Genomic DNA, 57671 nt, shown 5'->3' with positions numbered 1-57671 from the left:
GTTGCGCGCCATTGCACACCACCACGTCATCGGCCCCGCAGCGGACGCCGCGCGCGAAGGCGATGTGCCCGGCAATCGCGGCCCGCAGGGCGGGCAGGCCCTCCGGCTGGCTATAGAAACCGCGTTCGGTGGACATCTGTCGCACTGCGTGGTGCACACAGCGCCGCCATTCGTCGTGGGGAAACTGGGTTTTCGCGGTCGCGCCGCCGAGAAAATCGTAGCGCAGGGTGCCCGCGCGGGTCGGGTGGCGCAGGGGCAGGGAGATCCGCTCCCATTTCGCCACGATGTGGGCGCTGGCCAGTTTCGATGGCGCAGGCCGAGACGGGCTGTGGGCGTTCAGGGCGTTGACGAACGTGCCGCTGCCCACCTTGCCTACCAGGTAATTTTCATAGGTCAGTCGGCTGTAGGTGTCGGAGATGGTTTTGCGCGACAGCCCCAGCTGCGCGGCCAGCAGCCGACTGGGCGGCAATTGCACGCCCGCCGCCAAGCGGCCGCACACGATACTGTCGCGCAGCTGTTCATAGACCTGACGGGCAAGGTCCTTGCGGCCCTCGATAACGATGTGTAATTCCACGCAAACCCCTGAACAGCGCCAACGGTGCACATGCACCCCGGGGATTTTAGCCAGTGCATGGCGCGCGTCACAGCAACGGATGCAACGTTTACGCGCCAAGGTGCTCTTAGAGTTAGGCATAAACCTGACACGCCCAGGCAGGACGGTCCGGACAGCGCTCGCAGAGCCGTTGGACCGCCGCTCCCATCCACTTGAAGATGGAACCCCGAATACATGACCACCCCGGACAAGCAGTACGTCGAATGGCTGGTTGAGCAATCGATGCTCAACGCCGCGAAGCAACGCGCAAAACTGTATGGCGGCCAGGGCCGTCTCTGGCAGCGGCCTTACGCCCAGGCCCGTCCGAGGGATGCCTCGGCCATCGGCTCGGTCTGGTTCACGGCGTATCCGGCGTCGATCATCACCCGCGAAGGCGGTTCGGTGCTCGAAGCGCTCGCCGATGAAACCCTCTGGCACGCGCTGTCGGAAGTCGGCATTCAGGGCATTCACAACGGCCCGTTGAAAGCCTCCGGCGGTTTGAAAGGGCGCGAGCGCACGCCGAGCATCGACGGCAACTTCGACCGCATCAGCTTTGAGGTGGATTCGTCACTGGGCACCGACGCGCAGTTTCTCAACCTCAGCCGCATCGCCGCCGCGCACAACGCGATCGTCGTCGATGACGTGATCCCTTCCCACACCGGCAAAGGCGCGGATTTCCGCCTGGCCGAGATGGCCTACGAAGAGTACCCGGGCCTCTACCACATGGTGGAGATCAAGGAAGAGGACTGGTCGCTGCTCCCGGAAGTCCCGGCCGGCCGCGACGCCGTCAACCTTCAGCCTGCCACCGTTGATGCGCTGCGCGACAAGCATTACATCGTCGGTCAGTTGCAGCGGGTGATTTTCTTCGAACCCGGCGTCAAGGAAACCGACTGGAGCGCCACGCCCATCGTCACCGGCGTCGACGGCAAGGACCGCCGCTGGGTCTATCTGCACTACTTCAAAGAAGGCCAGCCGTCGCTGAACTGGCTGGACCCAAGTTTCGCCGCGCAGCAGATGATCATCGGCGATGCCTTGCACGCCATCGACGTCATGGGCGCGCGGGTGTTGCGACTGGACGCCAACGGCTTCCTCGGCGTCGAACGCAAGGCCGACGGCACGGCGTGGTCGGAGAGCCATCCGCTGTCGATCACCGGCAATCAGTTGCTGGCCGGCGCCATTCGCAAGGCCGGCGGCTTCAGCTTTCAGGAGCTGAACCTGACCATCGATGACATCGCGGCGATGTCCCACGGCGGCGCTGACCTGTCCTATGACTTCATCACCCGCCCGGCGTATCAGCACGCGCTGCTGACCGGCCGCACGGAGTTCCTGCGCCTGATGTTGCGTCAGGTCCATGAGTTCGGCATCGACCCTGCGTCGCTGATTCACGCCCTGCAGAACCACGATGAACTGACCCTGGAGCTGGTGCATTTCTGGACGCTGCATGGCCACGATCAATACCTGTATCAGGGTCAGACCTTCCCGGGGAATATCCTGCGCGAGCACATTCGCGAGGAGATGTACGAGCGTCTGGCGGGCGAGCATGCGCCCTACAACCTGAAGTTCGTCACCAACGGCGTGTCGTGCACCACGGCGAGCATCATCACCGCGGCCCTGGGCATTCGTGAACTGGACAGCATGACCGCCGCCGACATCGACAAGATCCAGCACATCCATTTGCTGCTGGTGATGTTCAACGCCATGCAACCGGGCGTGTTCGCGCTGTCGGGCTGGGACCTGGTGGGCGCCTTGCCGCTGCCGGTCGAGCAGGTTGAGCACCTGATGGGGGACGGCGACACACGCTGGATCCATCGCGGTGGCTATGATCTGGTCGACATGGACCCGGACTGCGAGATCTCGGAGGGCGGTATGCCACGGGCTCGCGCGCTGTATGGCAGCCTGGTCGAGCAATTGAAGCGGCCGGACTCGTTCGCCTCGCAGCTGAAGAAACTGCTGGCCGTGCGCCGCGCCTATGACATCGCCGCCAGCCGGCAGATTCTGATTCCCGACGTCGAACACCCGGGTCTGCTGATCATGGTGCACGAACTGCCGGCCGGGAAGGGCACCCAGATCACGGCGCTGAACTTTAGCGCAGAAGCCATCGTCGAGACCCTGCACCTGCCGGGCATCGCCCCGGGGCCGGTGGTGGACATCATCAACGAACGGGTCGAAGGCGACCTGACCGAAGAGGGTGAATTCACCATCACGCTGGACGCCTACGAAGGCCTCGCGCTGCGCGTGGTCAGCATGGCAGCACCGATGATGTGATTGGTTGCGGAGCTGGCTTCTTCTCTAGGTAGGACCGGCTTTAGCCGGGAAGGCGTCGGTGGTCACACCCTGAAATGAGGGTGCTCAAACTGGCCTCTTCCCGGCTGAAGCCGGTCCTACGGGAGATAGTGCACATCTGCAGGGCTGGGCCGGTCCCATTGAGTGCACGTGCTGCTGTTAGTGGGACCGGCTTTAGCCGGGAAGGCGCCAGGTGTCACGCTGCAGAAATCAGGGTCTTGATACTGGCCTCTCTCCGGCTGAAGCCGATCCTGCGAAGGAATACGTTCAGCGAAGGATCGCTTTTTTTATTCACCGTCTGCCGCTCGCGCAGACCTGTTCAGGTCGTTTTCTGTGTCAGTTGCCCAATCCGTTCGTGCCCCCGTCTTCGTTCACCTCTGGAGTTATCGCCTGACGTTTCTGCTGTCCGGGATGTCCCTGGGCGCGTGGGCGCCACTGGTGCCATTCGCCCGCGACCGGGCCGGACTTGAAGAAGCCCAGCTTGGCCTGCTGCTGTTGTGCTTCGGCCTCGGTTCGATGTTGGCGATGCCGCTGGCGGGGATGCTGACCACCCGCAAGGGCTGCCGTTTTGTCTCGTTGATTGGCGGCGCCTTGATCTGCTGCATGCTGCCGTTGCTCGCCACGCTGTCCTCACTGCCGGCGCTGGCAGTGGCCCTGGCGGTGTTCGGCGCCGGGCTGGGCAGCATCGACGTGGCAATGAACGTGCAAGGCTTGATGGTCGAGCGCGATCACGGGCGTCCGATGATGTCGGGGTTTCACGGGCTGTTCAGCCTGGGCGGCATCAGCAGTGCGCTGCTGATGACATGGCTTCTGTGGCTGGGGGCGTCGCCGTTACTGGCGGTGGCCGTGGTGGTGGCGCTGATTGCAGGAATGCTGCTCTGGCACGCGCGCTACCTCGTGCCCCATGGCGCAGACGATCCGTCCGCACCCTTCGCCCGGCCGACCACCAAAGTGGTGATCGTCGGGGTTCTCTGCTTCATCGCGCTCTTGGTGGAGGGCGCGATGCTCGACTGGAGCGCGGTGTTCCTGAACCGCATGCACCAGATTGATTTGTCGGTGGCCGGCGGTGCCTATGCGGTGTTTTCGCTGACCATGGCAGCGGGACGGTTTTCCGGTGATTGGTTGAGGGATCGCCTGGGCGCTGTAAACCTGCTGATTGGCGGCGGGCTGCTGGTGATGGTCGGGTTTGCCATGGCGATCCTGCTGGAACCGTGGCCGCTATTCCTGCTGGGCTTCGCGCTGATCGGTCTGGGGCTGTCCAACACCTTTCCGGTGTATTGCTCGGTCGTTGGCGCACAGACCAAAATGCCGGCGGGGCTGGCGATTGCGGTGATTACCGGCATTGGCTATTGCGGGATTTTGCTGGGGCCGGCGTTGATTGGTTTCGCGGCGCATGTCATCGGTTTGCGGGAGGCGCTGCTGTGTGTCGGCACCCTCATGCTCGCGCAAGTGCTGACCGCGAGGCGCATGGCTCGCGGCTGAAAAGGGCCACGCCGAGCTCATTGTATGAACTCGATTCTCTTAGTGGGACCGGCTTCAGCGGGGAAGAGGCAGGTGCGCACGCCATCAATTCTGCGGTGTGGCATCTGGCGCCTTCCCGGCTAAAGCCGGTCCTACGAAAATCGCGTGTCCCGACATCCAGCGCTCCAGCCATCCAGCAACCCTTCAACCCACTGGCGCCTCTGTTAGACTTCGGCGCCTTGAAACTCAGGGGCTCCCCATGACCGACCCGATTCGTCTTACCCAATACAGTCACGGCGCCGGCTGCGGCTGCAAGATCTCGCCCAAGGTGCTGGAAACCATTCTCGCCGGCAGCGGCGCGCAGAACCTCGACCCGCGCCTGTGGGTCGGCAACGCCTCCCGCGATGACGCGGCGGTCTATGCTATCGACGACGAAAAGGGCGTGGTGTCCACCACCGATTTCTTCATGCCCATCGTCGACGACCCGTTCGACTTCGGCCGCATTGCCGCGACCAACGCCATCAGCGACATCTACGCCATGGGCGGCGATCCGTTGATGGCCATCGCCATTCTCGGCTGGCCGGTCAACGTGCTGGCCCCGGAAGTCGCCCGCGAAGTCATCCGCGGCGGGCGTGCCGTATGCGATGCAGCGGGCATCCCGTTGGCGGGCGGTCACTCCATCGATGCGCCAGAGCCGATTTTCGGTCTGGCTGTCACGGGCCTCGTTGAAAAGCGCTTCATGAAGCGCAACGACACCGCCACCGTCGGCTGCAAGCTGTTCCTGACCAAGCCCTTGGGCATTGGCATCCTGACCACGGCCGAGAAAAAAGGCCTGCTGCGCGACGAAGACATCGGCCTGGCCCGCGACGTGATGTGCACACTGAACAAGCCCGGCAGCCGTTTTTCCCGACTGGCCGGCGTGACGGCCATGACCGACGTCACCGGCTTCGGCTTGCTCGGCCATTTGGTCGAAATGGCCGACGGCAGTCAGGTCACTGCACGACTGAACGCTGCCGCCGTGCCGCGTCTGGGCAGCGTCGATTTCTACATCGAGCAGGACTGCGTCCCCGGCGGTACCCACCGCAATTACGACAGTTATGGCGAGCGCATCGGCCCGTTGACCGAGGCACAAAAATTGCTGCTCTGCGATCCGCAAACCAGCGGCGGCCTGCTGATTGCCGTCGAGCCTGCCGAAGAAGCGGCGTTCCTCGCCATGGCAGAAGAACTGGGCCTGAGCCTTGCGCCGATCGGCGAACTGATCGAGCGACAGCCACTCGCGGTCGAGGTGTTCTGATGCGCGACAACAGCGCCGACCTGCGCGAGATTTTCCTCCGCGACGTGCCGATGATGGACGTCCGCGCACCAGTGGAATTCACCAAGGGCGCGTTCCCTGGCGTGGTCAATCTGCCGCTGATGAATGACGTCGAGCGGCAGAAGGTCGGCACCAGCTATAAGCAGGACGGTCAGCAGGCGGCGATCGAATTGGGCCACAAGCTGGTGGCTGGCGAGCTGAAACAGGCGCGAATCGACGCGTGGGCGAGTTTTACCCGCAACCACCCGGAGGGGTTTCTCTATTGCTTTCGCGGCGGCCTGCGTTCGCAGATCACTCAGCAGTGGCTCAAGAGCGAAGCGGGCATCGAGTACCCCCGGGTCATCGGTGGTTACAAGGCAATGCGCAGCTTTTTGATCGAAGTGACCGAACAGGCGGTGGCCGAGTGCGATTTCGTGCTGATCGGCGGCTTGACCGGCAGCGGCAAGACCGAAGTGCTGCAGCAGCTCGACAACGGCCTGGATCTGGAAGGGCATGCGAATCATCGCGGTTCGAGCTTCGGCAAACACGCGACGCCGCAACCGGGACAGATCGATTTCGAGAACCTGCTGGCGGTCGACATTCTCAAGAAGCGCGCCCGGCAGCTCGACCAGTTTGTGGTCGAGGATGAGGGGCGCATCGTGGGCAGTCGCGCTGTGCCCCTTGAGCTGTACCGGACGATGCAGGACGCGCCGCTGGTGTGGCTGGAGGACAGTTTTGACAGCCGCGTCGAGCGGATTCTGAAGGATTACGTGACGGATCTGTGTGCGGAGTTCATCGCCGTGCAGGGCGTTGAAACGGGTTTTGCGGCGTACGCCGAGCGGCTGAAACAGAGTCTGTCGAGCATTGTTCGGCGGTTGGGCGGGGAGCGTTATCAGCGGCTGGCGGCGATTATGGACAGCGCGCTGGCCGAGCAGGCGCGCACTGGGGCGGTAGATTCGCACCGTGGCTGGATCAGCGGGATGTTGAGTGAGTATTACGATCCGATGTATGCGTTTCAGCGGGACAGCAAGGACGCGCGGGTTGAGTTTTCCGGGGATCAGGGGGCGGTTGTCGAATATCTGAAACAGCGGAACAGATCAAGGGCATCGGCCTAACGGCCTCGTGTTTCGCCTTCGGCGAGTTACTTGATAAAGCCCCGCTCTCGATTTTAAAGAGCAGCCAAGGGTGCCTGCTCCTGGTTTGGCCCTTCTTTCGTCAGGGTTCCTGCACCCAAGTCGCGTTCTGCGGTGTCTGGACTTTCTTCGTAGGAAAATCAAAAGCGGATCAAGAGCAGATCTGAAGCAGATCAAAAGCTTCCCGGCTGAAGCCGGTCCTACGGAGCTAACGCGTTTATTCCGTGGGACTGGCTTGAGCGCCGCAGTCTGGAACACCTGCAAGGCCCGTCTTGTATGGTCCCGCCCAATTTTCGATGTTGCTCAAAAGCTGACAACTCGGTCTATCAGGCCATGGCACGTTTAAACAAATGTGGGAGCGAGCTTGCTCGCGAAAGGCCCGCAGGGCATCAAAGTTGCGGTCTACAGCCCTGCGTTCAATGCCCGCCTTGTTTGGCCCCGCCCAATTTCCGATGTTGCCCAAAAGCTGGCAACTCGGTCTATCAGGCCATGGCACGTTTAAACAAATGTGGGAGCGACCGGGGTGGCGCTCCACCTTGCTCGCGAAAGGCCCGCAGGGCATCAAAGTTGCGGTCTTGAGCCCTGCGTTATTCCCCGGACAATTCCATGATCATCGCCGCGGTCAGGTACAGCCTGGGGGCAATGCTGCTGAGGTCCATGTATTCGTCGTCGGCGTGGAGGCCGGCGCCGACGACGCCCATGGTTTCGAGGACGGCAGGTTTCTGGCTGTCGGGTACGTAGGCGTAACCGGCGTCGGTGCCGAAGCGCATGGCGATGGGTTCGAGGGTGCGGCCGGTTTTGGCGTAGATTGCCTGCGCGATTTTGGCGAGGTCGTCGGTGGCGGGGTTTTTCGCCAGCGGCGGGCGGCCTTTGTCGAGGCGGAAGGTGACGTCGGTGCCGTCGATCATTTTGCCTTGCACGATGCGTAGTCCGTCAGCCAGCACGCGGTCGGATTCGCTCAGATCGGAGTAGCGCATGTCGCCTTCGGCCGTAGCGCTGGAGGGGATGATGTTGCGCTTCTCGCCGCCTTTGATCAGCGTCCAGTTGACCGTGGTGCCCTTGGCCGGGTCGCCCAGGTCTTTGAGCTGCACCAGTTGGTGGGCCAGTTCCATGGCGGCATTGCGGCCGGCTTCCGGGGCGGAGCCGGCGTGGGAGGACTTGCCTTTGACGTCGACGAACACGCCGTTGATGCCATTGGTCGCGACCGTCACGGCGTCCTTGTCCGGTGGCTCGAACGAGAACACGTAGTCGTGCTTGCGCGCCAGTTCGGCGATGAGGGTTTTCGAGCCGGCGGAGCCCGTTTCTTCGTCAGGGTTGAACAGCACGGTGATCGTGGCGAAGTCCTTGAATTTCTCGTCCTCGAGCAGCTTCAAGGTATGCAGCACCATGGCCACGCCACCTTTGGCGTCGGCGACGCCGGGGCCGTAGGCGTGGTCACCATCGACGCGGAACGGCCGCTTGGCGGCGGTGCCCGGGCCGAACACGGTGTCGTAATGGATCATCAGCAGAAAGGACTTGCTGCCCGTGCCCTTGAGGGTGCCGACGATGTTATCCCCCGCCGAAGGCGTCGCCGGTGTGGTCTCGACTGTTGCGCCCAGGGCTTTGAGCCGCTCGACCAGCACCGCGCTGACCATTTTCAGGCCCGCCGCCTGACCGGTTCCGGTGTCGATGTTGACCAGTTGCTTGACCGTGGCCAGATAAGGTATCTGCTCGGCCTCGGCCTTCTTTAACAATGGCTCGGGGGTGACGTCGGCGGCATAGGCGCCGCAGGCAAACAGGGCGGCGAGGATGGAAGCGCTCAGGGCGGTACGTCGAACGTGCATGCTGGATCCCTCAGATGATGGTCGAGTTGTTGTGATGTCCAGGGACCCACATCGTTCCCGCAGCATAGGTCGTCATGCACTGCCCGTGGGGCGGATTTTCCGGGAGAGCCGCTTCTGGCTGACAGGCCATCGGCCGGGCATGGCGCTTTCCCGGAACCGCCGCGCTTTCCTGCAGCATTCACCGTAGAATCCTCGTCTGAAATAAACAGCGACGAGGTTGCAGCGGTGGATTTACAGCAGGGCTTCGTCCTGACCCGGCATTGGCGCGACACGGACGCCGGCACCGAGGTGGAATTCTGGCTGGCCACCGATGAGGGTCCGCGCCAGGTGCGCCTGCCGTATCAGACCTCCGTCGCGTTTATCCCGGCGCAGCACCGCGAGCGCGCCGAAGCCGTGTTGCGCAGCGAGCGCCATGTCGAGCTCAAGCCGCTGGCGCTGTGTGATTTTCGCCATCGTCCGGTGATGGGGCTCTACACCCGTCAGCATCGCCAGTTGATGAACCTCGAAAGTGATTTGCGCAAAGCCAGCGTCGACGTCTACGAAGCCGACGTGCGTCCGCCCGAGCGCTACCTGATGGAGCGTTTCATCACCGCGCCGGTGCAGTTCGGCGGGCGGCCGGACGCCAATGGCCTGTTGCTGGACGCGCAACTCAAGCCTGATCCGGGTTACCGACCGACCCTGAAACTGGTGTCGCTGGACATCGAAACCACCGAGCGCGGCGAGCTGTATTGCATCGGCCTGCACGGCTGCGGCGAGCGTCAGGTGTACATGCTTGGCCCGGCCAACGGCGATGACGCCCAGGTGAATTTCAAGCTCGAATACTGCGACACCCGGGTCGCCCTGCTGGAAAAACTCAACGAATGGATGGCCCGCCATGACCCGGACGGGATCATCGGCTGGAACGTCGTGCAGTTCGATCTGCGTGTGCTGCACGAGCACTCGCGGCGCCTGAATGTGCCGCTGCGGCTGGGCCGGGGCGGCGAGGTGATGACCTGGCGCGAACATGGCGCACGCAACAATCACTTCTTCGCGGCGGCGGCCGGGCGGCTGATCATCGACGGCATCGAGGCGCTGCGTTCGGCGACCTGGAGCTTTCCCTCGTTCAGCCTGGAAAACGTGTCGCAGACGCTGCTGGGAGAAGGCAAAGCCATCAACAATCCGTATCAGCGCATGGACGAGATCAACCGCATGTTCGCCGAGGACAAGCCCGCGCTGGCGCGGTACAACCTCAAGGACTGCGAACTGGTCACGCAGATTTTCGCCAAAACCGAGCTGCTGACCTTTCTCCTCGAGCGCGCCACGGTGACCGGCCTGCCGGTGGATCGAAACGGCGGTTCGGTGGCCGCATTCGAGCATTTGTACATCCCGCTGATGCACCGCCAGGGCTTCGTCGCGCCGAACCTGGGCGAGCGCATGCCGGAGGCGAGCCCCGGCGGTTTCGTCATGGATTCACGTCCCGGGCTGTACGAATCGGTGTTGGTCCTTGATTACAAAAGCCTGTATCCGTCGATCATCCGCACGTTCCTGATTGACCCCGTGGGCTTGATCGAAGGCCTCAAGCATCCCGACGACAGTGAGTCGGTGGAAGGCTTCCGCGGCGCGCGTTTTTCCCGGACCCGGCACTGTCTGCCGGCCATCGTCTCGCGGGTGGCCGAAGGGCGCGAGGTCGCCAAGCGCGAGCGCAATGCGCCGCTGTCCCAGGCGCTGAAAATCATCATGAACGCCTTCTACGGTGTGCTGGGTTCCAGCGGTTGCCGTTTTTTCGACACACGACTGGCGTCGTCCATCACCCTGCGGGGGCACGAGATCATGCACCAGACCCGGCTGCTGATCGAAGCCCAGGGTTATGAAGTGATTTACGGCGACACCGACTCGACGTTCGTCTGGCTGAAAAAAGCCCACGCGCAAGACGATGCCGCGCAGATCGGTACCGCGCTGGTCCGGCAGGTCAACGACTGGTGGCGCGCTCATGTGAAAGAGGCTTACGGGCTGGAGAGTGCGCTCGAGCTGCAATTCGAAACCCACTTCAAGCGCTTTCTCATGCCGACCATTCGCGGCGCGGAGGAGGGCAGCAAGAAGCGCTATGCGGGATTGGTCACCCGCGCCGATGGCAAAGACGAAATGGTCTACAAGGGGCTGGAGGTGGTGCGCACCGATTGGTCGCCGCTGGCCCGGACCTTCCAGCAAGAGCTGTACCTGCGGATTTTTCAGCGTCAGCCGTTTCAGGAATACATTCGCGAGTACGTGGGCCGAACCCTCGCCGGCGAGCTCGACGGCCAACTGATCTACCGCAAGCGTCTGCGCCGGGCCCTCGACGATTACGAGCGCAACGTGCCCCCCCATGTGCGCGCCGCGCGGCTGGCCGATGAGTACAACCGCCAGCAGGGTCGGCCGTTGCAGTACCAGAACGGCGGCTGGATCAGCTACGTCATCACGGTGGCCGGACCCGAGCCGCTGGAAGTGCGGACGGCGGCGATCGACTACGACCACTACATCAGCAAACAGCTGCAGCCGATTGCCGACGCGATCCTGCCGTTCGTGATCTCGCGGACCATCGATCTCAGTTCCCAGGACCAGTTCAGCTTCGACTTTTGATCCGCATTTTCACGCCAGCGGATTGATTCGCAGCGCCTCCAGCACCACACGAAACGCTGCCGTGTGCTGGCGCCGGCTGGGGTAGTACAGGTGATAGCCCTCGAACGGCTCGCACCAATCGGCGAGCACTTCCACCAGTTCGCCCTGCTTGATGTGCCCGTCCACCAGCCCCTCGGGAAGCTGCGCCAGACCGACGCCGTCCAGGCACCCCTGAAGAATCTGAAACACGCTGTTCATGATCAACGGGCCGTCGACACGCACGCGGATGTCGCGGCCGTCTTTGGCGTACTCCCATTGATACAGCGCGCCATGGGTGGGCAGGCGCAGGTTGATACAGCGATGGCGGGGCAAGTCCTCCGGCACCCGCGGCATGGCGTGCCGCGCGAGGTACTCGGGGGACGCCACGGTCATCAGCCGCAACGGCGGGGCAATGGGCGCGGCGATCATGTCCGCCGCAAGGGTGTCTCCCAGGCGCACGCCGGCGTCCATGCGCTGGGCAACGATGTCGGTCAGGCCGTAGTCGGTGACCAGCTCGATGGTCATGTCAGGGTATTGATCGAGCAGGGGTTTGAGGCGTGGCCACAGCACGTAACGCGCAGCGAACTCGTCGGCGGTGATGCGCACCGTGCCGGACGGGCGGCCGCTGTGGTCGATGGCGGCGTCGACCTGTTCCTCGATGCTGTCGAGCAGCGGCGCCAGGCCCTTGAATAACTGCTCGCCGGCCTCGGTGCGGGTCACGCTGCGGGTGGTGCGGGTGAGCAAGCGAACGCCAAGACGCTCTTCGAGCAAGCGCATGGTCTGGCCGACCGCGGAGGGTGAGATGCCCAGCGCGGCGGCGGCGCGGGTGAAATTGCCTTCGCGGCCCACTGCAACGAACACCGCCAGGTCATCGAGTTTGTAATCCGCCATTGCGAAGCGCTCCTTCATGTTGATCGAAGCATTCTACGGATACTGTCGGTAATGCGCCCTTGTTACGCTGCCTGAACACTTTCTGGAGGCCGCTATGAGCTCAACTGATCTATCTGCTGAAGACATGCAAATCCACCGCGCCGGCTCGGCCAAGGCCATCAAGGGCCCGGCAGACTGGTTCACCGGCGACGTGCGCATCGACCGGATTTTCAACGCGCCGGCACCGGCGCGGGTCGGCCTGGCCATCGTGAATTTCCAGCCCGGCGCGCGGACAAACTGGCACACCCACCCCCTGGGCCAGATCCTGCTGGTCACCGACGGCGTCGGCTGGACCCAGTGCGAAGGCCGGCCGAAAACCGAAATCCGCCCGGGCGATCTGATCTGGTGCAACTGCGGCCGCCGTCACTGGCACGGCGCGACCGACACCACCGCCATGCAACACGTCGCGGTCAATGAAGCGCTGGACGGCAAGCCGGTGGACTGGCTGGAGCCGGTGACCGAGCAGACGTACCTGGCCGGGCCGGTTAAAAAAGACTGAGGGGCTGGCGGGCGACGTTTATCGCGAGCGGGGTGTTCCTGCTGATCGCCGCGCTGTTGGCGTGGAAGGTGTCGCGGACCGCAGCGGGAACTGCATGAAGCGCGCAGGAGGCGTGACGCAATCATGCGCCACGCCGCAGCCTCACTCTTTCACATCCATGAAATCCTTGGCCCAGGCCACGTAGTTTTCCGGGAAGGTGTAGGTGTGGGTCAGCTCGGTGGCGCTGTGGTTCGAGGTGCTGTGGGTGACCTGGCGCTGGGCGCGGAGGCTGTCGTAGGTGGCCTTGATCGCAGCGAAGTAGGCCGCGTGACCCGCGACCACCACGCGTACGCCCAGATCGGCCAGGCGCTGAGGGTCATTGAGCTCGGGATTGCCGTAGGTCACCAGCATCAGTGGCACGCTGAGCTTTTCCGAAATCTGTTCCAAATGCTTGAAGTCCTTGATGCCCACGATGCAGATGCCGTCGGCGCCGGCCTTTTCGTAGGCCAGGGTGCGCTCGATGATGTCCTGGACCGGCAGCACGCCCGCGTTGGTCCGGGCGACGATCGTCAGTTCCGGGTCGACGCGGGCTTCAAGGGCGGCCTTGACCTTGCCGATGCCTTCTTCGATGGACACCAGGTCCGTGGATTTGCGCCCGAATTGCGCGGGCAGCAAGGTGTCTTCGATGGTCAGCGCCGCCACACCGGCGCGCTCCAGTTCTTCCACGGTGCGCATGACGTTCAGGGCGTTGCCGTAGCCATGGTCGGCGTCGGCGATAAAAGGCAACTGCGCGACACGACCGATCCGGGTGGCCTGCTCGACGAACTCGCTCAGGGTAATCAGTGCGAAATCCGGCGCTGCCAACACCTGCAGCGACGCCACCGACCCCCCCAGAATCCCGACCTCAAACCCCAGATCCGCCGCAATGCGCGCCGACATGGGATCGAAAACTGAAGCTGTCTCGACGCAGTGCTGCGAAGCCAGCTGCTCACGGAATTTGCGACGCAAAGCGGAGTGGGAAATTCTGGACATAAGGCTTCCTGATTCAGGCCGTCATCGAAATGCCAGCAATGCTACCGCAAATTCAGGCTGAAACGTCTCACCTCGACGAGCGACGTGCTTTGATTTGCCATTGCACCCCGATGTAACTGACCTACGGAGCCCACGGCGGGACCGGCTTCAGCCGGGAAGGCGTTTGCATTACACCGAGAGTTGAGGGTGAACACTCCGGCCTCTTCCCGGCTGAAGCCGGTCCCACTGAATACGTCATATACCACTAAGTGGTAGTATTTCCGGCACTGCAACTGCTCCTGGATCGACAGGATTTCACGGAGATCTGTCATGAAGAAAAGAATTAAGAGCGACGCGCTGGCCTCGGTGCATGAGTCCGCCACTGCTCTGCTGGGTATCGGTGCCATCGACAAGGCCACAATGCGCGAGTTTGATCAGCACTGCATCGCCGAGGTCCCGGCTGCGATAGACCCGGCACAGATCAAAGCCATTCGCGAGGGAAGTCATGTCAGCCAGCCGGTGTTTGCCCGCTATCTGAACACCAGTACCTCCACGATCAAACAGTGGGAAGCGGGGTCGAAGCGTCCCGGTGGCATGGGGTTGAAGCTGCTGAGCATCGTTCAAAAGCATGGACTCGAGGTTCTGGCCTGAGCGCTGGTATCGTCGACCGATCGTTCCCACGCTCTGTGTGGTAACGCCGCCCCGGACGCTCCGCGTCCAGCAGAAGACGCGCATTCGAGAACGGGAGGTGACGCGGAGCGTCACAGGCTGCATCCCCACGCCGAGCGTGGGGACGATCAAGCGCAGGGCTGACCTCTGCCGCGACTGGTAGGACCGCTTCAGCCGCGAAGGGGCCAGACCTTCCGCTGCAAACCCCAAACGGTAAATACCGAAGCAAGCGCTTGCGTGAATCGATTCAGCTGTTTTAGGATTCAGCTGTTCCGAAATATTTCAAAGCACCCGAGTGCCACCCGCGAAGAGGTGGCCCAGACATAAAAACAAGAAGCCTCGGAGATTCACATGATCAGCTCGTCTGCTCGATTGCCGCGTGTGCTGTCCGCGTTTGTCCCCTCGGAATCATCGGCCGTCCGGCCATGAGCGCCGTCCTCTCTCTGACTCCCCAGCCCGTGCTGGAAATGACCGCCATTTCCAAGACCTTCAACGGCCTGCGCGTGCTGAAAGATGTGGCCCTGAAGGTTTACGCCGGTGAAGTTCATGCGCTGATGGGCGAGAACGGCGCGGGTAAGTCGACGCTGATGAAGATCCTGTCCGGCGCTTACCAGGCCGACGCCGGCGGCGAGATCCGTATCGACGGCCAGGCCCTGAGCGCATTCGACCCGTTGTCTGCCAAAGCGCGCGGCATCGCCGTGATTTATCAGGAACTGAGCCTCTGCCCGAACCTCAGCGTCGCCGAGAACATTTACCTGGGCCGCGAATTGCGCCGTGGCTGGAGCATCGACCGCAAGGCGATGGAAGCCGGCTGCGTTGACGTACTGGTGCGACTGGGCGCCGATTTCAAACCGTCGACCACCGTCAGCGTGCTGTCCATTGCCGAGCGGCAACTGGTCGAGATTGCCCGGGCGCTGCACGCGAACGCGAAGATCCTGGTGATGGACGAGCCGACCACGCCGCTGTCGTCCCGGGAGACCGACCGCCTGTTCGCGCTGATCAAACAGCTGCGTGATCAGGGCCTGGCAATCATTTACATCAGCCATCGCATGGCCGAAATCTACGAGCTGTCTGACCGGGTCTCGGTGCTGCGCGACGGCGAGTACGTGGGCATGCTGGAGCGTGACGCGCTGTCGGCCGAGGCGCTGGTGAAGATGATGGTCGGCCGCGACCTGTCCGGTTTCTACAAGAAAGAGCACGCCGCTTACGACCCCGGCGCGGTGGTGATGCGCGTGCGGGATATGGCCGACGGCAAGCGCGTCAAGCCGTGCAGTTTTGACCTGCACGCCGGCGAGGTGTTGGGCATTGCCGGACTGGTCGGGGCAGGGCGCACGGAACTGGCGCGATTGATTTTCGCCGCCGACCCACGCACCTCCGGCACCCTCGAAGTTGCTGGCAAGGCGATCACTGATTTACGCAACCCCGCTGACGCCATCCGAGCCGGCGTGGTTTACCTGACCGAAGATCGCAAGGCCCAGGGCCTGTTTCTCGACATGAGCGTGCGCGACAACATCAATGTCTGCGCCTGCGTGCCCGACGCCCATGCCGGTGGCGTGCTGGATCGCGGCCGTGGCGCACAGCGGGCAATCGAGGCGATTCGTTCGCTGTCGATCCGCGTGGCGTCGGGCAAGGTCAATGTCGGCGCGCTGTCCGGCGGCAATCAGCAGAAGGTGCTGCTGGCGCGGCTGCTGGAGGTCAAGCCTCACGTGCTGATTCTCGACGAGCCCACCCGCGGCGTGGACATCGGCTCGAAGTCCGAGATCTACCGAATCATCAACGAACTGGCCAAGGCCGGCGTCGGCATTGTAGTGATCTCCAGCGAGCTGCCGGAAATCATCGGCACCTGCGACCGCGTGCTGATCATGCGTGAAGGCGAGCTGGTGGCCGAAGTCGGCGGTCACTCAGGGCAGGAGATATCTCAGGAACGGATCATCGATCTGGCGACAGGCAGCGAGAACGCTGCAGTCGCCGCGGCCCACGGCGCCCGCGATACTTCCGACCACCCCATTCAACAACAATAAAAAGGAAACCAGGCCATGAGTCTGCCCCTGGAAAACTCGCCCACCGTTGCCGCCATCAGCAAGCGTGAACGCGTGCGCGAACTGATGCGCACCGTTGGCATGCTGCCGGTGCTGATTCTGTTGTTGATCGGCTTTTCGCTGATGACCGACACCTTCATGAGCTGGCAGAACCTCTCGATCATCACCCAGCAAGCCTCGGTCAACGTCGTGTTGGCAGCGGGGATGACCTTTGTGATCCTGACCGCCGGCATCGACCTGTCGGTGGGCGCGATTCTCGCGGCTTCAGCGGTGGTTGCCCTGCAAGCCTCGATGTCGCCGCAGTTCGGCATGTTTGGCATCGCCGCCGGCGTGGGTTTCGGCCTGCTGCTGGGGCTCGTCAACGGCGGGCTCATTGCGTTCATGCGCCTGCCGCCGTTCATCGTTACCCTCGGCGCGCTCACGGCCATGCGCGGCCTGGCGCGTCTGCTCGCCGACGACAAAACCGTGTTCAATCCCGACCTGCCGTTTGCCTTCATCGGCAACGACTCGGTGCTCGGCGTGCCGTGGCTGGTGATCATCGCTGTGGCGGTCATCGCGGTCTCGTGGTTCATCCTGCGCCGCACGGTGATGGGCGTGCAGATCTACTCGGTGGGCGGCAACCCCGAAGCGGCGCGGCTGTCCGGGATCAAGGTGTGGAAGGTGTTGCTGTTCGTCTACGCGGTGTCCGGTGCGCTGGCCGGGCTCGGCGCAGTGATGAGTGCCTCGCGCCTGTTCGCCGCCAACGGGCTGCAGCTGGGCCAGTCCTACGAGCTGGACGCCATTGCAGCGGTCATCCTCGGTGGCACCAGTTTCACCGGCGGCGTCGGCACCATCGGTGGCACGCTGATCGGTGCGCTGATCATCGCGGTGCTGACCAATGGCCTGGTGCTGCTGGGCGTCTCCGATATCTGGCAATACATCATCAAAGGCATCGTGATCATCGGTGCGGTGGCGCTGGATCGCTATCGCCAGTCCGGTGCGCGGACCTGATCAACCGCTGTTTTGCTCCATGCGTTTCAACCAAGACTCCGACAATAATCACAAGAGAGAACCCATGAACGTCAAACGCAAATTCCCCGCTGTCGTGTCCCTGTGCCTGGCGGCATTGCTGTCTCAGGGCGTCGAAGCCCGCGAGCTGAAATCCGTCGGGATCACCTTGGGTTCCCTGGGCAACCCGTATTTCGTCACCCTGGCCGACGGCGCCAAGGCCAAGGCCATGGAGCTCAACCCCGCTGTCAAAGTGACCTCCGTCTCCGCCGATTACGACCTGAGCAAGCAGTTTTCGCAGATTGATAACTTCATTGCGTCCGGCGTCGATCTGATCCTGATCAACGCCGTGGACCCGAAAGCCATTGCTTCAGCGATCAAGAAGGCCCAGGCCGCCGGCATCAAGGTCGTGGCCGTGGACGTGAGCGCCGCCGGCGTCGACGCCACCGTGCAGACCGACAACGTCGAAGCGGGCAAACTCGCCTGCCAGTTCATCGTCGACAAGCTGTCGGGCAAGGGCAACGTGATCATCCAGAACGGCCCGCAAGTCACCGCCGTGACCGACCGCGTCGCCGGTTGCAAATCGGCCTTCGCCGCTGCGCCGGACATCAAGATTCTCTCCGACGATCAGGACGCCAAAGGCTCTCGCGAAGGTGGCCTGAATGCGATGCAGGGTTACCTGACTCGCTTCCCGAAAATCGACGGTCTGTTCGCGATCAACGACCCTCAGGCGATCGGCAGTGACCTGGCCGCCAAGCAACTGAAACGCAGCGGCATCATCATTACGTCGGTGGACGGCGCGCCGGACATCGAGCAGGCCCTCAAGGCCGACACCTCGATTCAGGCCTCGGCCAGCCAGGATCCGTGGGCGATGGCGCAGCAGGCGGTGGTCATCGGCAACGACCTGCTCAACGACAAAAAGCCGGCTGAACCGGTCACCCAGCTGACGCCGAAACTGATCACCCGCGACAACGTTGGTGCCTACAGCGGCTGGTCCAGCAAGCACTGAGACGCAGGCTTTAAGGAGTCGGCGCAGTGATCAAGATGGAAGACGTGGCGAAGCGGGCGCGGGTATCGACGTCGACCGTCTCGCATGTGCTCAACGGCACGCGCAAGGTCAGCGCCAAAACGATTGAAGCGGTGCAGCGAGCGGTTCAGGAATTGGGCTACATCCCCAATACCCTGGCGCGCTCGCTGGCCCGTTCGCGCACCCACACCATCGGCGTGGCGATCTCGGCGCTGTCGAACCACTATTTCAGCGAGACGGTGCACGCCATCGAAACGGAATGCGCGCGCCACGGCATCATGATGTTGTTCGTTGACACCCACGACGATCCCGCCCAGGAACTGCAGGTGGTTCAGGCGCTGCACCATCGGCGAGTGGACGGCATTCTGCTTGCGCCGTCGAGCGATCCGCAGCAGGCAGCGTTGACTTACTTGCGCAGCAACGCCATTCCCAGCGTGCTGGTGGACCGCATGGCGGTCGAGGGTTTCGATCAGGTCGGCGTCGAGAATCGCCAGTCCACCGCTGAGTTGGTGACGCACTTGATCGGCCATGGTCATCGGCGCATCGGCATGATCGCCGGCCATCGTGGGCTGAGCACGACGGAGGAGCGCATCGAGGGTTACCGGCAGGCGCTCGTTGAAGCTGATGTGCCGTGGGATCCGCAGTTGTTGATCGACGGTGAGTCGAACAGCGAATCCGCGCGGGTCGCCACTTCAGCACTGTTGCGCCTGAACCCGCCGCCCACGGCGATTCTGGCGGCGAACAACCTGATGACCATCGGCGCCATGCACGCGCTGCGCGACGCCAATATCGAGGTGCCGGGGCAGATGGCGCTGGTGGGTTTCGATGATTTTGACTGGGCGGATTTTTTCTTGCCACGCTTGAGCGTCATTGCCCAACCGGTACAGGCCCTGGGCGCGCGCGCGGTGCAGTTGCTGCTGCAGCGCATCGATGCACCCGAGGGTCAACGAGTGTCGGAGCGACTGGCGCCGACGCTACGCATTCGCAATTCGTGTGGATGCCCTTGAGGGGCCGCTGCCAGGCACCGAATATTTCAGGAACCGGACTTTCATGAATCAGCTTGTTTCCCTGGGCATCGACCTCGGCACGTCCGAACTCAAGGCCATTTTGCTGGATGCCGACGGCGAGGTGCTGGCCCAGGCCGGTGCGCGCGTGGAAGTCAGTCGGCGGCAGTCGGGCTGGTCGGAGCAGAACCCCGATGATTGGTGGCAGGCCTGCCTGTCAGCCCTCGGGCAGTTGCGGACAAGCGATCCTCAGGCATGGGCGCGGATCGGCTGCATCGGTTTGTCGGGGCAGATGCACGGCGCGGTTCTGCTGGATGCGGCCGAGCAGGTGCTGTATCCGGCGATTCTCTGGGACGACTCCCGCGCCGTGCAGCAGGCGTCGCAGCTTAACGGAGATTTCCCGGAGTACGCCGAGGTCACCGGCAGCCTGGCCATGGCCGGGCTTACCGCGCCGAAGCTGTTGTGGATGCAGCAGAACGAACCGCAGGTGTTCGCGCGCATCGCCAGCGTGTTGTCGCCGAAGGATTACCTGCGCTTGCTGCTGACCGGTGAGCAGGTCAGTGACATGTCCGACGCCGCCGGCACCTTGTGGCTGGATGTGGCGAAGCGCCAATGGTACGCGCCGATGCTCCGCGCCACCGGGCTGAACCTGGAGCAGATGCCCCGGTTGCTGGAAGCCGATCAATTGTCCGCCGTGCTCGGCGCCGACGCGGCGCAGGCACTGGGTTTGCCGCAGGGTCTGCCCGTGGCCGCAGGCGGGGGTGACAACCCGGTTTCCGCGGTAGGCATCGGCGCGATCAACGCCGGCGATGCGTTCGTCACCCTCGGCACCAGCGCGGCCATCGTCGCAATCACCGATCATCCGGCGGGCAATCCGGCCAGCGCCGTGCACAGCTTTTGCCACGCACTGCCGCAGCGCTGGTACACGATGGGGGCGATGCTGGCCGGAGCGAGTTGCCTGCGCTGGGTTACCCGATTGTTGGGTCAGACCAGTGAGCAAGCCTTGCTCGATCAGGTTCACGCTGCGTTGCCGGTCGATCAGCCGGTGGCGATTTCAAATCCGCTGTTTCTGCCGTACCTCGCCGGTGAGCGCACGCCCCACAACGACCCGCTGTTGCGCGGTGGGTTCATGAGCCTGGGCCATGACAGCACGCCCGCAATGTTGGGTTACGCGGTGCTTGAAGGCGTCGGTTTCGGGCTGCTGGACGCGATGAACGCTACGCTGTCGGCCGGCGCTACGGTCAACGCCTGCGCCCTGGTGGGCGGCGGCGCTCGCAGCGAATACTGGGCGCAGTTGCTGGCCAATATTCTGGATCGCGAGGTGTACACCCTGCACGGCAGTGAACTCAGCGCGTGCATCGGCGCGGCAAAGCTTGGGTTTTTGTCGATCGGGGAAGGGGCTGAGCTGTTGAAACGGGGAATGCCGGTGAAGGCGCGCTATCAGCCGATGCCGGAGGTGCAGGGTGCGCTGCAGGTGCGTTATCAGAGGTTTCGCGGGTTATTGACGGCAGCGAAGGGATTACGGGAGTGAAACCGAGATGACCACGACGATCAAGCGACTGACCCCTGAATATGCGGCGGCTTATCGAGCACTGATGCTCGACGCTTACCGTCTGCACCCGGACGCGTTTACCTCCGATGTCAGCGAGCGCGAAGCGTTGCCGATCGGCTGGTGGGAGAAGCGGCTGGGAGTGGGCTCTGAGGTGGCGGATGTGGTGTTTGGCGCTGTTGATGGGGGCCATCTGTTGGGGGTTGCCGGTCTTTCTGTTGAAAGCAGAAAGAAGGCCCGTCATAAATCCACGCTGTTCGGGATGTACGTTCCGCACGCCCATCGCGGCAAGGGTCTCGGGCGGGATTTGGTTGCAGGCGTTCTTGATCATGCACGGGGCCAGTCGCAGCTGTTGCTTGTTCAGTTGACGGTTACGCAGGGCAATCGCAGCGCCCAGGGCCTTTATGAGCGGATGGGGTTTGAGGTGTTCGGTGTGGAGCCGTATGCGGTGGCGGTGGGCGAGGGGTATGTTTCAAAGGTGCATATGTGGTGCGATTTGAGAGGGGGTTTGGCGGGCTATTAAGGCGTTGCAGCTGAAACCAGATCAAGATCAAGATCAAGATCCTCAAGATCAAGAGCGTCTGCCTGGGGGCAGACTATTTCGCCTTCGGCGACTTACTTTTGAAAAGCACCAAAAGTAAGCAAAAGTGCCTGCTCCTGGCTTGGCTCCTCCTGCGTCGGAGTACCCTCACTCCGGTCTCGCTCCGTGGGCCCGCGCCGAACGAACATCCATGTCCTGACGGCGCTCTCGCCGCATCCCTGCGGCTCGGCCCACTGCGCGAGACCTGCGTTCAGCCTGCACCCAAGTCGCGATTGGCGGTGACTGGGCTTTTTGCGCATGAAGATCAAAAGCAGATCAAAAGCAGATCAAAAGCAGATCAAAAGCAGATCAAAGGCACGTCACGGGGAACGGACTTGTGGGAGTGAGTTTGCTCACGAAAGGGTCAGTACATCCAGCGGATATCTGATCTCTGAGGTAAAGCATTCGCGAGCAAGCTCGCTTCCACAGGTAGGGGTGTTATCAGCAAAATTGTTGGTGTATGGGCTGGCCTCTTCCCGGCTAAAGCCGGTCCCACTAATAGACCGCGTACGCCTGTAGGACTGGCTTCGGCCGGGAAGCCGCAGCTGCAGGTCAGGGGCGACGGACTTGTGGGAATGAGCTTGCTCACGAAAGGGTCAGTACATCCAGCGGATATCTGATCTCTGAGGTAAAGCATTCGCGAGCAAGCTCGCTTCCACAGGTAGGGGTGTTATCAGCAAAATTGTTGGTGTCTGGGCTGGCCTCTTCCCGGCTAAAGCCGGTCCTGCTAAGAAATCGCATGCATCCAGCGGGATGGGCGCCGACTGTAGGACCGGCTTTAGCCGGGAAGCCGTTGATCTTGATCTGCTATTGATCTTGATCTTCATACACAGCTAGCCCAGACGACTCCCATCGCGACTTTGGTGCAGGCTGAACGCAGGTTTCGCGGAGTGGGCCGAGCCGCATGGATGCGGCGAGAGCTGCCCCCCGCCATGGATGGCGGATGGCAGCGGGCCCACGGAGCGAGACCGGAGTGAGGGAACCCTGACGAAGGAAGGGCCCAACCGAGAGCAGGCACTTTTGCTTACTTTTGGATGGTGCGACTTTCGACTTTTCAAAAGTAAGTCGCCGAAGGCGAAACAGTCTGCCCCCAGGCAGACGCTTGTGATCTTGATCTCAGCCTTACAACAAAGCGGCGCCTACCAACCCACTTACCACGCCGACCAGCATGGTCAACACCCCAACGACCACCAGCACCTTGGCGTCGAAGGATTTACGCAGCATCAGCAGCGACGGCAGGCTCACGCTCGGCAGCGTCATCAGCAACGCCACCGCCGGCGCAGTGCCCAGCCCCAAAGCCAGCAGCGTTTGCACGATCGGAATTTCCGCCGCCGTCGGGATCACAAACAGCGTGCCGACGATCGCCAGCGGCACCAGCCACAACAGGCTGTTGCCCATCGCGCCGTCCACGTGAGGGAATAGCCAGACCCGCGCGGCGCCCAGAATCAGCACGGCAATGACGTAAATCGGGATGGTGGTCCAGAACAACTGCCAAATCGTCTTGCCCCAACGCACCAGCAGGCTGCCTTCGTCCGGCATTTCGGCATTGGCCACGGCCTCCAGCGCCTGCTCTGGCACCACTTCCGGGCGAGAAATGCGTTGCGCAATCAGGGAAACACCGATCACCAGCACCAGGCCCGCCACCAGTCGCAGGGCCGTAAAACCCCAGCCCAGCACGAAGCCCATGAACACCAGCGTGGCCGGATTGAGTACCGGGTTGGCGATCCAGAAGGCCAATGCCGCGCCCACCGAGACGTTCTGCTTGCGCAAGCCCGCAGCCACGGGCGCTGCGCAGCAGCTGCACATCATGCCCGGCAGGGCGAACAGGCCGCCGCGAATCGTCGAACCCAGCCCGGCGCGGCCGAACATTTTCAGCAGCCAGTCCCGGGGGATCAGCACCTGCAGCAGCGAGCCGAGGATGACTGCCAGCACGGCGGCCTTCCAGATGGCCAGAAAATAGACCTGGGCGTAGGCCAGCGCGGCGGCCCACGGCGTGGCCGGGTTGTCGTTGATGATCGAGCCGCCGATGGTGTGGGTGTCGGCGGCGATGAAGGACTTCAGGTAATACGGCGACCACTTGACGTAGTACAAGCCGATGGCGGCCACCAGCAGGAAGGCCAGGGGTTTCCACCAGAACGACCAGCCGCGGCGTTCGGAAGTGAGCGGGAGGGCAGTCATGACAGGCACCAGAGCAGGAAATCGAGGGGGCGGGATGATACGCCGTGGCCGGGCATTATAGTAGGTGTCGCAAAGTGTGTCGGCTCACGCCCGTCCGCCGAAATCCAGCCCGGAGGCGCGCAACAGTTCCTGGGTGTAGGGCTGGCGCGGGTTGCCGAAGATCTCCCGCGCCGCGCCTTGCTCGACCACCTTGCCGTCTTTGATCACCAGCACGTCGTGGGCCAGGGCGTGAACCACGGCCAGGTCGTGGCTGATGAACAGATAACTGAGGCCGTGGCGAATCTGCAGATCCCGCAGCAGCGCGATGATCTGCTTTTGCACCGTGCGGTCCAGCGCAGAAGTGGGCTCGTCGAGGAGGATCAGCTCCGGTTCCAGCACCAGCGCCCGGGCAATGGCCACGCGCTGGCGCTGACCGCCGGAGAATTCGTGGGGGTAACGATGGCGGCTGCCCGGGTCGAGACCGACTTCGCCGAGCACGCGAATCACTGTCTCTTCACGCTGGGCCGGGGTGCCGATGCTGTGGGTCAGCAGCCCTTCGGCGATGATCTGCTGCACCGTCATGCGCGGACTCAGGCTGCCGAACGGGTCCTGAAACACCACCTGAATGCGCTTGCGCAAGGGCCGCATCAGTTGCTGGCTGCGCAGGTTCAGCTCCTTGTTGCCGAAGCGGATGCTGCCTTCGGAATCGATCAGCCGCAGGATCGCCTGGCCCAGGGTCGATTTGCCCGACCCGGACTCGCCGACAATGCCCAGGGTCTGGCCCTTCAACAGCTCGAAACTCACCCCATCCACCGCCTTGATGTACTGCGGCTCGCGCCGCAACAACGGTTTGGGCAATGGAAACCAGACCTTCAACGCGTTCACCGACAGCAGCGTCTGGGTGTGCTCGCCGGGCACCGGTTCGCCGTCCGGTTCGGCGTTGATCAGCAGGCGGCTGTAGGGGTGTTGCGGATCGGCGAACAGCGTCTGGCACTCAGCCTGCTCGACGATTTCGCCGGCGCGCATCACGCAGACCCGCTGGGCGACGCGCCTGACCAGATTAAGGTCATGGCTGATCAGCAGTAGTGACATACCCAGCCGTTGTTGCAGGGATTTGAGCAGCTCCAGAATCTTCAACTGCACCGTGACGTCCAGCGCAGTCGTGGGCTCGTCGGCGATCAGCAGCTCGGGTTCGTTGGCCAGGGCCATGGCGATCATCACCCGCTGGCGCTGGCCGCCGGACAGTTGATGGGGCAGGGCCTTAAGCCGCTGCGGCGGGTTTTGAATGCCCACCAGACCGAGCAATTCCAGGGTGCGCTCGCGGGCGGCATTGCCCTTGAGGCCCTTGTGCAGGGCGAGGATTTCGCCGATCTGTTTCTCCACGCTGTGCAGCGGGTTCAGCGAGGTCATCGGCTCCTGGAAGATCATCGCGATGCGGTTGCCGCGTAGCCCCCGCAGTTCTTTGTCGCTGGCTTTAAGCAGATCGACGCCCTTGTAGCGAATGCTGCCTTGGGTGCTCACAGACTTGGCCGGCAACAGGCGCAGGATCGAATGCGCCGTCACCGATTTGCCCGACCCGGACTCGCCGACCAGTGCCAGGCATTCGCCGGGCTGGATGTCGAGGTCGATGCCGTGCACGACTTCGGCGCCGTTGAAGGCCACGCGCAGGTTGCGGATCTGGATCAGAGGGTCAGTCATGGCAGCGCTCAAGTTCGGGGATCGAAAGCGTCACGGCAGGCTTCGCCGATGAACACCAGTAGCGTGAGGATCAGCGCCAGGGCACAGAACGCCGTGACGCCCAGCCACGGCGCCTGCAAGTTGCGTTTGGCCTGGCCGATCAGTTCGCCCAGGGACGCGCTTTCGGCGGGCATGCCGAAGCCGAGGAAATCCAGCGCGGTCAGTGTGGCGATGGCGCCGGTGACAATGAATGGCAGGTAGGTGAGGGTGCTGGTCATGGCATTGGGCAGAATGTGCCGCCACATCAGCGCGCCGTCGCTCAGTCCCAGGGCGCGGGCGGCTTTGACGTACTCCAGATTGCGCCCGCGCAGGAACTCGGCGCGCACTACGTCCACCAGCGCCAGCCAGGAAAACAGCGACATGATCCCCAGCAGCCACCAGAAGTCCGGCTCGACAAAGCCCGACAGAATGATCAGCAAGTACAGCACCGGCAGCCCGGACCAGACTTCCTGCAGGCGCTGGCCAATCAAATCCGCCAGCCCGCCGTAATAGCCCTGAAACGCCCCGGCGAACACGCCGATGACCGTGCTGATGGCGGTCAGCGCCAAGGCAAAGAGGATCGACACGCGGGTGCCGAACAGCACCCGCGCCATCACGTCCCGGGCCTGGTCGTCGGTGCCCAGCCAGTTGCGCGCGCTGGGCGGGCTGGGCGAAGGCTCGCGGAGTTCGTAATTGACCGTGTCGTAGCTGAACGGGATGGGCGCGAAGAGCATCCAGCCGCCCTTGTCGGCGATCAGTTTGCGCACGTAGTCGCTGGAATAGTCCGGCTCGAAAGGCAGCTCGCCGCCGAAGTCGGTTTCCAGGTATTGATGCACGGCCGGGAAGTACAGCTCGCCCTGATAGCGGACGATCAACGGCTTGTCGTTGGCGATCAGTTCGCCACACAGGCAGATGACCAACAGCGCCACGAACAGCCACAGCGACCACCAGCCTCGCCGGTTGGCCTTGAAATTGGCCAGGCGGCGCTGGTTTTGCGGGGAAAACTCGAACATCAGGCGCTCCTCGCGGAAAAGTCGATGCGCGGGTCGACCAGCGTGTAGCACAGGTCGCCCACCAGCTTGATCAACAGGCCGAACAGCGTGAACAGGAACAGCGTGCCGAAGACCACCGGGTAATCCCTGGACACCGCCGCTTCGTAGCTCATGCGGCCGATGCCATCGAGGCCGAAGATGGTTTCGATCAGCAGCGAGCCGGCGAAGAACACCTCGATCAGCGCCTGAGGAATGCCCGCCACCACCAGCAGCATGGCGTTGCGGAACACATGGCCGTAGAGCACGCGCTGCTCGCTGAGGCCCTTGGCCCGGGCGGTGACCACGTACTGGCGGCCGATCTCGTTGAGGAAGCTGTTTTTGGTGAGGATGGTCAGGGTCGCGAAGCCGCCGATGACCAGCGCGCTGACCGGGAGCACCAGATGCCAGAGGTAATCGCGCAGCTTGCCCAGCGGCGAGAGACTGTCGAAGTCGTCGGAGAACAGCCCCTGGGCCGGAAACCAGCTCCAGTAGCTGCCGCCGGCAAACACCACGATCAGCAGAATGGCGAACAGAAACGCCGGGATGGCGTAGCCGATGATGATCACCGTGCTGCTCCAGACGTCGAAACGGCTGCCATGCAGCACGGCCTTGCGGATGCCCAGCGGAATCGAGATCAGGTACGTGATGAGTGTCGCCCACAGCCCCAGGGAGATCGTCACCGGCAGTTTTTGCACAATCAGCCCGGTCACCGTCGCGCCGCGGAAGAAACTGCTGCCGAAATCCAGCTGGGCGTAATGGGTCAGCATCAGCCACAGCCGCTCGTGCAGCGGCTTGTCGAAACCGTATTGATGCTTGATCGCTTCCACCAGTTCAGGGTCCAGGCCTTGGGCGCCCCGACTGATCCCGCCGGTGGCCGCGACTTCGCCCCCACCGCCACCCAACCCGCCCGTTGGGCCCATGCCTTGGACGCGGGCGATGGCTTGTTCGACGGGGCCGCCCGGTGCGGCCTGCACGATGAGGAAATTGACCACCAGAATGCACAGCAGCGTGGGGATGATCAGCAACAGGCGACGCAGGGTGTAGGCGAGCATGTCACTGGCCCTCCGCTATCGGTGCAGCATGGGTATTCGCGACGCTGCTCTGCGGCGCCGGACGCGCGGCCATTTGCACGTCGGTCAGCGGCACCCGGCTGACTTCCCACCAGCTTTCCAGGCCGACGTCGTAGATCGGCTCGATCGCCGGCTTGCCAAAGCGGTTGGCATAGACCACCGGTGTGCCCTGGGAGTAGTAGTTCGGAATCATGTAGAAACCCCAGAGCAGGACCCGATCCAGCGCCCGCGCGTAATGCAGCATGTCGTTGCGGTTATTGGACGCGACCAGGCCGTCGATCAGGCGGTCGATCGCGGGGTTGCGCAGCACCATGGCGTTGGAGCTGCCGACTTGCCGGGCGCTCTGCGAGCCGAACAGGTTGTACAGCTCGCGGCCGGGGGAGAGGATCGGATTGCCGTTGCTGGGCAGGGTGACCACGATCATGTCGTAGTCCCGCGCGTTCAATCGGTTCATGTACTGCGCCGAGTCCACGCGACGAAAATTCAGGGTGATGCCGATCTGCGCGAGCACGCGCTTGTACGGCAGCACCAGCCGTTCGAAACCGCCCTGGCCGTCGAGGAAGGAAAACTCCAGCGGCTGACCGGCGGCGTTCACCAGCCGGTTGTTTTTCGCGTGCCAGCCGGCATCTGCCAACAGCTTCAGGGCCTTGAGCTGCTTGTCGCGGATGTAGCCGCTGCCGTCAGTCTTCGGTGCGCGCCAGACCTGATTGAAGACTTCGTCCGGCACCTGCCCGCGCAAGGGCTCGAGAATGCTCAGCTCCTGGGCGTCGGGCAGCTCGGTGGCAGCCATTTCGCTTTTCGGGAAGTAGGTTTGTTCGCGCACATAGAAGTTGCGCATGATCTGGCCGTTGACCCATTCGAAATCCCAGAGCATCGCCAGGGCTTCCCGCACGCGCCGGTCCTGGAACATCGGCTTGTCGAGATTGAACACGAAGCCCTGACCGGCCACCGGGCGGCGCTTGGCCAGAATGGTCTTTCGCAGACGGCCGTCCTGCAGGCTCGGCGCGGTGTAGCCGACGACATAGCCGGCCGAGGAGAACTCGCGGTTGTAATCAAAGTTGCCGGCCTGGACCAACTGACGGGCCACGTCGACATCGCCATAGAAATTCACCGTCAGCGCGTCGAAGTTGTAGAGCCCACGGCTGACCGGCAGGTCTTTGCCCCACCAGTCCTTGACCCGCTCGAAGCTGACGCTGCGCCCGGCGTCGACCCGCGAGACCCGGTACGGCCCGCTGCCCAACGGCGGTTCGAAGCCGCCGCCCTTGGTGAAGTCGCGGGTCTTCCACCAGTGCTCGGGCAGGATGCGAAGGCTGGCGAGGTCCAGGGCGAGGGTGCGGTTGGTGCCGGTCTTGAAATCGAAGCGGATCTGCCCCGGCGCTTCGATGACCGCGTCCTTGACGTCGGCGTAGAGCGGTCGATAGCTGAAGCTGCCCTTGGTGATCAGGGTTTGCCAGGTGTAGCGCACGTCTTCGGCGGTGATCGGCGTGCCGTCATCGAAGCGCGCCTTGGGGTTCAGGTAGAAGCGCACCCAGAGGTTGTCGGGGTCGCGTTCCATCTTCTCGGCGACCAGCCCGTACACGGTGTAGGGCTCGTCCAGTGAGCGGTAGGCCAGTGGCGCATACACCCACGTATCGATCTGGCTCACGGAAATCCCCTGGTCTACGTAGGGCGTGAGGTAGTTGAACTGGCCGATCTCCTCGGACGCGCGGCTCATTGAACCGCCTTTGGGCGCGTCGGGGTCGACGTAATCAAAGTGCTGGAAATCAGCGGCGTATTTCGGCGCTTCACCATAAACGGTCAGCGCGTGCACCGGTGCGGCGAAAACCTGAGGAGCGCCGGACAGCAGCGAAGTAAAAAACAGCACCGTGTACAGCAGTGCCACGCCCGGCAAGCGGCGTGGCAAGGAAAAGGGGGTGGCAGACATGCGGACAATCCTTGTGAGCAGCCCGACGCGCCGCAGGAGTGGCGCGTCGGGCATTAGCGCTTAGAAGTGATACGTCGCCCGCGCAAACAGCGTGCGGCCCAGTGGATCGGCGTAACGAGGGTCATAGCCGGACTGGAAGTTGTAGGCCTGGTTGGTGAACGGCGGGTCGCGGTCGAACAGGTTGCGTACGCCGGCATCGACGTCCAGCACCTTCTCGAAGGTGTGGCCCACCGACAGGTCCCACAGCGAGTACGACGGTACGGTGCCGTTGGTGCTGCGGTCGTAGTCGTTGTAGCCGCTGGTGAAGCGGTTGGTCAGGGAGGCACGGCTGTCGCCGAGGGTCCAGCTGCCGATCAGCACGTGTTTCCAGCGCGCGATCACGCCATCACCCTGGAAGTCGCCGACCTTGTCGGTGTACGGACCGTCGATGATGTTCTGGAAGTCGTAGCGATTGACGTACGTACCGGTCAGCCCCAGACCGAACTGGCCATACGGCGTGTTCGGGAAGCGGTAGTCCAGGGTCACGTCGACACCGTTGGTCTTGACGATGCCCAGGTTGGAGTTGCCCGTCACGATGTTGGCGATGGAGCCGTCGGCGTTGCGGATAATGCGGTCGCCATACAGATCCGACTGGTCGAACACAGTGGATTCAGGAAACGACTGGATCTGGTTGGAGATGTGAATCCACCAGAAATCCAGGCCCATGGAGAGGTTGTTCATCGGTTGATAAACGAAGCCCAGGGTCACGTTGCGGGCTTTCTCCGGGGACAGGCTCGCGTTGCCGCCGCTGCGGTTGAGGAACTGCTGATTACAGTCCCGCCCGGCCTGACCGCCCGGTTGTACGGTACCGCCCGCGCAAAGCGTCGGGTCATCGTAGTAACCCTGGCTGTAGGCCAGGCTTTGCGGGGCATACAGCTCATACAGCGACGGCGCGCGGAAGCCTTCGCTGTACGCACCGCGCATGACCAGCTCTTTGAACGGCTGGAAGCGGAACGAGTATTTCGGATTGGTGGTGCTGCCGAAGTCGCTGTATTTGTCGTGCCGCACGGCGGCCGTCAGTTCCAGGCTGTCGATGACGGGGACGTTGAGCTCGGCGTATTCGGCCTTGACGGTGCGATCGCCGGACACCGAGCCTGCCGAATCGAGGCCCAGGCTGTTGATGTCGTCGACGAAGTCTTCGTAGTTCTGGTGCAGCTTTTCCTTGCGGTATTCGCCGCCCAGGGCCAGGCCGGATTCGCCGGCACCGAACCAGTTGCCGATCTCGCGGCTAATACGTCCATCCACCCCGTAGACACGGCCAACGGCGGTGGAGTATTCGCCGTGGTACGCGGCGTCGTCGATGAACTGCTGACCCGCCGCCGATTGCGGGCCGAACGGGTTGAGCAGACCGCTGGCCAGGCCCGCCTTGAGGGCGGAGTCACTGACATAGCCCGAGGTCACGCTGGACACGACCTTGCTCTGGTTGTAGTTGGCGCCGAGGTTGTAATCCCAGCCGCCGACGGTGCCGTCGAAGGTCAGCAGCAGGCGCTGGTTGGTGTTCTGGTCCTTGCTGCCACGGGGGCCGGCGGCCGTTTCACGCCAGGCGGTATCCACCGGCTGGGTCGGGTCGAGGGCAAAATTGTTCGGGCCGGGTGTGATGCCGTTGCCCGGGTAGTAGGGCGACGACGGGTCGATGCTCAGGCCGGTCAACGGCGCCGGGCCGATGCTGGTGGCGTTGTTGTTGCGCGCAAAGAAGTATTCGAGGCTGACGTTGTGGTCTTCGGCCAGCTTGCCGGTGGCGCGACCGAAGAACGAGGTCTTCTCGGTCTGCGGCACCAGGTCGATGTAATCGCGGGTGCTGAACCGGCACAGCCCGTTCACGCTCACCAGGCCCGGTCCGGCGCAGTTCGGCGCGAGGGGGTTGCTGCTGTTGTTGCCCTGATAGTAGTTGCCAGGGTACGCCGTGCCGGAGGTCTGATTGAGGCCACGGCCCGGGACGTAATCCTTATCGAAAGAGCGGTCGTTGGCGTCGAGGTTCTGCTGCTTGTTGTAGTTGAACACGCCCATGACGTTGAAACGGTCTTCGTCCAGGTCACCGAAACCCCAGCTGGCGCTGACATCCTTGCTGGCGCCGCCGCCGCTGGCGGTCGGGGTGTCGCCGCCGAGGCTCAGGGTGCCGTCGGTCAGCGACTTCTTGGTGATGAAGTTGATCACCCCGCCGATGGCGTCGGTGCCGTACAGCGCCGAGGCACCGTCGCGCAGCACTTCGATGCGGTCGATGGCGGCGAACGGAATCATGTTCAGGTCGATGGCGCTGCCGTTGGGCGTGCCGACGCCGGACAAGGCGTTGTTGGCCAGACGGCGGCCGTTGAGCAGGATCAGGGTTTTGTTGGCGCCGATGCCGCGCATGTCGGCATAGGACGCGCCGCCGGTGGAGGCGCCGACCGAGCCTGCGCTGTTCATCATCGACTGACTGCCGGTGATGCGCTGGACCATCTGTTCGGTGGTGGTCACGCCCTGTTTCTTCAGCTCGTCGGCGCGCAGGATGGTCACCGGCACGGCGGTTTCCGCATCGGCCCGGCGCACCGCCGAACCAGTCACTTCCACCCGTTTGAGCTGGGTGGTCGCCGGCGCGGCAGCCACCGCTGCAGCGGGCACAGCGGCTTCACTGCCGGTCGCGGCCTCGGCTGCGCTGTCCGTGCTGTCGGCGCCATAGGCCGGGCTCATGCCGACCGCCAGTGCGCAAATCAGCGCACGAGGGTGGCGTTGTACGGCAACAACAAGGGGCTTGAGGGTAAAACCGGGAAAGCTCATCAGCATGGTAGTTTCCGACTTAGTCCAGATGTTATTGAAATGGCCTTGTGAGCCCTCGTTGCTCCGACGCGGTGGTAGCGGTCGGGAATTTCCTTATTTCAAGCAAGCCGCTCCCCTCCGGGGCAAAAACCCGGACGGCGGTGAATCGGGAGTAGGGTGAGCAGCACCGCAGCGGGTGCGGCGTCTGCTTCAAGTGCAGATCAACGGCGGGTCATGGGCCAATCATTTCGAGGTCATCACTGAAATTTTGGTGATGCCCGAGCGCTCGATCGACGCCATCGCCTTGGCGACCTGGCCGTAGTTGACGTTGGTGTCGGCCTGCAATTGCACGCGCACCTCCGGGTCCTTGGCCTTGACGTCCTTGAGGCTGATCTCCAGGGATTCCGGCGCGACTTCGGATTTGGCCAGGTAGAACTTGCCGTCCTGGTCGACGCTGACCACCACCGGGTCTTTTTTGTCAGCGGCGGCGACGGCGTCGGTTTTCGGCAGGTTGACCTTGATCGCGTTGGTCATCAGTGGCGCGGTGACGATGAACACCACCAGCAGCACGAGCATCACGTCCACCAGCGGCGTGACGTTCATTTCGCTGAGCACTTCATCGCTGTCTTGGGTGGAGAACGACATCAGCTCGCCTCCCGCACAGCCTGGCTGTGTTTGCTGGCGATGGCCTGACGGTTGATGCTAAAGGCGCTGCGCTGGGCGAGGGCGTCGAAATCGTGGGCGAAATCATCCATGTCGGCGACGGCGAGCTTGAGGCGGCGTAGGAAGAAGTTGTAGATCAGCACTGCCGGGACCGCGACGGCGATGCCGACCCCGGTGGCAATCAGGGCGTGACCGATGGGGCCGGCCACGGTTTCCAGGCTCGCCGAACCGCTGGCGCCGATGCTTTGCAGTGCTTCCATGATCCCCCAGACCGTCCCGAACAGGCCGATGAACGGCGCCGTGCTGCCGATACTGGCGAGGATGGCCTGACCGGCTTCAAGTGCGCGGCGTTCTTTCTGGATCTGCTGGCGCAGGTTGCGTTCCAGGCGGTCGGAGCGGTTGATGGTGTGGGCGAGCTGCTGGGTGTTGCGCGGTGTTTCGTCGACCGCCATGGCTTCGAATCCGCTGTTGGCGATCCGCGCCAGTGATCCCGGGTACTGGCTGGAATGCTCGGCGGCGGTGAGCAGATCCGGCGCTGCCCAGAACGCTTTGGCGAACTGTTTGTTCTGGGTCTTTAAGCGCAAGTACTGTGCGGATTTGATCAGCAGCAGCCCCCAGCTCAGCACCGAAAACACCACCAGCGCCCAGAGTACGCCGGGGACAATCATCGAAGAGATCGATTCGTTCATGGTTACACCTCACCCGCTATATAAAGAGTTGTTGTTGATGGGCTGACCGGGTTCATTCGGGCAGCTTGAAGTCGATGGTTTGCGTTGCGAAGCCTTCGATCGGGGTGTCACCGCGCTTGGCCGGAACAAACTTCCAGTTGCGCACCGTCTCTACCGCCGCATCGTCCAGCACCTGTTTGCCGCTGGATTTGGTCACCTCGACCGTGCCGGCACGGCCGTTGGGCAGCACCTTGATGCGCAGGATCACGCGGCCTTCCATGCCTTTGCGCAGCGCCGCGCCGGGGTATTCCGGTGGCGGGTTGCCCAGGCTGGCGAGCCCGGAAATCGCCGCCGATTCCTTGACCGGTGCCGCCGGGGCCGCAGCAGGCGCTGGCGGTGCGGGGGATGGCGACGGTGTGGCGGGCGCAGGCGGGCTCGGCGTAGCCGGTGCAGCAGGCGCAGGCGGTGTCGGCTTTTTCACCGGTTCGGGTTTCTTCACCGGCTTGGGCTTCTCGACCTTGGGTTTTTCCACCGGCTTCTCGACAGGCTTCTCCACCGGTTTCGGCGGCGGCTTGACCGCGTCGGGGTCCTCGACCGGTTGCTCCGGTTCAGGGGGCGGCGGGGGCGGTGGCGGCGGTTCAGGTGGAGGCGGCGGTGGCGGCGGCTCCGGGGTCGGCGGTGTCGGGCTGGTCAATTCCACGGTCATCTCGGGCACTTGCGGCGCAACTTCCGGGACGTCGGCTTTTGCAGTCTGCATATACCACCAGATAGCGCCGTGAATAAGGACCGAGGCGGCAATCAATATCAACACGTGCGTCCGGCTTAGTTCACCCGGACGCGATGTGTTTTCCTTGAAAGGAATACGCGGCCAGGCCATGGACAGTGCGTCCGGCGCCGGGTCAGGTATGGCTTTCGCTTTTACCGCGTCATTCATTAAAGCTCCCTCGGGTCGTTGAAGGGCAATAAGGGTCCGTTCAAACAAGTTGCCCTGTTTGAAGTTGACGTCCGTGCTGTCGCAAGCACGAGGCCTGGGAGAACAGGTCTCTAAAGAACCACTCTTATAAGTGCTGTGGCAGCGTGAGCTATGGAGACGACATTGCAGTTCCCTGATTGCTTGTTGAGTACGAAGAAGTGCGTCTTTGTTTCAGCGTCACTGGCTAACGAACATCGCTATTGCAACCGCTATGCCAGTGCAGGGCTCTAGCCAGCGGTTTCTGGCTTGTACAGGGACGATGTCGCATTCCTGTAACTTTTTAGCGAATTTCGTCAGGGGTGGGTCTGTTCACTCTATGGAAGCAGGGTAAGTTGCCGAACCATGGGACGAACCTATCCACTCAGGTTCACCGCGAGCTTGCAAGGTGACCTGTTCCGATTCAATCAGATGTGCGTTGCACCAAACTTGAGTAAGTGGGTGCAAGTTGGTGCGTGAGTGCTTAGGTGATCATTGTGGTAAGTCCTGAAAGTGTGACTTGTCAGTCATAGGGTGAAGGGTTGTTAACAGTGGCGCACACTTTCTGAAAATGATCACTGATCGTTTTTAGTGTGTGTGGATCAACAGCAATTCCTCCTGCTCGTTATTTAAAACGTTATTTGCGCGGGCGCATCTGTGCCGAAAAAGGACAATAAAAAGTGGCGGCCGGATCACTATAAAAGCGACAGCCATTGAAACGAAAAAAATGTTGGGCACTGCAGCAAATTAATGCTGGGTTTCAGCCGGAACGCTGAAGGGAGATGGGACGGACGGCAGGCTCGCTGACAGAGGGGGGCAGCGGAAAAGGAAAGGTGCGGCGTTGGCGTGTGGGGTATGAAGGGCGCATGTCTGGCACGAATCGAATTCCTTATCGACGGACGCCAGACTTCTGGTCGGCGTCCTGCACTGTTTCGGACGGGGTAGTGTCCGGTTCCTGCACACGGGTGCGGGGTTCGCACCGTTCGGCAGCATAGACTTGCGGCAGCTTGGGCTGGACGCTAGGCATTTCGTGGTACTGACGTTCCACTCAAGAATTACTAGAAAGAAGTGTGCCAAAACGTGTCCGGTTGTAACATTTCTGACGCAGTGTCTCTTCTTCGTGGCGTTCGGCCTGCCTGGTACGGGCCTGGACGCGCGGTGTCACCCCCTTTGGAGCGCATTCATGAGCCACCTGTTTCCTGATCGTCCGGGCTATCGCCAGCTTCGCGAGCGCTTCATTGCGGCAGCGACCACTGCGGGTGCGCGGTTGAGCGAATACGCCCATCCGCTGGCCGGGCCTTTTGGCGAGACGCTGGCCACGGACGTCGCCTGGCTCGGCGATCCGCAGGCGCGGCGGGTGTTGGTGGCGTTGAGCGGCACCCACGGCGTCGAGGGCTATTACGGTTCCGATTGCCAGAGCCGCTGGCTGGAAGATTTTGATCCACGCGCATTGCCCGAGGGCGTGGCGATCCTGATGATTCACCTGATCAACCCCTGGGGAACGGCGTGGATGCGCCGGGTCAACGAGGACAACCTCGATCAGAACCGCAACTACCTGGACTTCAGCCGACCATTGCCGGACAACCGTGCCTATGGCGACGTCCACCGCATTTATGCCTGCGAGGAGCTGCGCGGGCCAAAGCGCGACCAGGCGGATGCGCAGTTTCAGGCCGCGATCGATGCGCTGGGCTGGGCAGGGTTGATGTCCGTAGTGGAAGCGGGGCAGTACGCATTCCCCGATGGGTTGTTTTTCGGCGGCAGCGAGCCGAGCTGGTCCAATCGCACGCTGCGCAGCATCGTCGGGGAGTACTTGCAGGATGCCGAGGTGGTGGCCTGCTTTGACCTGCACACCGGCGCGGGGGATTACGGTCATCCGATGCTGATGAGCATCGTCGAGTCAGCCTACCCCGCGCTGGAGGACGCCAGGGCGTTGTTCGGGCCCTGGTTGTTCACGCTGATCACCGGCGCCAATCGGATCAGCGCAACCGGTGTCGCGGCGACCTCCACCGGATACACCTCGCAGATGCTCCCCGACGCGCTGCCGGGCGTGCACTTAATGCCGTTTGTCATCGAGTGCGGCACGTACCCGGGGGCGGCGGTGCATGGGCATTTGCGTGATGATCACTGGCTGCACCTGCACGGCGATCCGCTGGACGAGACAGGGCGGCGGATCAAGCAAGGGCTGCTGGAGCAGTTCTATCCGGCGGACCCGGACTGGCAGGAGGTGGCGTGGGTCAGGACGCGGCAGGTGTGGAACAGGGCGTTGGCGGCGTTGCCGGGTATTCGCGCTACCCGATGACAGATCGAGCCATGTAGGAGTGAGCTTGCTCGCGAAAGGGCCCTCTCTGCACACGGAGATACGGAAGACTCATCAGGCTCTCAACAGCCGCTGCGCCAAGGCTGGCAGTAGCACCTCGCACGATGCTTCGATCTTGAGATCCAGCAGATCATCGGCCCGTGTTTTCCCCAGATTGATGGCGATCAGCGGTTTGCCCTGATCTTTGATCGTGCGGCACAGGCGAAACGCCGAAAACGCCATCAGCGACGACCCCACCACCAACAGGCCCTGAGCGTCTTCCACGCGCTGCATGGCCTTGGCTGCAGTGGGTGGCGCCACGTTCTCACCGAAAAACACCACGTCAGGTTTCAGGCGCTCACCGCCACAGTGGGGGCAGTGGGGCACCTGGAAGCGTTCTTCGAAGGCGCGGTCGAGCAAAGTGTCGCCATCAGGCGCCTGCACCGCATCGACGCCGGCCAGGTAAGGGTTTTGCTCGACGAGGGTCAGCTGAACGATGTCCCGCTCGGTGCGCTGGCGGCAGTCCAGGCACAGCACCCAATGCAGGCTGCCGTGCAATTCCACCACGTCATGACTGCCGGCCTGATCGTGCAAGGAGTCGACGTTCTGGGTGATGACGCCGCTGATGAGATCGCGCTGCTGCAAGCGGGCAATCGCCTCGTGGGCGGGGTTGGGTTGCGCGGCGCGAACCCGGGGCCAGCCGAGCATCGCCCGGGCCCAGTAACGACGCCTGGCCTCGGGCGCATTGAGGAATTCCTGAAACATCATGGGCTGCCGACCCCGACGCACGCCCTCGCTGTCGCGGTAATCCGGAATCCCGGAAGACGTGCTGATCCCGGCGCCGGTCAGCACGACGAAGGAGCGGTCTTGCATCCAGTGCAGCAGGGTGTCGACATGGGTATCGGGTACATCAGGCATGCACAGGTCCTCAAGCGCGGCTGTGCGCTGATACTAGTAGGACCGGCTTCAGCGGGGAAGGGGCCTGAGTGAGCACCATCGGTTTTGCAGTGTGACGCCTGACGCTTTCCCGGCTGAAGCCAGTCCTGCAGGTTGACCGCGTTGTGTCAGTCGGTCCGCGGTCAATGTGTGGGACCGTCTTCAGTCGGGAAGGGGCCGGTGTAAGCACTATCAATCTCCAACCCGGACCTTAACTAGCTCAACAACTCCGCAAACGCCTTGTCATCCTCGAGCACCTTCGGCAGCTCCGCGAACACCGCATCCAGATCAACCCCCTCCAGCAACGGGCCATCCACTTCCTGCTTCGCCTGCGCGGTGGCGCCACCGTGGTTTTCCAGCGCGGCAGAAATAGTCAGTGCCTGAGCAACAATCCGTGGCTGGGTTGCGTCCCCCGGCGCCTGCATCGGCCGCGCCTGATAGGCGATGGCGTTCTGGATGACCGCCGGCAGTCCCCAGCGCCGTGCCAGTTCGGCGCCGACTTCCGGGTAACCAAAACCCAACTGCAACGTTTCAATCGCCGCACGCCCGGTCGTACCGGTCTTGGTCACGCTGTTGATGCGCTCGGCAACGGCGGGCGCACCGGTCTGGATCAACAACTCGCCGATGTCGTGCATAACCCCGCAAGTGAAGGCGATTTCCCCATCGGCGCCGGACTTTTTCGCCAGCAAACGGCAGATCCCTGCCACTTGAAAGCTCTTCAGCCAGAAACCCTTCAAATCAAAACTGGGTCCTGCCTTGAAGGCGCCGGTCACCGCCGACGCCAGCACCAGCGTGCGCAGGGTATTGAAGCCCAGGCGCATGGCTGCGTCCTCGATGCTCGACGATTCCCGTGCCCCGCGAAAGCGCGCGGAGTTGGCCAGCCGCAGGATTTTCGCCGCGATCACCGGGTCCTTTTCGATATTGCCAGCGATACTGCCCAAGTCCGACGACGGGCTGTCGAACTGTTTGATCAGGTCCTGCGCCACCTTGGGAATGCTGGGAAGACTGCTCAAATCGGCAAATAACTGATCGATACCCATGGGTGCTGCTCCTGTCTCGGACGATTTACACACCATAGGCAACATTGGCGAAACTGCACGGGTCCGCCAGCGGTTTTGCTACAGACGGCACAAACACCAACGCTTGGGGCGGGCCCCGGCGGATCTTTTTCAGCTCATCTGCCGGCGAGGCGGTTTGCGCGGAGAAAAATCAGTAATATGGCGACACACCGGAACGGGTCGCGTCCTGCTCCGGGCCTTATCGATGAAACGCCAGACGCCGGACACTCCCGGCCGCGCTGGCCTGGACATAGAGGGTGTCATGGGTAACGAAAGCATTAACTGGGACAAGCTCGGCTTCGACTACATCAAGACCGACAAACGCTACCTGGCTCACTGGCGCGATGGCGCGTGGGACCAAGGCACCCTGACCGAAGACAACGTGCTACACATCAGCGAAGGCTCCACCGCGCTGCATTACGGCCAGCAATGCTTTGAAGGCCTCAAGGCCTATCGCGCCAAAGACGGCTCGATCAACCTGTTCCGCCCCTACCAGAACGCCGCGCGCATGCAGCGCAGTTGCAGCCGCCTGCTGATGCCCCATGTGCCCACCGAGCAGTTCATCGAAGCGTGCAAGCAAGTGGTCCGCGCCAACGAGCGTTTCATCCCGCCTTATGGCACCGGCGGCGCGTTGTACCTGCGCCCGTTCGTGATCGGTGTCGGCGACAACATCGGCGTGCGCGCTGCGCCCGAGTTCATTTTCTCGGTGTTCTGCATCCCGGTGGGCCCGTACTTCAAGGGCGGCATGAAACCGCACAACTTCGTCATCTCCAGCTATGACCGCGCTGCGCCACAAGGCACCGGCGCTGCCAAAGTCGGCGGCAACTATGCGGCGAGCATGATGCCGGGCGCCGAGGCCAAGAAAGCCAACTTCGCTGACGCCATTTACCTTGATCCGTTGACCCACACGAAGATCGAAGAAGTCGGCTCGGCCAACTTTTTCGGCATCACCCACGACGACCAGTTCATCACGCCGAAATCGCCCTCCGTGCTGCCGGGCATCACCCGCCTGTCGCTGATTGAACTGGCGCAAAGCCGTCTGGGCCTGAAGGTCACCGAAGGCGAGGTGTTCATCGACAAGCTCGACCTGTTCAAGGAAGCGGGCGCGTGCGGCACCGCGGCGGTGATCACCCCGATCGGCGGCATCAGCTACAAAGACAAACTGCACGTGTTCCACAGCGAAACCGACGTCGGTCCCGTGACCCAGCGCCTGTACAAAGAGCTGACCGGCATTCAGTCCGGCGACATCGAAGGCCCGGCGGGCTGGATCGTCAAGGTCTGATCCGACGCGTTCTGCAAGCCTGAAAACCACCGCTTTCGTGCGGTGGTTTTTTTTCGCCCTCGCTTCGCTCACGTACGTCATCGCAGATGTCAGGGTATGAAATCAGTGAACTGATCGCCCGGTGCAACGCCGGTGGGTGGGCTATGGTTGGAGCGGGCGCGTGCTTTCAGCAGCACCGGCTTAGCCGGGAATTCAGCGTCCTTTAACGACGACAAAAAAAGGATACGTCATGCACTCACCCGTCTTTCGTCCTGCCGCCTTCAGCCGGCCGCTGGCCCTGTCCGTCAGTTTGCTGGCCGCCGTGTCCGTGTCCACCGTGTGGGCCGACGACTATCCCCACGCCCAGGAGCCCATCGGCACGGTCGAGCAGATCTACGACGGCGCCATGCTCCCGGACCTGGCGGTCAGCACCTATCGCAATATCGGCCGGCTGTTTCCCACCCACACCATCAAGGCCGGCGAACACCCCTATGCGCTGCCCAAGTCAGACCGTCAACTGCCCAACGTGCGCTTCACCGTCGAGGGCAAAAAGTACGACCTGTACGACTTCGTGGCGCTGGACAGCATTACCGCGATGCTGGTGATCAAGGACGGCAAGATCGTCTTCGAGACGTATCAGCGCGGCAACACCGAGAAAACCCGCTGGATGTCGATGTCGATGGCCAAATCCATCACCTCGACCCTGACGGCGGCGGCGATCAGAGATGGCTTGATCAAGGGCCTCGACGGCCAGGTGGTGGATTACGTGCCGGCCCTCAAAGGCAGCGCCTATGAAGGGGTGACCGTGCGCAACGTGCTGATGATGTCGTCGGGGGTGAAGTGGAACGAAACCTACACCGATCCGGCGTCGGACCGCAGGGCCTTGCTCAAGGCGCAGATTTCCCAGCGGCCTCACTCGGCCATGACGCTGATGGCGAGCCTGCCGCGCGCTGCCGAGCCCGGCACGGTGAACAACTACAGCACCGGCGAAACCCAGGTCCTTGGCGAGATTGTGCGGGGTGCGGTGAAGATGCCGCTGGCCGAGTACCTGTCGAAGAAGATCTGGCAGCCGTTCGGCATGGAAAGCGACGCGACGTGGTGGCTGGACTCGCCTGACGGCGTGGAGATCGGCGGCAGCGGTATCAGCGCGACGCTGCGGGATTACGGACGCTTCGGGCTGTTTTTCATGAACGACGGCAAGATCAACGGTACCTCGATTCTGCCGGACGGCTGGGTCGGTGAAGCGACGCGGCCGACCACCCTCAAGGGCGGCAAGAGCCTGGATTACGGCTACATGTGGTGGACCGCGTGGACCGCCCCCTCGGTGAAGGACGGCGCCTATTCGGCGGTCGGCATTCAGGGCCAGAACATTTACGTCAACCCGGCCAATAACGTCGTGATCGTCACCTTCGGCGCCCAACCCAAGCCGGTGGACAAAGAGCCCCTCGACCCGATGGCGTTCTTCGATGCGGTGGTCGCGGCGTTGAAGTGAATCCAGGCATGACAGGTTCCACCGGTCCGCTGGCTTTACGCGATCCCCGTGGGACCGGCTTTAGCCGGGAAGAGGCCAGTTCACGCGCTATCAATTTCACGGTGTGACATTTGATGCCCTGTTAATGCCGGTCCCGCGATCCCTTCGGCTCAACCCCATATTCCGCGAGCAATGCCTCCATCCAATCCATGAACACACGGCACCGCTGGGGGAGGTGTCGGCGATGGGCGTACAACAGCGACACCGGCATCGCCGTCGGCCGGTACTCGGGGAGGATTTCGATCAAGTCACCGCGCTGCTGCTGGTAAGGGGCAGCCAGGCGCGGAATCTGGATGATACCCAGCCCGCCGACACACGCCGCTTCATAGGCTTCGATGTTGTTCACCGTCACGCTGCAGGGCATCGACACGTGGAAATCCTTGCCCTCGCGACAATATTCGAACAGCGCATCGGCAGCGCCAAATGCCGGCGCATAGTTGACCAGCCGGTGCTGCTGCAGCTCTTCCAGATTCCGCGGAATGCCGAAGCGGTCGGCGTACCCCTGGCTCACGCAGTTGATCATTCGAAACAGGCCAACGCTGCGCGCGACCAGCGGCGTGTCTGGCAACGCGCCGATGCGCAGCACGCAATCAAAGCCCTCGCGGACCAGATCGACGCGCCGGTCCGTGCTGCTGATTTCAAGTTCGATCAGCGGGTGCCGCTCAAGAAAATCACCCAGCCGTGGCAGCACCAGCCGTCGCGCGATGGCGGTGGGCATGTCCACCCGCAGCCGCCCGCTGAGCGCCGAGCTGTCCTGCCGGAACAAACCTTCAAGTTCGTCCATCTGGCCGAGCAGATCCTTGCTGCGTTCATACAGCGCCTGCCCGTCGGGCGTTACCTGCACCTTGCGCGTGGTGCGCAACAGCAGGCGCGCGCCGAGCAGTTCTTCGAGGCTGCGCACGTGCTCCGATACCGTGGAGCGCGGCAAGCCCAAGGCATCACCCGCGAGGGTGAAGCTCGCCAGCTCGGCGACCCTGACGAAGGTTTTCAGCAAGTCCAGCTTGTTCATTGCGACGCACCCACCTCTATGCCCGAGCTTTTGCCCGACGCCAGCCCGTCAACCGTTGATGTAATAAATGCACAGCGACAGCGTCACCAGCGAGCCCAGCGTCGAGATCAGGATCGTGCTCGACACCACCGACGCTTCGCGCTTGTAATACTCGGCCAGCATGAACGGCCCGGTGCCGGTGGGGAGGGCGCTCAGCAGCAGCGCCGAGTTGGCCCACAGCGGCGGCAGGTGAAACACCCGAAAGGCCAGAAACCAAGTCAACAGCGGGTGGGCAATCAGCTTGATCAGCACCAGCAGCGTCGTGCCCTCACGGGGGCCTTGTTGTTTCTGAGCGAGAAACAGGCCCAGGGAAATCAGCGCGCAGGGCGTCGTCGCGGCACCCAGCAGGGTCAGGAATTTGTCCAGCGCACCCGGCAATGCCACGCCGGTCGATGCCCAGCAGGCGCCAAGAATAGGCGACACCACCAACGGGTTTTTTGCCAGCGCCAGCAGCACTTTGAGCACGATGCGGTGAACCCGGGCCTCGCTTTGCAGGCCGATTTCGATGCACACCAGGGCGATGCCGAACACCACGCAGACCACCAGCAGCGACGCGATGAGCGCAGGTTCCAGGCCTTCCTGCCCCAGCACCATGACGCACAACGGAATGCCGATGTAGCCCGTGTTGGCGTAGGAAGCGCTGAGGGCATCGATGCTGGCATCGGCAAAATGACCCGCCTTTCTGCGCCGCAGCAGCAAGGTAATGACGAACATCGCCATGGTCGACAGGGTAAAGGTCAGCACAAAGCCCGGGTGCCAGATCTGTTCCCAGGTGGCGCGTGCCGTAGCGGTGAACAGCAGTGCTGGCAAACACAGCCAGACCACCATACGGTTGATTTCAGAGGCGGCGGTCGGTCCGAGGCGGTTGGTACGGCGACAGAGGTAGCCCACCAGGATGAGGGCGAAAATGGGCAGCAAAACATTCAAGACGGAAGACATCGAACCCGGGCCTATGGCGCAACAGACGAGAGCGGCAGAGTAGAGGGCGCGATCGTTAGGCTGCAACCTTTCTTGTCAGCGAAAAGCGAAGGGGGCGGGCGTTTGCATGGCGAGGCGGACAAAGCGATGCCCGACGGGCGTCGGGCACGGTGACGGTGACGGTGACGGGCATAGCGGTAATTACTTTTTCAGCGGTTTGAGGTTGCCCGGCGCGATGTCGAGGACCTTGCCGTCTTCCATGTTGATCAGCGCGTATTTATCGCTGATCAGCACCCATTGCGTACCTTCCTTCGGCGCGTGCAGGCCTTTGCCCTCCCAGTCCTTGACGCCGACACGCTCGTCTTTGTACAGGTCGTGGGTGGTGTCGCCGACCTTGTACTGCTCATTGGTGTGTTCCGCCTGCACGCTCTTGGTCGCAGGGGTTTGCGCCATGGCGGCGGCGCTGGCCCCACCCAGACAAGTGACCACGGCCACACTGGCCATCAGTTTTTTCATGTTCATGGGAATTCCTCTGGTCGTTCTTATACTTTCTTGGCGTTGGCGCGCGCCACGCAAACCCGGCGCGCTGGGTCAGTGCCCCGGCTTATTTTTCAATCGGAACAATCTTGGTGATCTGGCCGTTGGTGGTCTGCACTTCGACGTACTTGTCGTTGATGCGCACCCACTGACTCATTTTGGCCGGTTCTTCCAGACCCTTGGTTTTCCAGTCCTTGATGGCCGCTGCCGGGCGCTGAAATTCCTGCGGTGAACGGCTGCCTACTTCCAGCTCCCGCATGTTGTCTCTGGAAGGTTGAATGGTCGGCTCCGTGGCGTCGGCGGCTTGCACCGTGAAACTCACAACGGAAATGCATCCCAGAATCGCCAGACCGGCAATGAGCGATTTGCTGTTCATTCGAAACTCCTTGGCCAGCGCGTGATGCGCTGTCATTAGTTCCGACCGTGCAGGGCGAAAATCATTCACTGCCCGTGCTGGCGCGCCGCCCGCCTGCGCTTGCGCTTGCGGTTGCTGTTTCGGGACGGGGGGCGGCAACGAGCTTACCGGGGTAGCGCTTCAGCAATGCTGCTGGCCAGCGGCGTGGTGGGCCGGCCCATCAGGCGGCTTAACTGCCGACTGTCGTCGAACAGCGCACCTTTGGCGGCGGCGGTATCGGAGTTGGCGAGTAACTCGGCGACGAATTCCGGAAGCCCGGCCTGCAGCAACGCACCCTTGTAATCGGCTTCTGGAAGATCGGTGTAGATAACAGGCTTGCCGGATTGCTCCGCGATCTGAGCGGCGAATTCCTTCAGCGTGTAGGACTCGTCGCCGGCCAGCTCGTACACCTTGCCCGCCTGATCCTCAGCCGCTGTCAGCACAACGGCTGCCGCCCGTGCGTAGTCGGCCCGCGCGGCAGAGCTGATTCGGCCTTCACCCGCGCTGCCAAAGTGCGCGCCGTTCGCCACCGCGTGGGTCACGCCGGCGGTGTAGTTTTCGTGGTACAAGCCATTGCGCAGCACCACCGCCGGAACGCCGGATTGCGCCAGCGCCGCCTCGGTTTGCCTGTGTTCTTCGGCCAGCCCCAGCGCGGAGGTGTCGGCGTGGAGCACGCTGGTGTAACCCAGCAGTTTCACCCCGGCGCGTTTAGCCGCATCGATCACCGCCTGATGCTGAGTGACACGCTGGCCCACTTCGCTGGACGAGATCAGCAGGACCTTCTCGGCACCTTCGAAGGCGCGGTCCAGCGTGGCGGGCTGTGAATAATCGGCCTGGCGGACCTGGACGCCCTTGGCGGCAAGATCGGCCACTTTCGCCGGGTCACGGACGGCCGCAACAATACGCGAGGCGGGTACGGTTTCAAGCAATTGGGCGATGACGAGGCGGCCTAGCTGACCTGATGCACCGGTGATGACGATCATGATGAGTCCCGAACGAGATTGAATGAGCCTCAAGCATAATCACCGTGCTAACCTTTCGTAAGTACGCACAAAAAGGTAAGCGTGATGAACGACAGTGCTATTCCCGCAGCAGTCAGCGTTTCCTTGCTGGAGCGCATCCGTACCGGTGAGGTGTTGGCCAGGGATTGCCCGTCGCGGGAGATCCTCAATCATGTGTGCAGCCGCTGGGGCGTGCTGGTGCTGGTGGTGTTGCTGGACGGCATGCACCGGTTCAGCGAACTGCGGCGCAAGATCGGCGGTGTTAGCGAGAAGATGCTTTCGCAGACGCTGCAAAGCCTGGAACAGGACGGGTTTGTTGACCGCAAGGCACTGCCCGTGGTGCCGCCCCATGTCGAATATCGGCTGACTGCAATGGGTGAAGAGGTCGCGTTGCAGATGGACGGGCTGACGACCTGGATCGAGGAAAACCTGCCACGCATTCTGGCCGCGCGGGAGGGTAGAGGAGTGGTGCTTGAGTGATCGGGTGGGGCCGGTTAGGGCGTTAATGCTGTAGTGCCATGATGCGCAAAAAGTTGCGCACTCGATGGTTGAAGTTTGTGTGGTTAATACGTTTGAGGCCACGTTGTCCGTGGCCTGCAGACGACTGCGCAAGAAGTTGCGCAGGGGTGCGCAACTTCTTGCGCACTTTTGCTTTGTTGTCTGGGTTGGCGTTCGCCAAATCCTCCTGTTTTTCTTCTTAAGCTATTGATTTTGCTTGGCTAATTCATAGTTGGCACAGCCCTTGATATCTCCGTGCCCCCCGGATTGGCATTCACGCCTCTTCGGATGGTTTTTTTGAGCACGGAGAGCACCGTTGGCAAACCCCGCAGTTACGTCCAGCAGCGACGCAAAAAACAAGCCGCAGGTGGCGATCGTTCCACTTGATCTGATTCAGCTTGAGGACGTGGGAGCGGGTGCGGCCAATGTCGATGCCTGGCTGCAGGGCATCAGCGGCGGGGTCGTTTCGCTTGAACGGATCAAGAGCGTGGCCGGCGGGCTGCCGGTGGTGGGCAACATCATGGCGCTGGTCGATGCGCTGAATGACATCGCTCGGCTGGCGACCAGTGACGAGCGCGACCCGCTGGATTGGGTCAGTTTGGGCATCAACCTGATCGGCATGGTCCCCATCCCGCCGGGCATGGCGGCGGCACGTATGAGCCTACGGCCAATGCTGTTTCTGGTGCGTCAGGAGATGCGTCAGGCGGGGAAGATGCTGTTGGGCGATGCGCTGATCGAGGTGCTGATCGGGCACCTCAATGCCACCATTGTCGGGACGCTTGATGACTTTGTGACCCAGGCGCAGGGGAAGCTGCCGGGGATTCTTGAGAACGCCGGGAAGCTCGGGGAAGGCGTGCTCTTCCAGATTGCTGCCGGTCTGGAGAAGCTGGTTAACCCGGAGCTGAATGCCAAGGGTGATTTGCTTGAGGCGCAGCAGCTGGTTCAGGCCGCAGGCGATCTTTGGGCCTACGATCCTCAGGCGGCGATTGGGAATATTTTTGCGGCGGCTGCGGAGGTTTGCGTTGCGGCGGGCAAGGGTGCGGTGAATGGCGCCGTCGAACACCTTGTGCCTGAAGCGGTTAAAAAGGAGGTGGGCAGGCAGGCCAGGTTATTGCGTGACCTGGCTCTTCAGGCTCGCACGCAAATTAAGGGGCTTGCGGATCCCGGGGCTCAGCATTCTATCGCTGCGTTGCTGGTGACCTTGGAGGGAGCGGTCGTCAGTTGGCGTGCGCGCAACGGGCATGGGCAGTCGTTCAACATCAAGCCCGGGGTGGTGAATCAGGCCAAGCGCAGGGCCGGTGAAGGGAAGCTTGAGGTTGTTCAGCACGAGAAGCCTGCCAAGGGGCGGCCTAACGAGCTCAAGAATTGTGCCTGCGCCTCTACGGCCAACAGTATTAGTTTTGCGATGGGTTCTGAGTCGGTCAGTCATACCGACTTTAGTTTGCCAGGGCCGCTTCCCATTGAGTGGACTCGGACTTATTGCTCGAGTCTGGATGCCTACGATCAGGATGTCATCGGTGCGCGTTGGATCACGCCGTTTACCACGCGATTTGATCTCGTCGGCGATGGTTTGGTGTTTCATGACTCCGATGGGCGTAGCCATGAATTCCCTCTTCCCAAGGTCAAGCTGTTTCACTTCAACGCCATTGAAAACCTGACGGTCGTTCGCCTCAGCGAAGATCGGTTATTGCTGATGCGTGGCCTGGATCACAGGGAGACCTATGTTCGGCGTGGACAGCGGTTTGTTCTGATTAACACAGTGCTGCCCAACGGCGCTGGGGTGATGCTGCATTACGAGCATCGACATGATGGGCGTTTGATGCTCTCCGAGTTGGTGACGTACTCGGAGAAAGATGTCAGTAAAGTCCATCTTCGTCTGGGCACTTTGATTGATGATCAGGGGCGTCTGACCGGCCTTTGGGAAGTTCGTGACGGCGCCGTCAAACGCCAACTCTGTGCGTATCAGTACGACGATTCTGGCGATCTTGTCCTGGCTCAGGATGAGAACGGCGCCGCTTGGCGTTACCAGTATCAAGACCACCTGATCACCCGCTACACCGATCGCACCAATCGCGGCCTGAATTTGCAGTGGCAAGGCACGGGCCCCGACGCGAAAGCCATCCGCGAATGGGCGGACGACGGCAGTTTTGACACGCGATTGGCGTGGGATGAAAACATCCGTCTGACCTACGTCACTGACGCTTTGGGTCATGAAACCCGGCATTACTACGACAGCCTGGGTTACACCTACCGCATTTGTCATGCCGATGGCCGTTCCGAATGGTTCTTCCGCGACGCCGCGAAAAACATCATCCGCCACGTTCATACCGACGGCAGTACCGACCGCTATCGCTACGACAAACTCAGCAACCTGACCGAGCACACCCGCGCTGATCACAGCGTGATGAATTACGCCTACGACGACAAAAGCCACCTGATCAAGATCAGCGATGGCGAGGGTGGGCTGTGGAAACGGGACTATGACCTTCGCGGAAATCTCGTTGAAGCGATTGATCCGCTAGAGAACACAACCGAATACGCCTACAACACGTTCGGGCTTCCTACGGCCATCAAGGACGCTAACGGCAATACAAAGGCGTTGGCCTACAACGACGCCGGACAACTCGTTAAGTACACCGACTGCTCCGGCAAGCTGAGTGTTTGGGAGTACGACGATCGCGGCCAGATGGTTCGCTTCACCGACCCGGCCGGGCATAGCACCGCTTACGAATATAAATCAGGCCAGTTGGTGTTGATCAAACACCCGGACAAAACCGAAGAACGTTTTAGCCGCGACGCCGAAGGCCGCTTACTTGCCCACTCGGACGGCCTTGAACGCTGCACCACCTGGCGTTACACCGCTGCAGGTTTCATCGCCGAACGCGTCGACGCTGCCGAGCAAACCTTGCGTTACCGCTGGGACAAACTGGGGCGCCTTGTAGCGCTGGAAAACGAAAACGAGCGCCGTGCGCATTTTCACTACGATCCTGTGGGCAGGCTGCTGGAGGAGCGCGGGTTCGATGGGCGTTCTAGCCGCTATCAATACGATCCCGAAACAGGAAAGCTTGCTCAGACGGTGAATGGCCAGCGCACGATTGCGCTGACCTTCGACCCCATGGGCCGTCTCACCGAACGCCGTGCAACCCTCGGCGAAAAGTCCCAGAGCGAAACCTTTGCCTACGACGGCAACGGCCAGTTGGTCATGGCGACCAACGCCATCAGCAAGCTGCAATGGTTTCACGATCCAGCGGGCAACCTGCTGCGCGAGCACCAGCATTACTCGAACCTGGATAAGCCACTGGTTGCCGTCTGGCAGCACGAGTACGACGCGCTCAATAACCGCGTCGCAACTATCCGCCCGGACGGCCATCGCGTCAGCTGGCTGACCTACGGCAGTGGCCATCTGCTCGGTCTGAAGCTCGACGAGCACGAACTGCTCAGTTACGAGCGCGATGATCTGCACCGCGAAGTCGCCCGCCATCAGGGCAACCAACTGCTGCAAACCCAAAGCTGGGACCCGGCGGGACGCCTGCAAGAGCAACTACTGGGCCGAGCAGACGACAAATCCACGCTCATCAAACGCGCCTACACCTACGACGCCGCCGGCCAACTCACCGACATCAACGACAGCTGCCGTGGGGTCCTTGCTTATAAATACGACCCGGTCAGCCGCCTGCTCGCCGCAACGAGCCGCCTCGGCACAGAAACCTTCGCCTTCGACCCGGCCAGCAACCTGCTCGACGACAGCGCCGCACCAACACGACGTCCCCTCGATCCCGAGCCAATCCGCCACAAATTGATCGACAACCTGCTGTGCGACTACGCCGGCAACCACTACGAATACGACGAACGCGGCAACCAGACAACGCGCTGGACCAACGGACTGCGCAGCGAACTGCACTGGGACCTCTTCGATCGTCTGGCGCACTTCCGAGATCCGCGCCTCACCGTCGACTTCGGCTACGACCCCCTCGGACGTCGCCTCTACAAACTCTCAAAAGCCCACTACCGCCCACGCCCGGAAGCCGGTACCGGCTGGAATGAAAACAAACACGCCCGCAAGGAACACGAGCTTGGCTGCGGCTTCACGCTGTACGGCTGGGATGGCGACAACCTGGCTTGGGAAAGCAGCCCGCCGCCATACGTCGGCGCCCTCGGCCGCACGGTGCATTACATCCACGAGCCCGGCACCTTCGTCCCGGTAGCCCAGGCCATCCGCCACGAAACGATCCGTCTCGTCAGCCAACCAACTTACACCGGTCGCTATAACTTCAAAGAAGACCCGCTCTGGAACTACAAACCTGTCGCACTGCCAATCGACGCCCTCGCCTGGTACCAATGCGACCACCTCGGCACGCCTCAGGAAATCACCGATCAAAACGGCAACACCGCCTGGAGCGCCGAATACAAAGCGTGGGGAGAGGCCCAAGAGCAGCGCTCTAAATTCGCCCAACAGATCGGCCTAACCAACCCAATCCGCTTTCAGGGCCAATACCACGACCACGAAACCGGCCTGCACTACAACCGCCATCGGTACTATGATCCAAGGGTCGGGCGGTTCATCAGCAAGGACCCGATTGGCTACAGTGGTGGGCTGAACCTCTACCAATATGTGCCGAATCCTACCGCTTGGATCGATCCTCTAGGATTAGCTCGGATATTCAAGAATGCTCCTTATCACGGAACCTCAGACAATGCAGTTAAAAGCCGTGCGCCAACGAACGGCCAAGTAGCGCTGAATAATTCAGTTCAAGTTAAGGAAACCTCCCATAGACGAGTCGGGCTAGATGTAGAAAATAAGGAGTTCGTCGTGCTGGATAAGACCGAAACTTACCCAAATGGTGACGAAGAATTTCATGGGCACGTACGTTGCTGGTGCGATTTGCACAACGAACAACAATGGGCATTCAGAAAAGCTGGCATGGTAACAGGCAAAGGGAAGATCAAAAAATGAGCGCTACCACCCCCCCATATAGCCAAGAGGAGCTCGATGTTATGTTGCGGTCGGAAGATGCGGAGGTAGCTACGGATGCACTTATGTATCTGTGTTTTAACATTGATGATCCGCAATGGATTCAGCTTAAGTGCATAGAAGCAATAAAGAATCATCGCAACGAGGACGTCAGAGGACTGGCACTGACATGCATAGGTCATGTTGCCCGCATGCACAAAGTAATCGACAAATCTTTAGTCATGCCGGTGCTACTTGAAAAGCTTAAGCACAGGACCTTGTCTGGTAGAGCTCAGGATGCTCTTGATGATATCGATATCTTTATCAATCGATAACTATGCCCAAAGTCAGAGTGAGTTAGAGGGGGCGGACCCCTTTAACTCTTTTCTTAACTTATTGATTTTGCTCGGCTAATTTATAGAGGCATAAGCCTTGATATCTCCGTGGCCCCCGGATTGGCATTCACGCACCACGAAGCGAATGCGGGGTTATATCACCCACTAACAGCTTGGTAAAATCGTGACCGACACATTGAACGTAGCTCCGCTCATCAAACTTCCTAAGAGCCTGAGCCCACTGTTTCTCGCTGCAGGCTGGCCCAGCATTTCCACTGAACCACTACCGCATTACATTCCACCTGAGCATCCTGCCGCTGCTCTCCTTGAACAGCTTGCCGGGGTGCAGGTGGGCACCTGCGGCGCAGGAGAGGATTGTGCTACCAGTGATGTCGCGTTTGGCACATTTGAGCATCTGCATGGAAGCGAAGATTTCCTTGAGTGGGAGCAACGCCTAGGCACTACCTTAGTGAGCATCGCCGAGGTCCATCACGGCCATGGCGCACTGTTAATGGACGAAAATGGTTGCTGCTACCTCTTGAGCCTCATCCACGACGGGCTTTGGATAGAGGGACTGGACTTTGTTCAAGCCATGGAGAACTTGATATTTGGGCGTAAGACCGGTGAGCGGGCGCAACTCACAACGCCAGGCGCGATACCGATTTTTTGCACCGGTGCCCTATGAAAGACCTGCCCTGCGTTCGGGGGCAGAAAATCTCGTTGGGTTAAAGAGGACGGACCCCTTTGAAATTTAGTCCCAACTCGCGGGGACCGATTAATTTACGGTGAAGCGCTGTAAATAAATCAGTCCCCTTTAGAGTCCGTCCGTTCATTGTTTGCGTACTAGACGGTAACCACCGATTTAGTATCGACATGAAGGGGCCAAGGGCCGGGCCCCTCAACCAGGGCTCAACCCAAGTCGACGGCCATTCGGCCGTCGATGCAGCAAATGAACACCTCTACAGTGCAAACCCCGTCCCGCGCGTATTCACAAACAGCGAATAAATCGAGTGACTGCTCGCCATGAACAACCGATTCCCTTCGCGTCCGCCGAAGCACAGGTTCGGGCAGCGCTCAGGTAGCGAGATGTGCCCGATGGCCTTGCCCTGGGGGTTGAACACCCGCACGCCGTCGAGTTTCTCCAAGTCAGCCTTCGGGTCGCCATTGCCGCCCCAGCCGCACCACAGGTTGCCGGCTTCGTCGCACTTGATGCCATCGATGGCGGCGTAGTCTAGGCCTTCGATGTGTTTGCGGCGTTTGCCTAGTGTGCCGTCGTCCTTGACTGCGATGGCCCAGATCAGGCGGTTCGGTTTGGCGCGACCTTCGACGACGTACAGGGTCTTTTCGTCTGGCGAGAAACACAGGCCGTTGGGGCCGGCGAGGTCGTCGATCACCCGGGTGACTTTCCTGCTCTCGCCGTCGATGCGATAGACGGCGTGGGGCTGGGTTGGGGTGATTTTGTGGCCTTCGTAGTTATTGCTGGTCTGGAAGGGCGGGTCGCTGAACCAGATCGAGCCGTCGCTTTTGCAGACGATGTCGTTGGGGGAGTTAAAGGGTTTGCCGTCGAAGCTGTCGGCCAGCACGGTAAGGGTGCCGTTGTATTCAGTGCGGGTGATGCGCCGGCCTTCGCTGGTGGTGGTGGAACCCTCGCAGACGATGAGGCGGCCCTGGCGATCGCGGCACATGCCGTTGGAGAAGTTGGAATGTTCGCGGTACACCGTGAAGGTGTCGGTGATTTCGTCCCAACGCATGATGCGGTTGTTGGGGATGTCGCTGACCAGCAAGTAACGCCCGTCACCGACCCAGACCGGTCCTTCGGCCCAACGCATGCCCGTGGCGAGTTTTTCGACGCTGGCGTTGAACACGCGCAGCTCTAGAAAACTGTCGTCGAGAATGTGAACGAGCGGATCCGGGTAGCGCTGGCTCAAAGGTTCGGCGGCAGACGCGAGGCGGGGCAGAGCGGCGCTGCCGACGGTGGCCAGCGTAGCGGAAACGGCGAGGGATTTTTTCAGGAAGCTGCGGCGGGTGTTGCCGCTTGACGGTTCTGGGATTTCAGCGTGCTCGGGCAAGGCGGACAGGGATGGGTCCATGTAGCGATCTCCGTTCTATTATTTTTTTACGGGCCGCTAGTAATACCTCGTGATAAGACATCGTACAAGTGAATGATGGGTGGGCATCCAGCTCAACCTTCGAGGGCATCGGTGCCCAAACGGGCCTCTTCCCGGCTTAAGTCGGTCCCACTAACAGCAACGCGTGCAGCCAGTGGGACCAGCCTTAGCCGTGAATGGACGCAGAGCGTTCTGGATGCACGCCAACGCGGAACGTGGGCACGATCATCAGCGTGAGCTGCAAGATTGATGGTGCCCAAACGGGCCTCTTCCAGGCTGAAGCCGGCCCCACTAAAAGCATCGCGTGCAGCCAGTGGGACCGGCTTTAGCCGGGTAGCTTTTGATCTGCTTTTGATCTTCTACGCGGTAGTCCAGACACCACAAAACGCGACTTGGGTGCAGGCCGAACGTAGACGACGCGCAGTGGGCCGAGCCGCATGGATGCGGCGAGAGCGCCGTCAGGACATGGATGTCCGTTCGGCGCGGGCCCACGGAGGGTCGTCGGAGTGAGGGAACCCGACGAAGTCGGGCCAAACCAGGAGCAAGCACCCTTGGTTACTTGGGGTGCTTTTCCAAGTAACTCGCCGGAGGCGAAATGTCTGCCCTTAGGCAGACGCCCTTGATCTTCCCCAAGGCCGGGCACGCTCCCAGGCCAGGCAAAGAACGAAAAACCTACTTCGCCCTCAACCCCTCCCGCACATCCTTCACATCCGAACCGGACACCGCCGGCGCCGCGTTGCCCCACGTATTACGCACATACGTCAGCACATCCGCGACATTCTCATCCGACAGATTCCAGCCAAACGCCGGCATCGCCGGAGCCGTAGGCGCCGCATCCGTCGCGCCCGCACGACTGCCCGCCAGCACCACACGAATCAGCGACGACGGGTCGTTGCTGTTCACCAACGGCGCCATCGCCAGTTTCGGGAACAGGTTGGGCGCGCCTTCACCCGTCGGCGTATGACACGCCGAACAACGATCCGCGTAAATCGCCTTGCCCGCCACCATCGCCGCATCGTCTGCAGCAATCGGCTTGGCCGCTTCCACCGGCTTGGCGCCATCCTTCAAGTACACCGCCACCGCCAGCAAATCCTCATCCTTCCAGTGCTGCGAAGAATGTTCGACTTCCTCGGCCATCGGCCCGGACGCGATGTCGAAACGGTTCGCGCCAGTCTTCAGGTATTTGACGATGTCGGCCTCGCTCCACGCACCGATGCCATCGTGGCCTGTGGAGGTGATGTTCGGCGCGACCCAGTTCTGCAGATTGGCCCCGGTGAGGAACTGATCGTTCTTGTCACCGCCAATCAGGTTCTTCGGGGTGTGGCACGTGCCGCAGTGACCCAGACCCTCCACCAGATACGCGCCGCGGTTCCACTGCTCGGACTTCTGCGGATCGGCCTTGAACTCGCCCTCCTTGAAGTTGATCAGGTTCCAGCCGATCAGGCTGGTGCGCACGTTGAAGGGGAAGGGCAGCTGGTTGGTTTCAACCTTGTTCTCCACCGGATCCACTGTCTTCAGGTACGCGAAGATCGCCAGATTGTCTTCACGCAGCACCTTGGTGTACGCGGTGAACGGCATGGCGCCATACAGGCGCTTGCCGTCCAGGCCGTGACCCTTGGACATGGCGTTCTGGAAATCCTCGAAGCTCCAGCGGCCGATGCCGGTCGCGGGGTCAGGCGTGATGTTCGCGCCGGCCAGCTTGCCGAACGGCGTATCGAGGATCACGCCGCCGGAAAACAGCGGTTTGCCCGGGATGGTGTGGCACGCCGTGCAGTCGCCCAGGGTGGTGAGGTAGCGGCCTTTTTCCACGATGTTGTAGGAATCGGCGCCGGTTGCTGCGTGCGCAAGGGAAACAGACAGGCCGATCACGCCTGCGCAGACTGTCAGAAGAGTTTTCATACGCTGATCATCTCCCCTGGACGCTTGAGGTAGCGGGTGCGGATGGCATCCGCCGCTTTGAAGGCCAGTGCCGCGACGGTGCCGGTCGGGTTGTAGCCCGGGTTTTGCGGGAAAGCGGAGGAGCCGACCACGAACAGGTTCGGCACGCCCCACACTTGCAGGTGCTTGTTCACCGAACTGTTTTTTGGATCAGCGCCCATGATGAAGCCGCCGACGATGTGCGACGACTGATATGGCGCGCTGTTCCAGTGCCCTTGCTGAGAGCTGGGAACCATCTGCCGCGGGTTCATGCTCTTGGCGATCTCGCCGACCTTGCCGGTGACGTACGCGGCCATCTTGCGGTCGTTTTCCGGGAAGTCGAAGGTGATGCGCAGCAGCGGGCGACCCAGCGGATCTTTATAGGTCGGGTCCAGCGACAGGTAATTGGTGCGCGTCGCGTAACTGCTCGCTTCGCAGCCGATGGACATGGTGGCGGCGTAGTTCTTCACCGTGGCTTTCTTCCATTCCGAACCCCAGGCCGGGGTGCCGGGCGGGAGAGGGCGGGAGTCGATGGGCGCAGCGCCGATCGGGGTGACGCGGGTGCTGCCGCCGCCAACGAAGCCCAGACCCGAGTGGTCGAAGTTGTCGTTGTTGAACTCGTCGATGCCCATGCCGATGGCGCCGCCGCCGATAAACGGGTTGAAGTTCTTGTCATCGAAGAACATGCGCACGCTGTTGGCGGTCTGGTAGGCGTAGTTGCGGCCCGTGGTGCCGGTGTTGGTCACCGGGTCGTACGGCTGGCCGACGCCGGACAACAGCATCAGGCGCACGTTTTCGAAGATGAACGCGCTGATCACCACCAGTTCGGCGGGCTGTTCCCATTCCTCGCCGTTGGAATCCATGTAGACGATGCCGGTGGCGCGCTTGCCGCTGCTGTCCATGGTTACGCGCAGGACTTCGCAGTTGGTCATCGCGGTGAAGTTCGGCTTGCGCACCAGCACCGGCAGCACTGTGGTGATAGCGCTGGCCTTGGAGTAGTTGGCGCAGCCGTAGTTGGTGCAGAAACCGCAGAACGTGCAGGCGCCCATGGCCACGCCCAGGGAGTTCACATAGGGGCGCGAAAGCAGGGCCGACGGCACCGGGAACGGCTTGTAGCCCAGGTTTTTCGCGGCTTCGGCGAACAGCGTCGGGGCGTAGGTCTGTGCCGTCGGCGGGTTCGGGTATTCCTCGGAACGCGGACCTTCGAAGGTGTTGCCGCCTTCCTGGATCACGCCCTTGATGTTGCCGGCCTTGCCGGAGATGCCCGCCAGGCGATCGAACTTGGCGTAGAAGGGCTCCATCTCGTCCCAGTCGGTGCCCCAGTCCTGCAGGGTCAGTTCGGGCGACAACTCCTTGCCGTAACGCTCGGTCAGGTAGCTGTGCAGCCGGAATTCGTGGGGCTGGAAACGGAAGGTGATGCCGGCCCAGTGGTTGCCCGCGCCGCCGGTGCCGTTGCCCGGGTGAAACGAGCCCCAGCTGCGCATGGGTAGCGCTGTCTCGGTCACGCTGTTACGAATGGTCGTGGTGTTTTGCCGGGTCCTCAGCATCAGGTCCTGACGGCGGTTGTAGCGCAGTTCGTCCGCGGCCGAGGCCACGTTGAAGTCAGCAGCGGTGTCGCGCCATGGGCCGCGTTCGAAGCCGATGATCTTCAGGTTTTCGTCAGCCAGTTCATTGGCGATGATGGATCCGGCCCAGCCGAGCCCGACAACCACGACGTCCGTGGATGGTAGTTTTTTGGCCATGTCGAATTAACCCTTCTTGGTCCAGGCGGAGCTGCCGATGATGGAGAGCGGCACCAGATTGAGCTTCTGGTTGTGCAGGCCGATGTACTCGCGGTAGTCGTAGCGGGCACCAGGGAAGCCGATCATTTTCCACGACACCATGTCGCGGTTGCCGCCGTACACCGGGTCGGCGAAGAAGCCTTCCATGGTGTTGCCGAGCACTTGCTGGAAGAACAGCTTGGCGTCGATGCCCTCCAGCGTGATCTCGCCCTTGTCCAGGCCGGTGAGGACCTTGTCCTGCTGTTCCGCGGTCAGGGCGCTGAAGTTTTTCTGGAACTGTTTCTGGCAGTACCCTTCCAGGCCTGCCAGGCCAAGGCGATAACGCTGGCGCGGCACCAGTTCCGACTGGTCACCCTGCATCGGCGTGCCCTGAACGAACGGGCCCTGCATGTAAAGGCGGCTGAATGTGCCGTACTCGCCGGCCAGTTGGCGATCGATGAACACTGCGCAACCCGCGTCTTTGCCGCTGACGCTGAGTTCATCGGCGGGGATCAGCCGGGCGACGATGGCTTCCACCGCAGTGGCTTCGGCGTCGGTGAAGAACTGCCAGCCGGGTGTGTCGTAGTGCATCGGACCATTGTGGTCGAAGGGCACCCACTGGGGAACGCCGATGACCGTGGCGGCCTGGGCCGTAGCGGCGGCGCCCACGGCCAGTGTGGTGGCTGAACCTTTCAGCAACTG

The 57671-nt window shown here is 62.0% G+C and carries 44 protein-coding genes (2 of these 44 only partly in view); 20 read left to right on the top strand and 24 right to left on the bottom strand.

Going from position 1 to position 57671, the window contains the following annotated elements; all coding sequences use genetic code 11:
* On the bottom strand, nucleotides 1–574 hold the beginning of the coding sequence (locus FX982_RS21400) for a PLP-dependent aminotransferase family protein (RefSeq protein ID WP_172612490.1). It extends 872 nt beyond the left edge of the window; only the first 574 of its 1446 coding nucleotides appear in the window; its start codon is at nucleotides 572–574; its stop codon lies beyond the left edge, outside the window.
* Nucleotides 575–787: 213 nt separating this feature from the next.
* Between FX982_RS21400 and treS the strand changes: the two genes are divergently transcribed.
* From treS to mnmH, 4 genes are all read left to right on the top strand, one after another.
* Nucleotides 788–2857, top strand: coding sequence for a maltose alpha-D-glucosyltransferase (gene treS, locus FX982_RS21395; RefSeq protein ID WP_172612489.1), 2070 nt, complete (start codon nucleotides 788–790; stop codon nucleotides 2855–2857).
* Nucleotides 2858–3208: 351 nt separating this feature from the next.
* The gene (locus tag FX982_RS21390; protein WP_254074846.1) at nucleotides 3209–4357 is read left to right on the top strand and encodes an MFS transporter; all 1149 of its coding nucleotides are present in this window, start codon (nucleotides 3209–3211) and stop codon (nucleotides 4355–4357) included.
* 238 nt (nucleotides 4358–4595) lie between these two features.
* The gene (selD, locus tag FX982_RS21385) at nucleotides 4596–5630 is read left to right on the top strand and encodes a selenide, water dikinase SelD (protein WP_172612488.1); all 1035 of its coding nucleotides are present in this window, start codon (nucleotides 4596–4598) and stop codon (nucleotides 5628–5630) included.
* The gene (gene mnmH, locus FX982_RS21380) at nucleotides 5630–6742 is read left to right on the top strand and encodes a tRNA 2-selenouridine(34) synthase MnmH (RefSeq protein ID WP_172612487.1); all 1113 of its coding nucleotides are present in this window, start codon (nucleotides 5630–5632) and stop codon (nucleotides 6740–6742) included. Before selD ends, mnmH begins: the two co-directional genes overlap by 1 nt.
* Before the next feature lie 605 nt (nucleotides 6743–7347).
* Here mnmH and FX982_RS21375 read toward each other — a convergent pair.
* Nucleotides 7348–8583 carry a M20/M25/M40 family metallo-hydrolase gene (locus tag FX982_RS21375; RefSeq protein ID WP_172612486.1) on the bottom strand — a complete coding sequence of 412 codons (1236 nt, stop codon included), beginning with the start codon at nucleotides 8581–8583 and terminating at the stop codon, nucleotides 7348–7350.
* A 225-nt stretch (nucleotides 8584–8808) separates the two neighbouring features.
* Here FX982_RS21375 and FX982_RS21370 point away from each other — a divergent pair, with 225 nt between their 5' ends.
* Nucleotides 8809–11178 carry a DNA polymerase II gene (locus tag FX982_RS21370; RefSeq protein ID WP_172612485.1) on the top strand — a complete coding sequence of 790 codons (2370 nt, stop codon included), beginning with the start codon at nucleotides 8809–8811 and terminating at the stop codon, nucleotides 11176–11178.
* Nucleotides 11179–11187: 9 nt separating this feature from the next.
* Here the strand turns inward: FX982_RS21370 and FX982_RS21365 are convergent, their stop codons facing one another.
* The gene (locus tag FX982_RS21365; protein WP_172612484.1) at nucleotides 11188–12087 is read right to left on the bottom strand and encodes a LysR family transcriptional regulator; all 900 of its coding nucleotides are present in this window, start codon (nucleotides 12085–12087) and stop codon (nucleotides 11188–11190) included.
* A gap of 94 nt (nucleotides 12088–12181) precedes the next feature.
* Between FX982_RS21365 and FX982_RS21360 the strand changes: the two genes are divergently transcribed.
* On the top strand, nucleotides 12182–12625 hold the full coding sequence (locus FX982_RS21360) for a (R)-mandelonitrile lyase (RefSeq protein WP_172612483.1): 444 nt from the start codon (nucleotides 12182–12184) through the stop codon (nucleotides 12623–12625).
* 141 nt (nucleotides 12626–12766) lie between these two features.
* On the opposite strand, the gene FX982_RS21355 is transcribed toward FX982_RS21360, so the two are convergent.
* Entirely contained in the window at nucleotides 12767–13636 is an 870-nt protein-coding gene (locus tag FX982_RS21355; RefSeq protein ID WP_122624081.1) for an isocitrate lyase/PEP mutase family protein, read from the bottom strand.
* 309 nt (nucleotides 13637–13945) lie between these two features.
* On the opposite strand from FX982_RS21355, the gene FX982_RS21350 reads away from it, so the two are divergent.
* The 7 genes from FX982_RS21350 to FX982_RS21320 all read left to right on the top strand — a co-directional run bounded on the left by FX982_RS21350 (nucleotide 13946) and on the right by FX982_RS21320 (nucleotide 21413).
* The gene (locus FX982_RS21350; protein WP_172612482.1) at nucleotides 13946–14266 is read left to right on the top strand and encodes a helix-turn-helix domain-containing protein; all 321 of its coding nucleotides are present in this window, start codon (nucleotides 13946–13948) and stop codon (nucleotides 14264–14266) included.
* A gap of 443 nt (nucleotides 14267–14709) precedes the next feature.
* Nucleotides 14710–16305 carry a sugar ABC transporter ATP-binding protein gene (locus tag FX982_RS21345; protein WP_438826291.1) on the top strand — a complete coding sequence of 532 codons (1596 nt, stop codon included), beginning with the start codon at nucleotides 14710–14712 and terminating at the stop codon, nucleotides 16303–16305.
* 15 nt (nucleotides 16306–16320) lie between these two features.
* Nucleotides 16321–17313 (top strand): ABC transporter permease subunit, encoded by a 993-nt coding sequence (locus tag FX982_RS21340; protein ID WP_172612481.1) that lies wholly within the window; start codon nucleotides 16321–16323, stop codon nucleotides 17311–17313.
* 64 nt (nucleotides 17314–17377) lie between these two features.
* Nucleotides 17378–18319, top strand: coding sequence for an ABC transporter substrate-binding protein (locus FX982_RS21335; protein WP_172612480.1), 942 nt, complete (start codon nucleotides 17378–17380; stop codon nucleotides 18317–18319).
* Between the two features lie 26 nt (nucleotides 18320–18345).
* Complete coding sequence (locus FX982_RS21330; protein WP_172612479.1) at nucleotides 18346–19344, top strand: LacI family DNA-binding transcriptional regulator; 999 nt, start codon at nucleotides 18346–18348, stop codon at nucleotides 19342–19344.
* A 43-nt stretch (nucleotides 19345–19387) separates the two neighbouring features.
* Nucleotides 19388–20872 (top strand): xylulokinase, encoded by a 1485-nt coding sequence (gene xylB, locus FX982_RS21325; protein ID WP_172612478.1) that lies wholly within the window; start codon nucleotides 19388–19390, stop codon nucleotides 20870–20872.
* Between the two features lie 7 nt (nucleotides 20873–20879).
* On the top strand, nucleotides 20880–21413 hold the full coding sequence (locus FX982_RS21320) for a GNAT family N-acetyltransferase (RefSeq protein ID WP_172612477.1): 534 nt from the start codon (nucleotides 20880–20882) through the stop codon (nucleotides 21411–21413).
* A 1179-nt stretch (nucleotides 21414–22592) separates the two neighbouring features.
* On the opposite strand, the gene FX982_RS21315 is transcribed toward FX982_RS21320, so the two are convergent.
* The 9 genes from FX982_RS21315 to FX982_RS21275 form a co-directional block, all read right to left on the bottom strand.
* On the bottom strand, nucleotides 22593–23648 hold the full coding sequence (locus FX982_RS21315) for a permease (protein WP_172612476.1): 1056 nt from the start codon (nucleotides 23646–23648) through the stop codon (nucleotides 22593–22595).
* Between the two features lie 84 nt (nucleotides 23649–23732).
* A complete protein-coding gene (locus FX982_RS21310; RefSeq protein WP_172612475.1) occupies nucleotides 23733–25325 on the bottom strand; it encodes an ABC transporter ATP-binding protein in 1593 nt (530 codons plus the stop codon).
* An 8-nt stretch (nucleotides 25326–25333) separates the two neighbouring features.
* Nucleotides 25334–26356 (bottom strand): ABC transporter permease, encoded by a 1023-nt coding sequence (locus FX982_RS21305; RefSeq protein WP_172612474.1) that lies wholly within the window; start codon nucleotides 26354–26356, stop codon nucleotides 25334–25336.
* Entirely contained in the window at nucleotides 26356–27426 is a 1071-nt protein-coding gene (locus FX982_RS21300; RefSeq protein WP_172612473.1) for a microcin C ABC transporter permease YejB, read from the bottom strand. Before FX982_RS21300 ends, FX982_RS21305 begins: the two co-directional genes overlap by 1 nt.
* A gap of 1 nt (nucleotide 27427) precedes the next feature.
* Nucleotides 27428–29368, bottom strand: coding sequence for an extracellular solute-binding protein (locus FX982_RS21295; RefSeq protein ID WP_172612472.1), 1941 nt, complete (start codon nucleotides 29366–29368; stop codon nucleotides 27428–27430).
* Nucleotides 29369–29428: 60 nt separating this feature from the next.
* Nucleotides 29429–32167, bottom strand: coding sequence for a TonB-dependent receptor (locus FX982_RS21290; protein WP_172612471.1), 2739 nt, complete (start codon nucleotides 32165–32167; stop codon nucleotides 29429–29431).
* A gap of 216 nt (nucleotides 32168–32383) precedes the next feature.
* On the bottom strand, nucleotides 32384–32785 hold the full coding sequence (locus FX982_RS21285) for an ExbD/TolR family protein (RefSeq protein WP_172612470.1): 402 nt from the start codon (nucleotides 32783–32785) through the stop codon (nucleotides 32384–32386).
* On the bottom strand, nucleotides 32785–33492 hold the full coding sequence (locus FX982_RS21280; RefSeq protein WP_172612468.1) for a MotA/TolQ/ExbB proton channel family protein: 708 nt from the start codon (nucleotides 33490–33492) through the stop codon (nucleotides 32785–32787). Before FX982_RS21280 ends, FX982_RS21285 begins: the two co-directional genes overlap by 1 nt.
* A 52-nt stretch (nucleotides 33493–33544) precedes the next feature.
* Entirely contained in the window at nucleotides 33545–34405 is an 861-nt protein-coding gene (locus tag FX982_RS21275; RefSeq protein ID WP_172612466.1) for an energy transducer TonB, read from the bottom strand.
* A 1198-nt stretch (nucleotides 34406–35603) separates the two neighbouring features.
* Between FX982_RS21275 and FX982_RS21270 the strand changes: the two genes are divergently transcribed.
* Nucleotides 35604–36719, top strand: coding sequence for a DUF2817 domain-containing protein (locus FX982_RS21270; protein ID WP_172612465.1), 1116 nt, complete (start codon nucleotides 35604–35606; stop codon nucleotides 36717–36719).
* Between the two features lie 72 nt (nucleotides 36720–36791).
* Here FX982_RS21270 and FX982_RS21265 read toward each other — a convergent pair whose 3' ends face one another.
* Together FX982_RS21265 and FX982_RS21260 are read right to left on the bottom strand one after the other, a co-directional pair.
* Nucleotides 36792–37634 carry an NAD-dependent protein deacetylase gene (locus tag FX982_RS21265; protein ID WP_172612463.1) on the bottom strand — a complete coding sequence of 281 codons (843 nt, stop codon included), beginning with the start codon at nucleotides 37632–37634 and terminating at the stop codon, nucleotides 36792–36794.
* Between the two features lie 233 nt (nucleotides 37635–37867).
* Entirely contained in the window at nucleotides 37868–38692 is an 825-nt protein-coding gene (locus FX982_RS21260; protein ID WP_254074845.1) for an HDOD domain-containing protein, read from the bottom strand.
* 280 nt (nucleotides 38693–38972) lie between these two features.
* Between FX982_RS21260 and FX982_RS21255 the strand changes: the two genes are divergently transcribed.
* Nucleotides 38973–39992 carry a branched-chain amino acid aminotransferase gene (locus FX982_RS21255; protein ID WP_172613133.1) on the top strand — a complete coding sequence of 340 codons (1020 nt, stop codon included), beginning with the start codon at nucleotides 38973–38975 and terminating at the stop codon, nucleotides 39990–39992.
* A gap of 229 nt (nucleotides 39993–40221) precedes the next feature.
* Nucleotides 40222–41463, top strand: coding sequence for a serine hydrolase domain-containing protein (locus FX982_RS21250; RefSeq protein ID WP_172612460.1), 1242 nt, complete (start codon nucleotides 40222–40224; stop codon nucleotides 41461–41463).
* Nucleotides 41464–41584: 121 nt separating this feature from the next.
* Here FX982_RS21250 and FX982_RS21245 read toward each other — a convergent pair whose 3' ends face one another.
* The 5 genes from FX982_RS21245 to FX982_RS21225 all read right to left on the bottom strand — a co-directional run bounded on the left by FX982_RS21245 (nucleotide 41585) and on the right by FX982_RS21225 (nucleotide 45382).
* Nucleotides 41585–42511 carry a LysR family transcriptional regulator gene (locus FX982_RS21245; RefSeq protein ID WP_172612458.1) on the bottom strand — a complete coding sequence of 309 codons (927 nt, stop codon included), beginning with the start codon at nucleotides 42509–42511 and terminating at the stop codon, nucleotides 41585–41587.
* A gap of 48 nt (nucleotides 42512–42559) precedes the next feature.
* The gene (locus tag FX982_RS21240) at nucleotides 42560–43489 is read right to left on the bottom strand and encodes an AEC family transporter (RefSeq protein WP_172612456.1); all 930 of its coding nucleotides are present in this window, start codon (nucleotides 43487–43489) and stop codon (nucleotides 42560–42562) included.
* A 180-nt stretch (nucleotides 43490–43669) separates the two neighbouring features.
* The gene (locus FX982_RS21235) at nucleotides 43670–43990 is read right to left on the bottom strand and encodes an RcnB family protein (protein WP_172612454.1); all 321 of its coding nucleotides are present in this window, start codon (nucleotides 43988–43990) and stop codon (nucleotides 43670–43672) included.
* Between the two features lie 82 nt (nucleotides 43991–44072).
* Complete coding sequence (locus FX982_RS21230; protein ID WP_172612453.1) at nucleotides 44073–44381, bottom strand: RcnB family protein; 309 nt, start codon at nucleotides 44379–44381, stop codon at nucleotides 44073–44075.
* A 143-nt stretch (nucleotides 44382–44524) separates the two neighbouring features.
* Nucleotides 44525–45382: an SDR family oxidoreductase gene (locus FX982_RS21225; protein WP_172612451.1), complete on the bottom strand. Its 858-nt coding sequence runs from the start codon at nucleotides 45380–45382 to the stop codon at nucleotides 44525–44527.
* Nucleotides 45383–45466: 84 nt separating this feature from the next.
* Between FX982_RS21225 and FX982_RS21220 the strand changes: the two genes are divergently transcribed.
* From FX982_RS21220 to FX982_RS21205, 4 genes are all read left to right on the top strand, one after another.
* The gene (locus FX982_RS21220) at nucleotides 45467–45880 is read left to right on the top strand and encodes a winged helix-turn-helix transcriptional regulator (protein ID WP_172612449.1); all 414 of its coding nucleotides are present in this window, start codon (nucleotides 45467–45469) and stop codon (nucleotides 45878–45880) included.
* A 505-nt stretch (nucleotides 45881–46385) separates the two neighbouring features.
* Nucleotides 46386–50852, top strand: a complete 4467-nt coding sequence (locus tag FX982_RS21215) for an RHS repeat-associated core domain-containing protein (protein ID WP_254074844.1) — start codon at nucleotides 46386–46388, stop codon at nucleotides 50850–50852.
* Nucleotides 50849–51184 (top strand): hypothetical protein, encoded by a 336-nt coding sequence (locus FX982_RS21210; protein ID WP_172612445.1) that lies wholly within the window; start codon nucleotides 50849–50851, stop codon nucleotides 51182–51184. The genes FX982_RS21215 and FX982_RS21210 overlap by 4 nt, the downstream gene beginning before the upstream one ends.
* A 184-nt stretch (nucleotides 51185–51368) precedes the next feature.
* On the top strand, nucleotides 51369–51869 hold the full coding sequence (locus FX982_RS21205) for an SUKH-3 domain-containing protein (RefSeq protein WP_254074843.1): 501 nt from the start codon (nucleotides 51369–51371) through the stop codon (nucleotides 51867–51869).
* Nucleotides 51870–52143: 274 nt separating this feature from the next.
* Here the strand turns inward: FX982_RS21205 and FX982_RS21200 are convergent, their stop codons facing one another.
* The 4 genes from FX982_RS21200 to FX982_RS21185 form a co-directional block, all read right to left on the bottom strand.
* Nucleotides 52144–53274 (bottom strand): SMP-30/gluconolactonase/LRE family protein, encoded by a 1131-nt coding sequence (locus FX982_RS21200; protein ID WP_254074842.1) that lies wholly within the window; start codon nucleotides 53272–53274, stop codon nucleotides 52144–52146.
* 690 nt (nucleotides 53275–53964) lie between these two features.
* A complete protein-coding gene (locus tag FX982_RS21195) occupies nucleotides 53965–55191 on the bottom strand; it encodes a c-type cytochrome (protein ID WP_172612444.1) in 1227 nt (408 codons plus the stop codon).
* Entirely contained in the window at nucleotides 55188–56951 is a 1764-nt protein-coding gene (locus tag FX982_RS21190) for a GMC family oxidoreductase (protein ID WP_172612443.1), read from the bottom strand. Before FX982_RS21190 ends, FX982_RS21195 begins: the two co-directional genes overlap by 4 nt.
* Nucleotides 56952–56957: 6 nt before the next feature.
* A protein-coding gene (locus tag FX982_RS21185) for a gluconate 2-dehydrogenase subunit 3 family protein (protein ID WP_172612442.1) crosses the window boundary here: on the bottom strand, nucleotides 56958–57671 show its 3' portion. It continues 33 nt past the right edge of the window; 714 of the gene's 747 nt are visible here — the last part of the coding sequence; its start codon lies off the right edge, out of view; the stop codon is at nucleotides 56958–56960.

The sequence above is a fragment of the Pseudomonas graminis genome (genome assembly GCF_013201545.1).
Lineage (GTDB): Bacteria > Pseudomonadota > Gammaproteobacteria > Pseudomonadales > Pseudomonadaceae > Aquipseudomonas.
The sequence above is the reverse complement of the archived record's forward strand: the minus strand, read 5'-3'. Positions and strand labels throughout refer to the sequence as shown.

What these genes read in the sequence shown, in the direction of transcription:
- FX982_RS21220 (WP_172612449.1), top strand. Translation starts at nt 45,467, where the DNA reads ATGAACGACAGTGCTATTCCCGCAGCAGTCAGCGTTTCCTTGCTGGAG.
- FX982_RS21320 (WP_172612477.1), top strand. Translation starts at nt 20,880, where the DNA reads ATGACCACGACGATCAAGCGACTGACCCCTGAATATGCGGCGGCTTAT.
- FX982_RS21375 (WP_172612486.1), bottom strand. Translation starts at nt 8,583, where the DNA reads ATGCACGTTCGACGTACCGCCCTGAGCGCTTCCATCCTCGCCGCCCTG.
- FX982_RS21235 (WP_172612454.1), bottom strand. Translation starts at nt 43,990, where the DNA reads ATGAACATGAAAAAACTGATGGCCAGTGTGGCCGTGGTCACTTGTCTG.
- FX982_RS21230 (WP_172612453.1), bottom strand. Translation starts at nt 44,381, where the DNA reads ATGAACAGCAAATCGCTCATTGCCGGTCTGGCGATTCTGGGATGCATT.
- FX982_RS21310 (WP_172612475.1), bottom strand. Translation starts at nt 25,325, where the DNA reads ATGACTGACCCTCTGATCCAGATCCGCAACCTGCGCGTGGCCTTCAAC.
- FX982_RS21300 (WP_172612473.1), bottom strand. Translation starts at nt 27,426, where the DNA reads ATGCTCGCCTACACCCTGCGTCGCCTGTTGCTGATCATCCCCACGCTG.
- FX982_RS21225 (WP_172612451.1), bottom strand. Translation starts at nt 45,382, where the DNA reads ATGATCGTCATCACCGGTGCATCAGGTCAGCTAGGCCGCCTCGTCATC.
- FX982_RS21290 (WP_172612471.1), bottom strand. Translation starts at nt 32,167, where the DNA reads ATGCTGATGAGCTTTCCCGGTTTTACCCTCAAGCCCCTTGTTGTTGCC.
- FX982_RS21275 (WP_172612466.1), bottom strand. Translation starts at nt 34,405, where the DNA reads ATGAATGACGCGGTAAAAGCGAAAGCCATACCTGACCCGGCGCCGGAC.
- FX982_RS21265 (WP_172612463.1), bottom strand. Translation starts at nt 37,634, where the DNA reads ATGCCTGATGTACCCGATACCCATGTCGACACCCTGCTGCACTGGATG.
- selD (WP_172612488.1), top strand. Translation starts at nt 4,596, where the DNA reads ATGACCGACCCGATTCGTCTTACCCAATACAGTCACGGCGCCGGCTGC.
- FX982_RS21295 (WP_172612472.1), bottom strand. Translation starts at nt 29,368, where the DNA reads ATGTCTGCCACCCCCTTTTCCTTGCCACGCCGCTTGCCGGGCGTGGCA.
- FX982_RS21195 (WP_172612444.1), bottom strand. Translation starts at nt 55,191, where the DNA reads ATGAAAACTCTTCTGACAGTCTGCGCAGGCGTGATCGGCCTGTCTGTT.
- FX982_RS21305 (WP_172612474.1), bottom strand. Translation starts at nt 26,356, where the DNA reads ATGTTCGAGTTTTCCCCGCAAAACCAGCGCCGCCTGGCCAATTTCAAG.
- FX982_RS21200 (WP_254074842.1), bottom strand. Translation starts at nt 53,274, where the DNA reads ATGGACCCATCCCTGTCCGCCTTGCCCGAGCACGCTGAAATCCCAGAA.
- FX982_RS21260 (WP_254074845.1), bottom strand. Translation starts at nt 38,692, where the DNA reads ATGGGTATCGATCAGTTATTTGCCGATTTGAGCAGTCTTCCCAGCATT.
- FX982_RS21340 (WP_172612481.1), top strand. Translation starts at nt 16,321, where the DNA reads ATGAGTCTGCCCCTGGAAAACTCGCCCACCGTTGCCGCCATCAGCAAG.
- mnmH (WP_172612487.1), top strand. Translation starts at nt 5,630, where the DNA reads ATGCGCGACAACAGCGCCGACCTGCGCGAGATTTTCCTCCGCGACGTG.
- FX982_RS21280 (WP_172612468.1), bottom strand. Translation starts at nt 33,492, where the DNA reads ATGAACGAATCGATCTCTTCGATGATTGTCCCCGGCGTACTCTGGGCG.
- FX982_RS21355 (WP_122624081.1), bottom strand. Translation starts at nt 13,636, where the DNA reads ATGTCCAGAATTTCCCACTCCGCTTTGCGTCGCAAATTCCGTGAGCAG.
- FX982_RS21285 (WP_172612470.1), bottom strand. Translation starts at nt 32,785, where the DNA reads ATGTCGTTCTCCACCCAAGACAGCGATGAAGTGCTCAGCGAAATGAAC.
- xylB (WP_172612478.1), top strand. Translation starts at nt 19,388, where the DNA reads ATGAATCAGCTTGTTTCCCTGGGCATCGACCTCGGCACGTCCGAACTC.
- FX982_RS21315 (WP_172612476.1), bottom strand. Translation starts at nt 23,648, where the DNA reads ATGACTGCCCTCCCGCTCACTTCCGAACGCCGCGGCTGGTCGTTCTGG.
- FX982_RS21250 (WP_172612460.1), top strand. Translation starts at nt 40,222, where the DNA reads ATGCACTCACCCGTCTTTCGTCCTGCCGCCTTCAGCCGGCCGCTGGCC.
- FX982_RS21190 (WP_172612443.1), bottom strand. Translation starts at nt 56,951, where the DNA reads ATGGCCAAAAAACTACCATCCACGGACGTCGTGGTTGTCGGGCTCGGC.
- FX982_RS21345 (WP_438826291.1), top strand. Translation starts at nt 14,710, where the DNA reads ATGAGCGCCGTCCTCTCTCTGACTCCCCAGCCCGTGCTGGAAATGACC.
- FX982_RS21240 (WP_172612456.1), bottom strand. Translation starts at nt 43,489, where the DNA reads ATGTCTTCCGTCTTGAATGTTTTGCTGCCCATTTTCGCCCTCATCCTG.
- FX982_RS21270 (WP_172612465.1), top strand. Translation starts at nt 35,604, where the DNA reads ATGAGCCACCTGTTTCCTGATCGTCCGGGCTATCGCCAGCTTCGCGAG.
- treS (WP_172612489.1), top strand. Translation starts at nt 788, where the DNA reads ATGACCACCCCGGACAAGCAGTACGTCGAATGGCTGGTTGAGCAATCG.
- FX982_RS21365 (WP_172612484.1), bottom strand. Translation starts at nt 12,087, where the DNA reads ATGGCGGATTACAAACTCGATGACCTGGCGGTGTTCGTTGCAGTGGGC.
- FX982_RS21360 (WP_172612483.1), top strand. Translation starts at nt 12,182, where the DNA reads ATGAGCTCAACTGATCTATCTGCTGAAGACATGCAAATCCACCGCGCC.
- FX982_RS21350 (WP_172612482.1), top strand. Translation starts at nt 13,946, where the DNA reads ATGAAGAAAAGAATTAAGAGCGACGCGCTGGCCTCGGTGCATGAGTCC.
- FX982_RS21335 (WP_172612480.1), top strand. Translation starts at nt 17,378, where the DNA reads ATGAACGTCAAACGCAAATTCCCCGCTGTCGTGTCCCTGTGCCTGGCG.
- FX982_RS21210 (WP_172612445.1), top strand. Translation starts at nt 50,849, where the DNA reads ATGAGCGCTACCACCCCCCCATATAGCCAAGAGGAGCTCGATGTTATG.
- FX982_RS21245 (WP_172612458.1), bottom strand. Translation starts at nt 42,511, where the DNA reads ATGAACAAGCTGGACTTGCTGAAAACCTTCGTCAGGGTCGCCGAGCTG.
- FX982_RS21255 (WP_172613133.1), top strand. Translation starts at nt 38,973, where the DNA reads ATGGGTAACGAAAGCATTAACTGGGACAAGCTCGGCTTCGACTACATC.